The following is a 56,826-nucleotide window of genomic DNA, read 5'->3' as shown; positions in this document are numbered from 1 at the left end:
CAGGCGAAGGCGGGCTGGAAGAGCGCCTGCAAGCGCTCGGCGGAGAGTGGAACGCCTATACCAGCAGTGCCGACACCACCTTTGTCATCGAGGCCCCGGCACGCAACCAGCGCAAGATCCTCGACCTGCTGTTGGCAGTCATCCGCGATACCACCATCGACGCCAAGGCCTTGGCCACCGCCAAGCGCATCATAGAGCGCGAGGACGGCGGCCACTATGGCCATCTGCAGCGCTGGCTCGACCGCCAGGATATCGGCCACCCCGCCAGCGACCAACTGGCCACCGAGCTGGGGCTGAAATGCCCGGAGCGCTCCAACCTCGACGACATGACCTTGGCGCAAGTTCAGGCGCTGCGTGAACGCTGGTACGCCGCCAACAACATGACCCTGATCATGGTCGGTGGCCTCGACCGCCTGCTTCCGGCCTATCTGGAGCGGTCGTTTGGCGAACTGCCCGCCACTGAACCCGAAGAGCGCCGCAACCTTGAAAGCATCACCCGACAGGCCGAGCAGCGTCGCAACCTGACCCGCGGCTGGCTGGGTGATGGCGTCAAATTGCACTGGCTGTTCATCGAGCCGGTGCTGGACAATGACCACCAAGCCACCCTCGACCTGCTGTCGCGCTACCTGGACTGGGCGCTGTACGACCAGCTGCGCCTGCGCAACGAGCTGTCCTACGGCCCCTCCGTGCAGCGTGAGAGCTTTGGCGACACCGGCTTGCTCAGCCTCAATGCGGACCTTGAGCGCGATGACATCGACAAGGCTGTCAAGGTGATGCAGGCCCTGTTCGACCACCTGCGCAAGGAAGGCCTGGACCCGGACACCTTCGCCCGCATCAAGGAAGCCAGCATCGCCAAGGAAAGCTGGAGCACCCAAGGCAACAGCGCCTTGGCCGACTACTACTGGGGGGCGCTGAACGACTATACCGACGGGCGCTTTGCCAACCCGATGCGCAAGCTGCGCCAGGTCAGCCTGGAACAGGCCGACGAGGCACTGAAGGATCTGCTCAAGGAAGATGGCTATGTGCGCATCGAAAAGCCGTTGCTAGGCTATGACGAGCTTTACGGGCTGATGGCCTTGCTTGTGGGGCTGGGCCTGGCGGCGGGGCTGTTGCGCTGGCGGCGGCATGGACCTGAACGGCCCAGTGGTGCTACACGGCAGCGGTAAATCGGCGGTATCCTTTTGCCAGTACCGACCCTTTCGCGGGCTTGCCCGCGAAGAGGCTGGCACAGCCACCTCACTTTTCTGTCGTAGCCCCCAATGCCCCAAATCCCCCATATCGTCCAGCGCATCATCGAACTACTCAAGCGCTACCCCGGCATCATTGCGCTCGGCGGTTTCCTCTCCGGTATCGGCAGCTTCATCCTGGTCGACCGCCAGGCTGGCCTGGCCAGCTGGGTCGCCGTGCTCATGCTGGTCAGCTGGGTCTGGCTGATGCTGGAGAACACCCTCACCGGGCTGTTCGCGCGCACTTTCAACCGCGAGATCCCTCAGCCGCTGCTGCGCTACGCAACGCAGATGATCCACCAGGAAACGCTGTTCTTCGTGCTGCCGTTCTTTTTCATCACCACCACCTGGAACAGCGGTCAGCTGGTCTTCACCGGCTTGCTCGGCGCCGCCGGCCTGGTTTCGATCACCGACCCGCTGTACTACAAGTGGCTGGCACCACGGCGCTGGCTGTTCCTGGCGCTGCATACCCTGACGTTGTTCGCCGCTCTGCTGACCGCGCTACCGATCATCCTGCACCTGACCACCGCACAAAGCTTCAAGCTGGCCCTGATCGCGGCCATGGCCCTGTCATTCCCCAGCCTGGCCAGCAGCTTCCCGATCAACAACTGGCGCCGCGCCGTGGCACTGGTGCTGGTTACCCTGTCGGTCGGTGCCGGTGGCTGGCTGCTGCGCTCCTGGGTACCGCCGGCAACCCTGTGGATGACCGAGGTGGCGGTGAGTACCGAAGTAATGAACCGCCAACCGGGCGACTCGCTGGACGAAATTGCCGCCAGCCGCATCCGCAGCAGTGGCCTGTATGCCTACACCGCCATCAACGCGCCACGCGGCCTGAACGAGCGGATCTACCACGTGTGGCAGAAGGACGGCCAAGAGGTCGACCGCATTGCCCTGGACATCCACGGCGGGCGCAAGGAAGGCTATCGTGCCTGGACCCACAAGCAGAACTTCCCGCCCAACCCGGTAGGCAAGTGGCAGGTGAGGGTGCTGACCGAGGATGGGCAAGTGATCGGCGTGCTGCGCTTCAAGGTGGTCAATGATGCACCCGCGAGTAGTTGACCCCCTGCCTTGCGCAGCACAAGGCGGCTCCAGGTCACTGTTGCCAAGCGTACACACAGCACATAATCACCAAACAGCCCATGCCCCCTGCGCTATGATCAGCCCCTAAGCCTTAGCGCCGAGTCAATTGCATGGAGCCTATGACCAACCCCAGCGCCACCCTGGACACCAGCAGCCAACCGGCCTGCCTGCGTATTACCGGTGACTGGACCCTGGCACACTACGCCAACCTCAAGCGCGAGAGCGAGCGCCTGCGCTCGCAGTGCCCTGCCGACACCGTCGCCGACCTCAGCCAGCTGGGCCGCCTGGACACTGCCGGCGCTTCGCTGCTGGCCGAACTGCTAGGCTCCGAGCGCCTGTCGCACTGCACCCACGCGCTGCCTGAAGCCAGCCAGGCGCTGCTGAAAAACGTCTACTGTTCGGTCCAGGATTACTGCATCCCGGTCAAGGAGCCCGAGCGCAATGTGCTGTTGCTGCTGCTGGAGCGTATCGGCCGCGCCGTCGGCACGCTGTGGCAGGACAGCATGCAGCTGCTTGGTTTCGTCGGTGTGATTCTGGAAACCTTGCTGCGCCGCGCCTTCCAGCCACATCGCTGGCGCTTCACTCCTGTGGTGGCACATATTGAGCAGACCGGGCTGGACGCCGCGCCCATCGTTGCGTTGCTGACCTTTCTGGTAGGCGCCGTAGTCGCTTTTCTCGGGGCCACGGTGCTGGCCGACTTCGGCGCGACCATTTTCACCGTCGACCTGGTCGCGTTCTCGTTCCTGCGCGAGTTCGCCGTGCTGCTGACAGCCATTCTCATGGCCGGCCGCACTGCCAGCGCGTTCACCGCGCAGATCGGCTCGATGAAGGCCAACGAAGAAATTGACGCCATCCGCACGCTGGGCCTCAACCCCATGGAGCTGCTGGTGGTGCCGCGGGTACTGGCTCTGCTGATTTCGCTGCCGTTGCTCACCTTTGTCGCCATGATCTGCGGCATCGTTGGCGGGGCGGTGGTATGCGCCCTGACACTGGATATTTCACCGGCCATGTTCCTGTCGCTGCTGCAAACCGACATTGGCGTGCAGCACTTCCTGGTAGGCCTGGCCAAGGCACCGTTCTTCGCCTTCCTGATCGCCGCCATCGGCTGCCTGGAAGGCTTCAAGGTCAGCGGCAGCGCCGAGTCGGTGGGGGCACACACCACCTCGGCAGTGGTGCAGTCGATTTTTGTGGTCATCGTGCTGGATGCGGTGGCAGCGCTGTTCTTCATGGAGATGGGCTGGTGAGTGGCCAGAATTGCGTAATCGAAGCCCGCGGCATCTGCAACCGCTTCGGCCGCCAGGTGGTGCATGAAAACCTTGACCTTGACCTGTACCGCGGCGAAATCCTCGCCGTGGTAGGCGGTTCAGGCAGCGGCAAATCGGTGCTTCTGCGCAGCATCATTGGGCTGCGCCGGCCCAATGAAGGGCAGATCAAGGTGCTCGGCCAGGACCTGACCGGCCTGCGCGAAGAACAGCGTTCACTGGTCGAGCGGCGCTTTGGCGTGCTGTTCCAGAAGGGGGCGCTGTTCTCTTCGCTGACGGTGACCGAAAACGTGGCCTTGCCGCTGATCGAGCACGCCGGGCTGTCCCGTAGCGATGCCGAGCACCTGGCCGGGGTGAAACTGGCCCTTGCCGGGTTGCCGATCTCGGCTGCCGACAAGTACCCGGCCTCGTTGTCGGGGGGCATGATCAAGCGCGCAGCGCTGGCCCGCGCCTTGGCCCTGGACCCGGACATCCTGTTCCTCGACGAACCCACGGCTGGCCTGGACCCGATCGGTGCCGCGGCATTTGACCAGTTGATCCTTACCCTGCGCGATGCGCTGGGCCTGTCGGTGTTCCTGATCACCCACGACCTCGACACCCTGTACACCATCACCGACCGCATTGCGGTGCTGTCGCAAAAGAAGGTCCTGGTGGCCGGCCCGCTGGCCGAGGTCGAGAAGACCAACGACACCTGGATCCAAGAATACTTTCACGGCCCACGCGGGCGCGCAGCCGAACAGGCTGCCACCCGTGCCGGGCAGGAGCGCTGAGCAATGGAAACCCGAGCCCATCACGTCCTCATCGGCCTGGTCACCGTTCTGGTGGTGACAGGGGCCATGCTGTTCGGCCTGTGGCTGGCCAAGTCCAGTGTCGACGACGCCTTCAAGGATTACGAAGTGGTGTTCAACGAAGCCGTGTCCGGCCTTTCTCCCGGCAGCACGGTCCAGTACAACGGCATCAAGGTGGGCGACGTGTCCACCCTGCGTCTGGACCCGAAAGACCCGCGCCGGGTACTGGCACGCGTGCGCCTGAGCGCCGATACCCCCGTGAAGGAAGACACGCAGGCCAAGCTGACCCTGGCCGGCGTCACCGGCAACTCGTTCATCCAGCTCAGCGGCGGCACCCCGCAAAGCCCCGAGCTTAAAGGCAAGGATGGCAAGCTGCCGGTGATCATCGCTTCGCCATCGCCAATCTCGCGTCTGCTCAACGACAGCAGCGACCTGGTGACCAACATCAACATGCTGCTCCATAACGCCAACCAGATGTTCTCCGAGGACAACATAGGCCACCTCAGCAACACGCTGGCCAACCTCGACAAGACCACCGGCGCCTTTGCCGGCCAGCACGGCAGCATCGCCGAGGCCATCGCACAGCTGGTGCAGGTGGGCAAGCAGGCCAGCGCCACCCTGGCCGAAACCCAGGCATTGATGCGCAATGCCAACGGCCTGCTGGATAGCGAAGGCAAGCAGGCGATCGGCAGCGCCGAACAGGCCATGCAGTCACTGGCCCAAAGCACGGCAACCATCAATAACCTGCTCCAGAACAACAGCGAGGCTATAGGTGACGGCGCCCAGAGCCTGAACCAGCTTGCCCCGGCCATTCGTGAACTGCGCGAAACACTTAACGCGCTCAAAGGCATTTCCCGGCAACTGGAGGCCGACCCAAGCGGCTACCTGCTTGGCCGCGACAACAACAAGGAGTTCCAGCCATGAATCCGTCGCTGCGCCTGCTGACCCTGGCGGCCTCGCTGAGCCTGGCCAGTGCCTGCTCGATCCTGCCGAAGAGCGAACCTGTGGACCTTTATCGCCTGCCGGTGAACCAGCCCAGTCGCACAGCGCCGCCGCTGGAGTGGTCATTGCGCCTGAACAAGCCGCTGGCCAGTGAAGTGTTGGCTGGGCCAAGGATTGCCGTGGTTCCCCAGGGCAATGTGGTGAGCAGCTACAAGGGCGCGCGCTGGAGCGATGCGGCCCCGGTGCTGCTGCGTAACCGCTTGCTCGACGGGTTCCAGCGTGAGGGCCAGGTACAGCGCCTGAGTGCTGACGACAGTAACCTGCAGGCAGACTACGAGCTGGCCGGCGAGCTGCAGGCATTTCAGAGTGAATACCGCACGGATGGGGCAGTGGAGGTGGTGATCCGCTATGACGCTCGCTTGGTCCAGGGCCGCAACCAACGCATCCTGGCCAGCAAGCGCTTCGAAATCCGCCAACCGCTGGACGACAAACAGGTATCAGCAGTGGTCGCCGGCTTCGGCCAGGCCAGCGACCAGCTGGTGGGGCAAGTCGTGAACTGGACCATCACCCAGGCCAACCAGGCACAACTGAAGCTTCAGGCAAAGAACCAGTAGCAGACGAAGATCGCCGCGACTACCCCTGAAAACTCGGCCAGAAGTGCGCAACCGACCGCATGGCGCACGCGCTGGATGCCCACGGCACCAAAGTACACGGCCAGTACGTAGAAGGTGGTTTCGGTGCTGCCCTGAATCGTCGCTGCCACCAAGGCAGGGAAACTGTCCACGCCTTGGGTCTGCATGGTCTCGATCAGCATTGCCCGCGCTGCGCTGCCAGAGAACGGCTTGACCAGCGCGGTGGGCAGGCCCTCGACGAAGCGCGTGTCCAGGCCCATCCAGCTCACCGCATGGCGGATACCGTCCAGGGCCAGCTCCAGGGCACCAGAGGCGCGCAGCACACCCACCGCCACCAGCATCGCCACCAGGTAGGGCAGCAGGCTCTTGGCCACATCGAAGCCTTCCGTGGCGCCTTCGACAAAGGCTTCATACACCTTCACCCGTTTCAGGGCGCCCACCACCAGGAACAGCATGATCACGCCAAACAGCGTGAGGTTGCCCAGGAGCGACGACAGGCTGGCCAGCGCGGCGGCCGACAGGGTGCCAAGAAAAGCCATGAAGCCTCCCAGCAGCAAAGCGCCGGGGATGAAGTAGGCAAGCACCACCGGGTCCCACAGACGCAAACGCTGCATCACTGCCACCGACAACAGACCAACCAGGGTCGAGACGCTGGTCGCTAGCAGGATTGGCAGAAACACCATGGTCGGGTCTGGCGCGCCTTGCTGGGCCCGGTACATGAAGACAGTTACCGGCAGCAGGGTCAGCGACGAGGCGTTGAGCACCAGAAACAGGATCTGCGCGTTGCTCGCGGTGGTGCTGCCGGGGTTCAGCTCCTGCAGCGCGCGCATGGCCTTCAGGCCAATCGGCGTAGCAGCGTTGTCCAGCCCCAGGCCGTTGGCAGCGAAGTTCATGGTGATCAGGCCCAGGGCCGGGTGGCCGGGCGGCACCTCCGGCATCAGGCGGGCGAACAACGGGCCCAGCACCCTGGCCAACCATTCGACGATACCGGCCTTCTCGGCGATCTTCAGAAAGCCCAGCCAAAGGGTCAGTGTGCCGAACAGCAGCACCATCACCTCGACCGACAGCTTGGCCATGGCGAATATGCTTTCGACCATTGCCGCGAAGATGCCTGCGTTGCCACCCACCAGCCATTGGGCCATGGCGGACACCGCCGCCACCAGGAAAAAGCCGAGCCAAAGGCCGTTGAGCATCCGTATGTTCCCCCTGAAAAGTGCCCGAATAATAGCGTATCGCAGCCTGTGACTGGCGATCGCGAGCCTTTGTAGGCGCGGCTCAAGATCTCGCAGATAACAAAAAGCCCCGACAAGTCGGGGCTCTTGGTCAAACAGCCATCAGGCTCAGCGCTTGGCGGTTTCGCCAACCACTGCAGCTCCCTGTTTCTCAGCCATCAGCGAGGCGTAGTACTGCTCGCCCTTGACCGCGTCGTACATGCCTTCCCAGCGAGCAATGACCAATGCAGCCAAGGCGTTGCCCACAACGTTCAGTGCAGTACGGGCCATGTCCATGATGCGGTCCACGCCTGCGATGAAGGCCAGGCCTTCCAGCGGAATGCCCACGCTGCCCAAGGTGGCCAGCAGTACCACGAACGATACGCCCGGCACACCCGCGATACCTTTGGAAGTGACCATCAGGGTCAGCACCAGCAGCAGCTGCTGGCTCCACGACAGGTCGATACCGTACAACTGGGCAATGAAGATCGCCGCGATGCTCTGGTACAGGGTCGAACCGTCGAGGTTGAACGAATAGCCGGTCGGTACCACGAACGAGCAGATCGACTTCGGCGCGCCGTACTTCTCCATCTTCTCGATCACCCGCGGCAGCACGGTTTCCGAACTGGAGGTGGAGTAGGCCAGGATCAGCTCATCTTTCATGATGCGCATGATCTTGATCACCGAGAAGCCGAACAGGCGGGCAACCAGGCCCAGTACCATGAAGGCGAAGAAGGCGATGGCGAAGTACACCAGCACAACCAGCTTGGCCAGCGGCAGCAGCGAGCTGAAACCGAAGTTGGCCACGGTCACCGCAATCAGGGCGAACACGCCGATCGGGGCGTAGTTCATGATCATGTGGGTGACCTTGAACATGGTCTCCGAAACAGCCTGGAAGGTACGCACCAGCGGGTCACGCAGCTCTGCCTGCAGGCTCGACAGACCCAGGCCGAACATCACCGAGAAGAAGATGATCGGCAGCATTTCGCCACGCATCAGCGCTGCGAAGATGTTCGACGGAATCAGGTTGAGCAGGGTTTCGATGAACGCGTGCTCATGTTGCACTTCGGCCGCTGTCGCCTGGTACTTGGAGATATCCACAGTGCCCAGGGTGCTCATGTCGATGCCGGCACCCGGATGGAACAGGTTGGCCAGCACCAGGCCTACGACGATGGCGATCGTGGTCACCACTTCGAAGTAGATGATGGTCTTCAGGCCGATACTGCCCAGTTTCTTCGCGTCGCCAACACCGGCGATGCCCACGATCAGCGACGAAATCACGATCGGGACGACGATCATCTTGATCAGGCGGATGAAGATGTCACCAGCGGGCTGAAGGACGTTGCTGATCCACCATGCCTTTTCTGCACTGAAATGATTCAGTAGCGCGCCGATTGCAACACCCAGGACCAGACCGATGACGATCTGCCAGGCGAGGCTCAGTTTTGCCTTCTTCATGTCTTTACCCTTTGTTTTAGTGGTCATGGCACCTGGCGGAAACACGCGTAACAGAGCCATGGGCAAGGTCACGGGCAATAAAGGCTTCCGTCAGGCGACGTCATGTAAGGACACCGCAGGCGAGCGACAGGGCGCTCTGGCCAGCGAAAAAGGCGGCAACTATTGCGACGGCAAGGGGCGAAAGCTAATGCCTGAAACGCATGGCCCATGCCGTTTATGCATACTGTTTTCGACCTAGCCGGCAGCTTCGCAAGTGCTTGATTTATAACATTCGGAATCCCGAACAAGACCAAACCGCCATATTTCGGCAGATTTGGCGGGACAGATAGGACACGAAAGATGGCCTGTTCGACAATCCGAATGGCGGAAATGCCACTTGTAGCAGCACCAGGAAGGTCGAAAAAAAATTGATGTACGGTCGAGACAAAATGTGTCCCAGGGGAAAAAACGCGCAAGGGAGGCGACGTTTCCTACATGGCTCCTCGGAAGTCAGGTCTGGCAAGGTATCCCTGTGACACCGCCGACCTGAGACTTCCGATTCCGCCTTTCCTGACCCGGCCCATTACTGGAGGCACTCCCTGTACCCCTAGGCCACTCCGGTCCTGTAACAATCAGAGCAGCCCGACCCCTTGGTCATGTGCTACCCCTCCTCGGGGCGGCGCATCATAGAAGGCTGAACTATAGAAAGCTTCAGCTTCTATTACGTGACAGTGAGTGACCTTTCATCCGTACCGGCAACAATGCTCAGTACCAGTTCGGGTCACGCTTGAGCTGCTCCTGCAGCATTGCCTTCATGCCGTCGTCAGGTTCGCCCAGCCAGCGGTACTGCGCATGACGGGTGGGCGACTTGTCGCTCGGCAAACCTTCGGGCACCTCGACGAGCATCCCATAGGCATCATCCTTGTCCCAGCTGAACGCCACGATCAGCCGCTTGTAGGTGCAATTGTCCTGTTTTTCGCACAGCGGCCCGACCAGGTACTTGTCGCCGTCCTCAGTAACGGCAGACATCTGCTGCTGGGCACTGCCGGTCAGATTGACCACCCAATCGGGCAGGCGTTCCTCGCCTTCGAGGGTGTCCTGCCAGGTTTCCCGGTACTCCGGGTCCGAGCCGAGCAGTTGGTCGACCCGAACCTGGCCGTCATTGGCCGCCATGGCCGCCGCGCTGCCGCCCAGCAACAGGGCGGCGACCACGGCTGAACGAAGCTTCCTGCTCATCTTCAACCTCGTCCGCGTCCAAAGAAGAAGGAGGCTACAAACAACACCAGGAAGACAATGAACAGGATCTTGGCGATACCTGTAGCAGCGCCCGCGATACCACCGAAGCCCAGTACAGCGGCGACAATGGCGATGATGAGGAAAGTGATAGCCCAACTCAGCATGGTAGTTCTCCTTTCTTTTTGCGGAATCGATCCGGCCGCCTGGTCAGAAAACCCAGCGTTCCTGGGGAACAACTTTTTCCACAGTGGCCGGTGAGGCAATGGCCTGGCCAGCGGGCTGCCAGTCAGCGGCCTTGACCAAGGTGTTGGCACGAGTGGCCTGAATCTGCGTCAACAGGGCAGTCTGAGCCGCCACCTGCTCAGCCAGACGCGCCGTCTGCAAGCTGTAATAGAAGAGGCCAGCGGCCAAGGTCAGCAGCATCGCCATGCCGAGTGTCAGCATCTGGCGCAAAGGCAGTGCAGCGCTCTGCGAGCGGTTGACGGATTGGCGGTTCATGCTGGCTCCTCCTGCTGTATTTTTTGTTCAAACCTGAACAGGTAATTGCAGCCTGCATGCCAGCCTTTTGATTTAAATAAAATCCTTATAAATCAATTATTTAGTGATTATTAAAAGACACCGTGAGGACGTATCCTGCACGATGACGCCTGTGTGGTCGTGCGAATTGCACGATCAGCCTTCCACCTTGGTCGCGACTTTCAGCAGGTCAGCATCCACGCCCCGTACGCCGATGATCTGCCGCGCGATCTCCACGGCGATGGTTTTCTGCTCCGCGCTGACCACCTCGCCCGAGAGCCGCACCATGCCTGCTTCGCTGGCCACCTTCAGGTTCAGGCCATCGAGGTTGCGGCTGAAGCGATAACTGCTCTGGATTTTGTCGACGATCCAGCTGTCGCTTGGCTGCGGCCCGATTGGCGCGCCCGCCGGTGTTTCCCGCGCCTTGGCCATGGCGGCGGTATCGAGGCTGACCAGGTTGTTGACCAGGTACACGCCGTCGGTGGTACGCGCTACCACGCCCGCCAGCTCCTTGGCTTCGGCACTGTCGACCTTGCCACGCAACGTCACCACACCCTCGCTGCTCTGTACTTCTATAGGTGCCTTTTCGGTGGTACGGCTCCACAACAGCCGAGCACGGATCACCGCCGCCAGGGTCACGTCCTCCAGGCGCTGGGCGTAGGCACGCAGCTCCTGCGGACGCTCCACCAGTTGGGCATTGAGTTGCAGCAGGTTCTCTACCTGTTCGATGCCCCGGGTAGCACGGGCCACGTCCTCGGCCAGCTGCCGCTCGACCTCGTTCTCCACCTCACCGGAAAGCCGCGCCTGCTTGCCGTCCACTTCAACCTTGATGCGAAATGAATCAAGCATGCGGTTCAGTGACAAGGCGGTTTGCAGGGCGCCTTCCAGGCGCGCGTCCTGCACAGGGTCGGCGAATGCGGGGGTAAGGATTGGCAGCAGGGTGGCGGCCAAAACGGCTGTACGCAGGGAAAAGGGCATGAAAGCGCCTCCTTCGTGGGCAAAATCTGAAAATCATCGCAACCAATGTGCCAGCGCGTGTCTCTAAGCAAATCATTGAAGAATCACGGCTTGTAGACATCGTTTGGCCACTGGCTAGCATGCAAAGGACAGAATCCTTCAGAATTGACCATGCAACTTGCCCGATTTTTCCCACACTAAATAAAGATCTTTCCCTAAGGAGCACAGGAAATGGAATCAGCCCAGGACAACCAAGGCCGAATTCTGCTGGTGGATGACGAGTCCGCGATCCTGCGCACGTTCCGTTACTGCCTGGAAGACGAGGGCTACAGCGTGGCCACGGCCAACAGCGCCGCCCAGGCAGAAACCCTGCTGCAGCGCCAGGTGTTCGACCTATGCTTCCTCGATTTGCGCCTGGGGGAAGACAACGGCCTCGACGTGCTGGCACAGATGCGTATCCAGGCCCCGTGGATGCGGGTGGTGATCGTCACCGCGCACTCGGCGATCGACACCGCAGTAGATGCCATCCAGGCCGGCGCTGCCGACTACTTGGTCAAGCCATGCAGCCCCGACCAGTTGCGCCTGGCCACTGCCAAGCAACTGGAGGTGCGCCAGCTTTCTGCACGCCTGGAAGCGCTGGAAGGTGAAATACGCAAACCCAAGGACGGCCTCGACTCCCATAGCCCGGCCATGATGGCGGTGCTTGAAACCGCCCGCCAAGTCGCCATCACTGACGCCAACATCCTCATCCTTGGCGAATCGGGTACCGGCAAGGGCGAGCTGGCACGGGCCATCCATGGTTGGAGCAAGCGTGCACGCAAAGCCTGCGTGACCATCAACTGCCCGTCGCTTAACGCCGAGCTGATGGAAAGCGAGCTATTCGGCCATACCCGCGGCGCCTTCACCGGCGCCAGCGAAAGCACCCTCGGGCGGGTCAGCCAGGCTGACGGGGGCACGCTATTCCTCGACGAGATCGGCGATTTCCCGCTGACCTTGCAGCCCAAACTGTTGCGTTTCATCCAGGACAAGGAATACGAACGCGTCGGCGACCCGGTTACCCGGCGTGCCGATGTACGTATCCTGGCTGCCACCAACCTCAACCTTGAAGAGATGGTGCGCGAAAGCCGCTTTCGCGAAGACCTGCTGTATCGCTTGAACGTGATTACCCTGCACCTGCCCCCGCTGCGCGAGCGCAGTGAAGACATCCTCATCCTGGCCGACCGCTTCCTCGCCCGTTTCGTCAAGGAATACTCCCGGCCCGCCCGCGGTTTCAGTGACGAGGCGCGAACCGCCCTGCTCAACTACCGCTGGCCTGGCAACATTCGCGAACTGCGCAACGTAGTGGAACGGGCCAGCATCATCTGCCCGCAGGAACGCGTGGAGATCAGCCACCTGGGCATGGGTGAACAACCCGCCGGCAGTGCCCCGCGCGTAGGTGCCGCACTTAGCCTGGATGAGCTGGAGCGTGCCCATATCGGTGCCGTACTGGCCGCCAGCGATACCCTCGACCAAGCCGCCAAGACCTTGGGCATCGATGCTTCTACCCTGTACCGCAAGCGCAAGCAGTACAACCTATGAAATGGCCGCCCATGAAGCTGCGTACGCGGCTTTTCCTCAGCATCTCGACGCTCGTCACCGTGGCGTTGCTAGGGCTGCTGCTGGGTCTGGTCAGCATGCTGCAGATGGCTACAGTGCAACAGCGACTGGTGCGCGACACCACCCATGCCCTGGAAGTGGGGCTGAAGTTGCGCCAGAACCTGGGCGAACAGATGATTCTCATTCTCGATGAAGACACCGCCCCAGAAAGCCTGCGGCTGCTGCAGGACAACTTCCAGGACCTGCTCAACCAAGGGCTGGAACAAGGCGGTGAGCGCACCGGTTTCAGCAAGGCGAGCAGCAATTACCAGGCCTTCCTCCAGACCTATCGCGACAGCGCCACACCCGCTCGCAGCATGGGTGTCGATCAGCCGCTTGGGGCCGCGTTCAATCAGGTGCGCACCGACCTCATCGATTCCCACAAGCAGGCATTGGACCTGATTACCCGTAGCGAGGAACGCACCCGTGACCGCGCCTTGCTGGTCAGTGGTGTACTCGGCCTGATGGGGTTGGTGGTGTTGATACTGGGCTTTATCACCGCGCACAACATCGCCCGGCGTTTCGGCCAGCCGATCGAAGCCTTGGCCAAGGCGGCCGACCAGTTGGGCAAGGGCAATTTCGATGTGACCTTGCCGGTCGCCCAGGCCGCCGAGCTCAACCAGCTGACCCGCCGTTTTGGGCTGATGGCCGATGCCTTGCGCAAGCACCAGGCCACCAACGTCGACGAGCTGCTGGCCGGCCAGCAGCGTTTACAGGCGGTACTCGACAGCATCGACGACGGCCTGCTGATCATCGACCGCCAGGGCCGCCTCGAGCACCTCAACCCGGTGGCGCAGCGCCAGCTGGGCTGGAACGACAGCCGCGTGGGCAGCAGCCTGGTCGAAGCCCTGCAGCGACCCGAGCTTGAGCAACAACTGCGCCAGGTTCTGCGCGGGGGCAGCCTCGACCGCCCACCGGACGACCTGAACATGGAGGTCGATGAAGAATCACGTCTGCTCACCTACAGCCTGACCCCGGTCAGCCACCCGCAGGGACCAATCCTCGGCGCGGTGATGGTGCTGCACGATGTGACCGAGCAAAGGGCCTTCGAGCGGGTGCGCAGCGAATTCGTGCTGCGCGCCTCCCACGAACTGCGTACCCCGGTGACCGGCATGCACATGGCCTTCGGCCTGCTGCGCGAGCGGGTCAAGTTCCCGCCCGAAGCCCGCGAGAACGACCTGCTGGAAACCATCGGCGAAGAAATGCAGCGTCTTACCCAACTGATCAACGACCTGCTCAACTTCTCCCGTTATCAGAGCGGTTTGCAAAAGCTCGAGCTGGCCCCCTGTGCCATCGACGACCTGCTGGACCACGCGCAATCGCGCTTTGCCGAACAGGCCGCGCACAAGCAGATCGAGTTGATCAAGGAACTGGACCCGCCGCTACCGCGCATCCAGGCCGACGTCGCCCAGTTGGACCGGGTGCTGGACAACCTGCTGCACAACGCCATCCGCCATACCGCCAACGGCGGGCGCATCCGCCTGCATGCCAGACGGCATGCAGAACGGGTGATCATCAGCGTCGAGGACAACGGAGAGGGCATTTCCTATGGGCAACAAGCGCGCATCTTCGAGCCTTTCGTGCAGGTAGGTCGCAAGAAAGGCGGCGCTGGGCTGGGGCTCGCGCTGTGCAAGGAAATTGTGCAGCTGCACGGCGGGCGCATGGGCGTGTTTTCGCGGCCGGGGCAGGGGACCCAGTTCTACATGGCGTTACCGGTCTGATTGCTTCAACGCGCCTACACCCGCCGCGGCAGGTGCCCACGAGTCACCAACTCGGCAAACTGCCGGGCGTTCAGCGGCCGGGCAAACAACCAGCCCTGGCCATAATTGACCCCCTCGCTGTTCAGCAGCACCGCCTGGTCCTCGAACTCGATTCCTTCGGCAATTACCCGCAGGTGCAAGTCATGGGCCATGCGGATGATATGCGGGGCCACGCCGCTACTGGCGGCATCGTGGCCCAGAGCGTCGATGAATGCCTTGTCGATCTTCAGGCAGTCCACCGGCAGGGTTTGCAGGTAGGCCAGGCTGCAATAACCGGTACCAAAGTCGTCGATCAGCACCTGGTGCCCCACGGCGCGTAGCGCCTGCAGATTGTCACGGGCGACCACCACGTCGATCAGGCCGCGCTCGGTCACCTCGAAGGCAATCTGGCTGGGCGCCACTCGATGCAAGGCCAGCAAGCGCGCCGCCACCCGGCCAATACGTGGCACCATCACATCGCAGGCCGCCAGGTTTATCGATATGTATAGCTTGGGGTGCGAGCGCAGTAGCTGTCCTAGCTGTTCAAGCACACGCTGCAGGACAAAGTCGGTGATCTGGCGAATCTGCCCGGTATTCTCCGCCAGCGGAATGAAAAGGTCCGGGCTGGTCAGGGTGCCGTCCGGGCGGCGCCAGCGCACCAAGGCCTCGGCGCCCACACAGCGCCGGCTGTCGAGCTCGATGATTGGCTGGTAGAGCACCTGCAGCTCTCCACGACGCAAGGCATTCTGTAACTCTGAACTCATCGACCGTCGTTGCAGAATCAACTGCAGAACCAACCAACCGATGCAGCAGGCCGCCAGCACGCTACCGGGGAACAGCAACCAGAGCATGCCGTTCATCTTCAACGGCAGACTGGCCCTCGGGGCAATCAGCACCAACTGATAATCCGGCGACTTGGTCGGCATTCGGTAGATCAGCCGATCACTGAGTTCCAGCAGCGACTTGTGGCTGGTCGACCAGGCCGAGGGTGGTGGCCATACCTGTGGCGGGCCAAGCACCGGAATGGCCCGGGCGCCGTTGTCCAGCACCACCACCAGGCTGCCACCTGGGGGCAGGTCCACCACATCGGTCAAATGCCCACGGGAGGTGGAAACCAGAAACTTGCCCCGGCCCAGCATCAGTGCTGCCAGGTTCTCGTTCGGCTCGGTGGTGGTGTTAAGCCAGTAGCTGTACGTTGGCCCCTGGATATCTGGCGCCCGCAAGGGAACGAACGCTCGCTCATCACCGCGGTTGGAGCAGGCAACATTGCCATCTACATAAGCCGCTTCATAGATGAACCGCGAGTTCAGGCCAACCTGCTGCAAGGCTGCCAGCATTGCCGGGCTGCAGCCGCGCAAGGGTTGGGCCTGCAGCAGGTCGACCCCTTCGCGCAATTGGCCGAACACCTGTTCGAGCCGTTCCAGAAAACGCTCGCCCTGGGCATTCATCTGTTCGCTTTCGCTTTGTTTCATTTGTTGCAAGGCAATGCCGATGCTGGCAGAGAGCAACACCGCGGCGCTGGCCAGCGCTGCCAAAGTGGCCAGCATCCAGGGACGGTAAAAAATTTGGCGCAGCAAGGCAATGAAGGCTGACATCGAAGGCATCCAGTTGATAACCAAGGTATAGCAACGGAATCAATAATCACCCTCACCGTTTGGCGCTTCGCTGCAATCCACCCACGCGCTTTGTAGAAACAACCTTGTGGCTGCGATGAGACCGTTAAGTCGATACAACTGCGTCGACCCAACTCGCCTATTCGCAGCGCAAGGCTTGCAACAAGGACCCCGCCCGCCGTGACTCAACGCATGCGGTTAAGTACCTGCAGCATCGCTGCTGTCTGCGCATCCGGCATACCGTCGAAGCGCTGCGGGCGGAAGCGCATCTGGAAGGCGGCGATCACATGACGTGTGGCGACATCCAGCACGCCGGTCTGCTCGATCTGATAGCCAAACCGTGCCAGCTCCTGCTGGTACCAGCCAACGCTTGGCGGGTTGACGCTGAAGTAGGCTTGCTGCCGTGCCACGGCGTTGGCATCCGGCCAGATACCCAGCCCGGCGTCGGCCAGGCGCTTCCACGGGAACAATGGCCCCGGGTCCAGCTTGCGCAGCGGGGCGATGTCACTGTGGCCGATGATATGGCGTGGTTCGATGTTGTTGCGTTTGACAATGTCCTTGAGCAGCGCGATCAGCGACTGGATCTGCGCCTCGCTGTAAGGGTGCCAGACCCGGCCGTTCGGGGTGTCGGTGAAGCCTGGGTTGACGATCTCGATACCAATGGACGAGGAGTTCAGCCAGGTACGCCCCTGCCACTGGCTCTCACCGGCATGCCAGGCGCGACGGTTTTCATCTACCAGCTGATACACCGTAGCCGGGCCATCGCCGATCAGGTAATGGCTGCTGACTTCACCATGGGTAAGCAGCGCCAGGGAGCGCTCCAGCGAAGCATTGGTGTAATGCAGGACAACGAACTGGATGCGGTTGTCCTGATTGGCCGAAGGGTGACTGCGGTCGATGCGCAGGCCCGTCGAGCAACCGGCGACAGACAACAGCAAAAAGGAAATCAGGGTTTTTTTAAGCGTGGAAAGCACGTCAGTGGCCTCAGCGTATGAGCGCTACAGTATAACGTGCTCACATGCGCTGTGCCTGCCGGACAGCGGCTGGCTAACCATGCTCGACGCGATTACGCCCCAGCTCCTTTGCCCGGTACAGCGCTGCATCGGCCCGTTTGAGCACCTGGTCGCTGCGTTCGCCAGAACGGAATGCACCCAGGCCGATGGAGGTGGTGATCACCACCCGTTCTCCCTTGAAGTGGAATGGGCAGGCTTCGACTGTGGCACGCAACACCTCGGCCACTTGCGCAGCGACTGCGGGCGTAGTCTGCGGCAGCAGCAAGACGAATTCCTCGCCGCCAAAACGGGCGATGAAATCCCGGCCCCGCAGACGCTTGCGCAACTGGTCGGCCACGATCTTGAGGACCTTGTCCCCAGCCAGATGACCATAGTTGTCGTTGATGCGTTTGAAATGGTCCAGGTCAAGAATCGCCATCGCCAGATGGCCGCCGTTTTCCTGCCAGTCAAGCATTTCGCGTTCGACTCGCTCGCTCCAGGCCGCACGGTTGGGCAGGCCGGTGAGCGGGTCCAGCAGGGCTTTCTGGCGCTGTTCTTCCAGGTGCTCGCGATAGCCAAGCGCCTCATGCTCCATGCTCGCCACCCGCTCCGACAAGCCTTGCAGGCGACCGGCCAGTTCCTGCTCGCGGCGATCACGCTCGTGCTTGTGCTCGTCCATCGTCACCAGCAAGCCTTCCAGGCGGTTTTCCAGAATGTGCTTGAGGCTGTCTACATCGGCGGCACCTTGCACGCTGCTCTGCAGGCCGTCGACGTGCTCACGCAGTTGGCTATCCAGCTCGCGGGCAGCGGTGCTGTTGTCCGCGTGGCCGGCGCTGGCCTCGTGCAGGTGGCTCTGGAAACCTTCCAGGCGTTCATTGAGCTGCTGCAGGTAGGTTTCGAATTCGTGCTGACCGCTGTCGGTGATCGCCAGCATGAGTACTGCCAAGTCATCCAGCACCGGGATCAGTTCGTACCAGTTCAAGCCGCGAGCAACCCGCTCGCGCATTTCCTGCGCCTGAGCCTTGTGTCGCTCGGGCAGGCTGAGGTCATCGAGCAGACCGATCAGGGTCTGCTCGATGTGCGCGGCAACCTGGCTGTAAGGCGGCTCCACTGCGTAGGGCAGGGCATAGGGGCCGTCTTCACCAAAGGTTTCTTCAAGGGCTTGTAAGGGTTCTGCCTCAGCCAACGGCTCGCTGGCGGAAACTTCAGCTTCCGGCAATGGCGCCTTGTCCCTTGGCAACGGGGCTGGCGGCATTTCGGCCGTTTCGATCAGCGCCGGGCCAAATGCCTCCAGCTCAAGCTCGGGCGCTTCGGCCACCTCGGCAGTCGGAGCAGCAGGAGCCGGCAACGGTTGTAGCGCATCGACGTCATCGTGCCGCGAGGGCTCGGCACTGCCGGCTGCCTGGGGTACAACCTCGGCAGCAGGTAACGCTACCGGCGCAAGCTCTGCTCCTGCCTGTGCATCTTCCTCGCGGCTTCCAAACAACCGCTGCAGAAAACCGGGTCGGGCTTCTTCACTCGGCTTGCCAAGGGCCGACAGCGCGCGCCCCTGCAAGCCGCTCAACTCGCCCAACAGCGGCGGCAGCTCGCGTGACTGGGCAACCCCGCCCTCGAGCTTCTTCGCCAGTTTTTTCAATGGCCGCGAGATATCGCTGGGCAGGGGCAGGCCTTGCAGTTGGCCAACCAGTGCGGTCAGCGCATCGCTGACCTGGTTCATGCGGGTTTCGCGACGCTGTTCGGAATCCAGTACCGCTTTCTCAAGGCGCGGAATCAAGCCAGCGAGGCCGGCGTCCATATTGTCGCTGCGAATGACATCGCGCATTTCCTTCATGCACTCGTCTACCACCTTGTCACTGCCTTCAGCAGCCAGGGTGCTGCGCACCAGGCCTCGGCGCAGCAGGTCAAGACGGGCATCCCAACGGCGCTCGAGCTTTTCTTGCTGCTCGATGCTTTTAAGGTATTTTTCTTTCCAGCGCTCAGCGTCTTCAGTCATGCCCGGGTCCGCAAACGGTGATGGCAATTAGCTCAAAACCGGCAGCGTATCCACAGTCAATGCATCAGGCAATCGAATCTCGACAGCAACGGGAAGGTGGTCCGAAATTGGCTGCGCCAGCACCTCGACACGCTCCAGCGTGAGGCTTGAACTGAGCAGAATATGATCGAGGCAACGCTGCGGTCGCCAGCTGGGGAAGGTGGCCTCGACTTGTGGGGCGACCAGGCCCAAATCGCGCAGCGGCGAATGCTCCAGCAGGTCAGTGGCATGGGTGTTCATGTCACCCATCAGCACCTGGTGACGGTAACCGCCTATCAGCTCGCGGATATAACCCAGCTGCAGGGCGCGGGTTTTGGCCCCCAATGCCAGGTGCATCATCACCACTATCAGCGCATCTTCGCCTTCGCCAAACCGCACCAGAATCGCACCACGCCCGGCCGGGCCAGGCAACGGATGGTCTTCGAGCAGTTGCGGCTTCAGGCGGCTGAGCACACCGTTGCTGTGCTGGGCAAAACGCCCAAGGTTGCGGTTGAGCTGCTGGTACCAGTAGGGGAAGGCCCCCAAGTGGGCCAGGTGTTCGACCTGGTTGACGTAGCCCGAGCGCAGGCTGCCACCATCGGCTTCCTGCAGGGCCACCAGGTCGAAGTCGCCCAGCAGCCTGCCGATCTTCTGCAGGTTACCGGCACGCCCGTTATGCGGCAGCAGGTGCTGCCAGCTACGCGTCAGGTAATGGCGGTAGCGCTCGGTGCTGATGCCCACCTGGATGTTGAAACTGAGCAGCCGCAGACGGCCATCCTCGGGCAGGCCCGGGGCCTGCAGGTGATGCTCGTTGACCTGCGGCTCGTGCAGGCCAATGCCACGCGTAGCTCTGAAGCGGGGCATGGGTGACGCCGCCTACTTGGCAGCGCGCTCCTTGTCGATCAGCTGGTCGGCGACATTCAGCACGCCTTCCGGTCCGCCAGCAGTCCCCAGGTCGAAGCGGTACTTGCCGTTGACGACCAGGCTCGGTACGCCGGTGATCTCATACTTCTTCGCCAATTCCTTGGCCTGTTTGACCTGGCCCTTGATGGCGAACGAGTCGAAGGTGGCGAGGAACTTGTCCTTGTCCACACCTTGAGTGGCGAGGAAGTCGGCCATGTCGTTCTTGTCGGTCAGGCGCTTGTGCTGGTTCTGGATGGCATCGAACACCGCGGCATGAACCTTGTGCTCGACGCCCATGGCTTCGAGGGTCAGGAACATCTGGCCGTGTGCATCCCACGGGCCACCGAACATGGCCGGTACGCGCTTGAAGTTGACGTCCTTGGGCAGCTTTTCAGCCCAAGGGTTGATGGTCGGCTCGAAGTGGTAGCAATGTGGGCAGCCGTACCAGAACAGCTCGACGACTTCGATCTTGCCAGGCACGGAAACCGGAACAGGGTTGCTCAGCTCGATGTATTCCTTGCCGGCGACAGGCTCGGCGGCCTGAACGGCAGTCATACCGAATACGCTGGCGGCGACCAGCGCAGCGCTGAGAATCAGTTTACGCATGCTTTACTCCTGAGCAGTCATGGGTCGCCACGACGCGACCTGCACTGAGACAGGCCGGGAAGGGCTCGAGTTCTGTAGTGTAACGGCTGCGGACGGAAAAAAGGGCAGCCCGGCCGCCCTTTCATCATTGACCTACAACATTAACCGAAAGTTAATGCAGGCCCTGGATGTAGCTGGCCAACGCTTCGATGTCACGGTTGCTCAGCTTGCCAGCGATGGTGCGCATGGTCATGGCATCGCCATCGTTGGTGCGGTTGCCTTCGCGGAAGTCAGTGAGCTGCTTGGCCACGTACTGCGAGTGCTGCCCGCCCAGGTGCGGGAAGCCGGCCAGGGCGATACCCGCGCCGTTGGGCGAGTGGCAGCCAGTGCAGGCCGGCATGCCCTTTTCCAGGTCGCCGCCATTGAACAACGCGCGGCCGCGCTCGACCAGCTTGGGATCGGCGGCACCCACGCTGCCTTTCTGGCTGGAGAAGTAGGCGGCGATATCGGCCAGATCCTGGTCGCTGAATGCGGCCAGCATGCCGGTCATTTCCAGCACGGTACGCTTGCCCGACTTGATATCGTGAAGTTGTTTTTCGAGATAGCGCTGGCCTTGGCCGGCCAGTTTCGGGAAGTTCGGTGCCAGGCTGTTGCCGTCGGGGTTGTGGCAGGCGCCACACACGGCGGTCTTGGCCTGGCCAGCGGCGGCATCGCCTTTGATAGGTTGCGCAGCAGTGGCCGCACCAGCGACACCCAAGGTCAACAGCAGACTCACGACTAGTTTGTTCATCAGCTAATCCAACACGGCTAAGGGTGAAATGTTATGTATCGGGACTGCCGCTCATCCAAAGGATGACCAAACGGTAGTCCTCGGCACTGCAGTCCATGCACAATCCACGCGGCGGCATAGCCTTGAAACCCTGGGTCACGTGCTTCACCAGTACATCCATGCCTTGCGCCAGCCTTGGCTCCCATGCTGCCCGGTCACCCCGTCTGGGTGCCTGTGGCAACTGCCCGGTGTGACAGGCCGCACACGTGCGGTTGTACAACACCTCGGGATCCTGTGTAGCCTGTGCGCTGAAAAACGGCAGGAACATACCGACAGCAAGCAGCCATTTCGCCATGCGGAACGACCTTCAGGGTTGGGGGCCGCGCTGCGTTCTGTTGCGCGAGCTATTGTTCGACACCCCATGCCCGTTCTCCTTCGCTGGGAGAATGAGCACACAAAAACTGGGGCATTATATACTTCCGCCATCCAAACGGAAACGACACCGCTTGCCAGGCTTGGCTCTACAAAGTCAGGCAACACCCACATCGGATATCCCATGCAAGTCAAGAACCCCATCCTCGGCCTCTGCCAGAAAGCCAAATTCGCCCTCAGCGCAGCCAAGGTCGAACAATGCCCGGACGACCAGGGTTACGAGGTGGCTTTTGCCGGCCGTTCCAACGCCGGCAAATCCAGCGCCCTCAATACCCTGACCCATGCCAGCCTGGCGCGTACCTCGAAGACTCCCGGGCGCACCCAGCTGTTGAATTTCTTCAGTCTGGACGATGAACGGCGTTTGGTCGACCTGCCGGGCTATGGTTATGCAAAAGTCCCGATTCCGCTCAAGCAGCACTGGCAGAAACACCTGGAAGCCTACCTGGGCAGCCGTGAGTGCCTGCGTGGCGTGATCCTGATGATGGACGTGCGTCACCCGATGACCGACTTCGACAAGATGATGCTCGACTGGGCCAAGGCCAGCAGCATGCCGATGCACATCCTGCTGACCAAGGCCGACAAGCTGACCCACGGCGCGGGCAAGAACACATTGCTGAAAGTGCAGTCGGAAATCCGCAAGGGCTGGGGGGATGGCGTGACCATCCAGCTGTTCTCGGCACCCAAGCGCCTGGGCGTGGAAGACGCCTACCGAGTGCTGGCGGACTGGATGGAACTGGAAGACAAGCCGGTCGTTTAGTGGTTTGCGCCTGACCCGGGTTTACCCGCGAAAGGGCCGGGCCTGCTCTCCACCCGCCGTTCACCGTTGCCGCCACTACCGTATTCGCGGGTAAACCCACTCCTATACCTGATCGGGGTTGGACACGCTTTGGTGATTGGGCGCAGGCCCTTGTAGGAGCGGGTTTACCCGCGAATGCGATGTCGAATTCACCGCTGCATTCGCGGGTAAACCCGCTCCTACGGGGGGCTCAGTACAAGCCATCCGGCAAATTCCGGGCAAAAAAAACCCCGGACTTCGTATGGGGAGGGGGAAGTTCGGGGTCCAAGTCCGGACCGCTAGGGCGGGGTCCAGATATCTGCCAACACTTAACACAACATAGGAGCATCGAAGGGCTTCACCAGCCATTCAGTTACTCTGAGTTCCGCTTCACCGGTTTAGTTCCGAAGCCCATAAAACTATTTGCGATAGTTTCATGAAACTTAAGCACCCCCGGCACTGAGCGGTGCTCGGATCCGCGTCACTACGTCGCAGATCCTACACAGTTTTACCTGCTCAATCAGTGAGCTTCGTCCCAATTCGCACCAACGCCTGCTTCGACAAGCAGCGGCACATCCAGCTGCGCGGCCTGGCTCATGTGCTGGCGAATTTCATCTTTCACCTGCTGCACCAGATCCTCGCGTACTTCAAGCACCAGTTCGTCGTGCACCTGCAGGATCACCCGGGCATCCAGCCCGCTCTCGCTCAACCAGTTATCTACCTTGACCATGGCCCGCTTGATGATGTCGGCAGCAGTACCCTGCATCGGGGCGTTGATCGCCGTGCGCTCGGCGCCCTTGCGCAGGGCAGGGTTCTTGGCATTGATGTCTGGCAAGTACAGCCGGCGGCCAAACAGGGTTTCGACAAAGCCTTGCTCGGCCGCCTGGGCGCGGGTGCGCTCCATGTAGGCCAGCACGCCTGGGTAGCGGGCAAAGTAGCGGTCGATGTAGTCCTGTGACTGCTTGCGGTCGACGCCGATCTGCTTGGCCAGGCCAAAGGCGCTCATGCCGTAGATCAAGCCGAAGTTGATGGCCTTGGCGCTGCGGCGCTGGTCGGTGGTCACGTCTTCCAGGGCCACACCGAACACTTCGGCTGCTGTGGCGCGGTGCACGTCCAGGTCATTGCGGAAGGCATGCAGCAAGCCTTCGTCCTTGGCCAGGTGGGCCATGATGCGCAGCTCGATCTGTGAATAGTCCGCCGCCAGAAGCTTGTAGCCCGGACTGGCGATGAACGCCTGGCGGATACGCCGCCCTTCAGCGGTGCGGATCGGGATGTTCTGCAAGTTCGGGTCGCTCGACGACAACCGGCCGGTGGCCGCCACGGCCTGCTGGTAGGACGTGTGGATACGCCCGGTGCGCGGGTTGATCTGCCCCGGTAACTTGTCGGTGTAGGTGCTCTTGAGCTTGCTCAGGCTGCGGTACTGCATCAGCACCTCTGGCAGCGGGTAGCCTTGCAAGGCCAGTTCGTCGAGCACTGCTTCGGCGGTGGATGGCTGGCCCTTGGCGGTCTTGCTCAACACCGGCATGCCCAGCTTGTCGTAAAGGATCGTGCCCAGCTGCTTGGGCGAGCCGAGGTTGAACGTCTCACCGGCGAGCTCGTAGGCACGCAGCTCCAGCTCAGCCATCTTCACGCCCAGCTCACCGCTCTGTACTTTCAACAGCTCGGCATCGACCAACGCACCCTGGCGCTCGATCCTGGCCAGCACCGGCACCAGCGGCATCTCGATATCCATCAGCACCGGTTGCACGCTCGGCGTCTGTGCCAGGCGGGCCTGCAATGCATGGTGCAGGCGCAGGGTGATGTCGGCGTCTTCGGCGGCGTAGGGGCCGGCCTTGTCCAGGTTGATCTGGTTGAAGGTAAGCTGCTTGGCACCCTTGCCGGCGATGTCCTCGAAGGCGATCGTGGTGTGGTCGAGGTACTTCTGCGCCAGGCTGTCCATGTCATGACGGGTGGCGGTGGAGTTAAGCACGTACGATTCGAGCATGGTGTCGTAGGCCACGCCGCGCATCTCGATGGCTGGGGAGCCATTGGCGAGGATGTTGATGTCGTACTTGGCGTTCTGCCCGACCTTGGCCTTGGCCGGGTCCTCCAGCAGTGGCTTCAGCGCCAGCAGCACGGCCTCGCGGTCCAGCTGGGTCGGCGCGCCTTCGTAATCGTGGGCCAGCGGCACATAGGCCGCTTCATGCGGCTCGACTGCGAAGGACAGGCCGACCAACTGCGCCTGCTGGGCGTCCAGGCCGGTGGTCTCGGTGTCGAAGGCAAACAGCGGTGCCTTGCGCAGCTTCTCCAGCCAGGCGTCGAAACGGGCCTGGTCGAGAATGGTTTCGTATTTGGGCTCGACCTTGGCCGCAGGCTCCACGGCCGGGGCGACATCATCACCAGCCTTGGCCGCATCGCGCTGCACTTCGGCGACCCAGCTCTTGAACTCCATCTCGGTGTACAACGCCAGCAACGCCTCGCGGTCAGGTTCACCGCACACCAGCGCTTCGACCTCCACATCCAGCGGTACGTCAACTTTGATGGTGGCCAGCTCGTAGGACAGGAATGCCGCGTCGCGGTGCTCCTCCAGCTTGGCCGGCAAGGTCTTGGCGCCGCGAATGGCCAGCGCTGGCACCTTGTCCAGGTTGGCGTAAAGGTCGCTGAGACCGCCGCCGATGCCGGTCAGCAGCCCCACCGCCGTTTTTTCGCCCACACCCGGCACGCCGGGGATGTTGTCGACCTTGTCACCCATCAGGGCCAGGAAGTCGATGATGTGTTCCGGGCCGACGCCGAATTTCTCGTGCACGCCAGCCACGTCCAGCACGCTTCCGGTCATGGTGTTGACCAAGGTAATGTGCCCGTCCACCAGCTGCGCCATGTCCTTGTCACCGGTCGAGATGATCACCGGGCGACCCAGGGCGGCGCTGCTGCGCGCCAGGGTGCCGATCACGTCGTCAGCCTCGACGCCCTCCACGCACAGCAGCGGGTAGCCCAGCGCCTTGACGCTGGCGTGCAGCGGCTCGATCTGTACCCGCAGGTCGTCCGGCATGCTGGGGCGGTTGGCCTTGTACTCGGCGAACATGGCATCGCGGAAAGTGCCGCCCTTGGCGTCGAACACCACGGCGAAGAGGCTGTCGGGGTATTGCTTGCGCAGGCTCTTGAGCATGTTCAGCACACCCTTCACCGCGCCGGTCGGCATGCCCTTGGAGGTGGTCAGCGGTGGCAGCGCGTGGAAGGCGCGATAAAGGTAGGAGGAACCGTCCACCAGGACGAGGGGCGCTTGGCTCATGAGCAGAATCAACCTTTTCGACGGGTCCGGCGCTAGAATAGCCAGAATCATTGACGACAAAGGGACTAGGTTATCATGCGCACACTCAATCGCCTGTTACTGCTCGGCCTGTTGGCAACCATGCCTGTCGTCACCCTGGCGGCGGACGACGCCCCCTCGGCCGATCCCGAGGTGACCATTCGCACGGAAGGCGATAAAACCATCCAGGAATACCGGCAGAACGGCTTCCTGTATGCGATCAAGATCACGCCGAAAAACGGCAAGCCTTATTTTCTGGTACGCGCTGATGGCACTGATGCCAATTTCATTCGATCCGACCAGCCGGACATGCTGATTCCGTCCTGGAAGATCTTCGAGTGGTAAGCTGACGCGCACCGTTCACATCAACCCGGCACTTCCCGGCGGAAGTGCCCGTATGGGCAATTTTTCATCATGTCAGTCTTCACCCCCGTGACCCGGCCTGAGCTGGAAACCTTTCTGGCGCCGTACGAGCTGGGCCGTCTGCTCGACTTCCAGGGCATTGCCGCCGGTACCGAGAACAGCAATTTCTTCGTCAGCCTCGAACAGGGGGAGTTCGTCCTGACGCTGATCGAGCGCGGGCCCAGCGAGGACATGCCGTTCTTCATCGAGCTGCTCGATACCCTGCACGGTGCCGACATGCCGGTGCCCTATGCCATTCGTGATCGCGACGGCAACGGCCTGCGCGAGCTGTGCGGCAAGCCGGCATTGCTGCAGCCCAGGCTGTCGGGCAAACACATCAAGGCACCCAACAACCAGCACTGCGCCCAGGTCGGCGAACTACTGGCACACATTCACCTGGCCACCCGCGAGCACATCATCGAGCGCCGCACCGACCGCGGCCTGGACTGGATGCTGGCCTCGGGTGCCGAGCTACTGCCACGCCTGACTGCGGAGCAAGCCGCATTGCTGCAGCCAGCGCTGGACGAAATCAGCGCACACAAGGCGCAGATCCTGGCCTTGCCGCGGGCCAACCTGCATGCCGACCTGTTCCGCGACAACGTGATGTTCGAAGGCACCCACCTGACCGGTGTGATCGACTTCTACAATGCCTGCTCCGGGCCGATGCTGTATGACATCGCCATCACCGTGAACGACTGGTGCCTGGATGAGCAGGGCGCGGTGGATGTACCACGCGCCCAGGCGCTGCTGGCAGCTTATGCGGCGCTACGGCCGTTCACTGCAGCCGAAGCCGAGCTGTGGCCGGAAATGTTGCGGGTAGGCTGCGTGCGTTTCTGGCTGTCGCGCCTGATTGCGGCCGAGTCGTTCGCCGGGATGGATGTGATGATCCACGATCCGAGCGAGTTCGAAGTGCGTCTGGCGCAGCGCCAGCAGGTGGCTTTGCACCTGCCGTTCGCGCTGTAGACCGCGTCTGCTTCTTCGCGGGCACGCCCGCTCCCACAGGTACAATGACAAACTCAAGGTTTGAGTTTATCCCTGTGGGAGCGGGCGTGCCCGCGAAGGGGCCGGTACAGGCTTACAACTGCTCCAGGCAGCCTGCCAGGTCACCGCCCAGCTTCTCCAGCAAGCGCTCATACCCTTTGCCATCCACCGGATCGGTGCCACCCAAGGCATCCAGCTCGGCAAGGCGTACCGGCAACCCGGCAGTCAGGGTCTCGGCCAATCGCGGCCGCAGTGGCGGCTCGCTGAACACGCAGGTCTTGCCCACTTCCTGAAGACGCTTGCGCATGGCCGCCACATGTTGCGCCCCAGGCTGCACCTCGGATGCCACGCTGAACACGCCCGCGTGCTTAAAGCCATATTCAGCTTCAAAATAGTCGAAGGCTTCGTGGAAGACGAAGTACGGCTTGCCGGCAATACCGGTCACGCGCGCCTTGATACGCCCATCCAACGCATCCAGGCGTTCATCGAAGGCCTTCAGGTTGCTCTGATAGCGAGCCGCATTGGCCGGGTCGACCTGGGCCAGGTCAGCTGCCATTTTTGCCGCGATTACTCGCGCATTGACCGACGATAGCCACAAATGCGCATCCAGGCTGCCTGGGCGGTGATCGTGGTCATGATCGTCGTGGTCTGCTTCCTCATGGGAATGGCTGTCCTCGCCAAAGTGGCGCAGCTTCATGCCCGGCAACGACTGCACAGCCACTGTGGCCTTGCTGCGGCTTCCCAGCACACGCGCAAGGAAGTTCTCCATGTCCGGGCCGATCCAGTACAGCAGGTCGGCATCGCCTACCCGCCGCACGTCGGAGGGACGCAGCGCATAGTGGTGGGGTGAAGCGCCGGGCGGCAGCAGCACGTCAGGGCTGCCAACACCCTCCTGCACGGCAGCGGCAATCTGCTGCAGGGGCTTGATGCTGGTGAGCACACGCACGTCGGCCTGCGCGGATAATGCGATGAAAGCGACAAACAGAGCCAGGAATCGGGACACGGTGGATACTCGAATCTTCAGAAACAGGTAACATAATAACGTCTCTGTCCAGAACCGTCGCTGCCCATGTCCATCACACCGCTGGCCAACCGTCCTCACGACCACTCCCATTGCGTACACAGCGCACTGGCTGAAGCCGACACCTTGTGCACCCGCCAGGGCCTGCGCCTGACAGCCCTGCGCCGCCGTGTGCTGGAGCTGGTGTGGCAGAGCCACAAGCCACTGGGCGCCTACGACATCCTCGCTGTGCTCAGTGAGCAGGACGGCCGCCGCGCCGCGCCGCCCACGGTGTACCGCGCGCTGGACTTCCTGCTGGAAAACGGCCTGGTACATCGCATCGCATCGCTGAACGCCTTCATCGGCTGCAGCCACCCCGAGCACGTGCACCAAGGCCAGTTCCTGATCTGCCGGGCTTGCCATGTGGCCATCGAGCTCGAGCAGAGCAGCATCAGCGAGGCCATCATCAACAGCGCCAAAGGCGTGGGTTTCACGGTCGAGACCCAGACCGTGGAAGTGGTCGGCCTGTGCGGTAACTGCCGGAGCGCGGCATGAGCGACGCCCTGATTCGCCTGGACCAGGTCGGCGTCACCTTTGGCGGCGAGGCGGTGCTCGACAGCATCGACCTGTCGGTCGCCCCAGGCCAGATCGTCACCCTGATTGGCCCCAACGGGGCGGGCAAGACGACCCTGGTGCGCGCCGTACTTGGCCTGCTCAAGCCACATCGCGGCAAGGTATGGCGCAAGCCCAAGCTGCGCATTGGCTACATGCCGCAGAAGATTCAAGTTGATGCCACACTGCCGCTGTCGGTGCTGCGCTTCCTGCGCCTGGTGCCCGGCGTAGACCGCGCGGCAGCCTTGTCGGCGCTGCAGGAAGTGGGCGCCGAGCAGGTCATCGACAGCCCGATCCAGACTATTTCCGGCGGCGAAATGCAACGCGTGCTGCTGGCCCGCGCCTTGCTGCGCGAACCCCAGTTGCTGGTGCTCGACGAACCGGTACAAGGTGTGGACGTGGTCGGCCAGACCGAGCTTTACAACCTCATCACCCGCCTGCGCGACCGCCACGGCTGCGGCGTGCTGATGGTATCCCACGACCTGCACCTGGTCATGAGCGCCACCGACCAGGTGGTGTGCCTGAACCGCCACGTGTGCTGCTCGGGCCACCCTGAGCAAGTCAGCGGTGACCCGGCGTTCGTCGAGCTGTTCGGCAAGACCGCACCGAGCCTGGCCATCTACCACCACCATCACGACCACAGCCATGACCTGCATGGCTCGGTGGTCGCCCCTGGCACCCATGTTCACGGAGAGCACTGCAAGCATGGCTGATTTTCTTCTCTACGCCTTGCTTGCCGGCTTGTCCCTGGCACTGGTTGCAGGCCCACTGGGCTCTTTCGTGGTATGGCGGCGCATGGCCTATTTTGGCGACACCCTGTCTCACGCCGCGCTGCTCGGTGTGGCCTTGGGCTTTGCCCTGGATGTCAGCCCAGCACTGGCGGTAACCGTGGGCTGCCTGTTGCTGGCGATCCTGCTGGTGACATTGCAGCAACGCCAGCCGCTGGCCTCAGACACCCTCCTGGGTATCCTGGCCCCCAGCACCTTGTCGCTGGGCCTGGTGGTGCTGAGCTTCATGCACGATGTGCGCATCGACCTGATGGCTTACCTGTTCGGCGATCTGCTGGCCATCAGCACCACCGACCTGGCCTGGATCCTCGGTGGCAGTGCACTGGTCCTGCTGCTGCTCGCTGCGCTGTGGCGGCCGCTGCTGGCGGTTACCGTGCACGAAGAACTGGCCATGGTTGAAGGCCTGCCCGTGGCCGGCTTGCGCATGGCGCTGATGCTGCTGATCGCGGTGGTGATTGCGGTTGCCATGAAAATCGTTGGCGTGTTGCTGATTACCTCACTGCTGATCATTCCTGCCGCTGCGGCACAGCGCCACGCCCGCTCACCAGAGCAGATGGCCCTGGGTGCCAGCCTGCTGGGTGTCACCGCGGTGTGCGGCGGCCTGGCCATGTCCTGGTTCAAAGACACCCCCGCCGGGCCCTCGATCGTGGTCTGCGCCGCAGTGCTATTCTTGCTGAGCCTGGCCCTGCCAAAACGCTGAAAAGCAAGGCGTGTGCAGGCACGCCTTGCAACCTTCGGCCCGTAAAGGGTCTGTAAGGCCTATTTTCGAGCGTGCGCACCTGGGTGTAGACTTGCTCGCTTTTTGCGCAAATAGAGAGTCGCAGGAATGAAGCCGTTCGCCTCCCGTTATCTGCTTGTTGCCGCGTTTTCCCTGATCCTGGCTGCCTGTTCCAATGCGCCGGTCGAACAGGCCACCGCACCTGCTCAAGCAGATGCCTGGCAGCAGTTGCAACAGAACATCGCCAGCAACGAGCTGGCTACCGCCGAAGACCAGCTTGCAGCACTGCAGGCCCAGTCGCCGGATGATGCACGCCTGGAGCAATACCAGCGCCAACTGGCCGAAGCTTACCTGCAACGTAGCCAGATCGTCCTGCAGAAGGGCGATGTGAACGCGGCAGCTACCGCGCTGGCCCGTGCCCGGGCCCTGATGCCGCAGGCGCCAGCGGTGACCGGCGGGGATGCCGTGACCCAGGCCCGCAAGGCCGAGCTGGAAAAGGCTGAAGCGGCGCTGAAAGCCGCCGAGGCCAAGCCCGAGGCACGCATCATCGACCCGACAGCGCCAAGTACCGTGGTGGCCTTGAAGACCACTGACAGCCGTGCGCTGCGCCGCCAACTGGACGACATTGCCGCCGATGTGGTGAGTTACCAGTGTGAGGTGGTATTCCAGGTACCGCGCACCGAGGATGCGCCTTGGCTGAAGACTTTGCTGGAAAAGCGCGTGCGCAAGATTGACAGTGGGTTTGAGCTGAAGCAGAAGCATCAGATCCAGCGCTCGCTGCCGGCGCAGGTGGTGCTGGTCCCGCATCAGCAGTAAAAGCTTCGCGGGTAAACCCGCTCCTACACGGCCGATGCAGGAGCGGGTTTACCCGCGAAGCGGCGTTATCAGGCAGGAACAGCTTCAGCCGCCGCCTCCCGCTCCCACACCCGGTGGCCTTCTACCGCTTTGACAAAGGCATCCACTGCCTTCTGCTCATCCCCGAGCAACAGCCCCTTGTCCTCCTTGAGCCCCAACGCTTTCGCCAATTCCTTGGTCAGCACCAGCGCCTTCAGGTGCTTGTAACCCTCCAGCACGAAGTGCTTGGCCAATCCGCTAGCCGCCAGCGCATCCGTAGAGGCCTTGCCCGCTGGCACGACAATCCCGTCGAACATGATCGAAGGCATCCCCTCCATCGACGCCGCTACCGGCAGTTGCTTGCCATCCGCCGCCTTCACCGGCGCCGAGGTCGGCCCCAAAAGCATCGGCCGGGCACTGTGCGCTTCCAGGGCCTTGACCAGTTTGTCCACGCTGGCAGCGTCCACGCCATCTGCCACCAGCACAGCAATCTTGCGCCCCTTGATACCCACCGAACCTGGGTGGTTCATCTGGCTCAACGCAGGCGATTGCGCCAGCTGGCTACCCTTCACCTTCACCGTACCCGCTTTCGGCGCAGGAAGGCCCAGGTTGGCCGCAACTGCCGCTGCCAGCTTCAGGTCGATGTTGGCGAGAATTTCATTCACTTCCCGGGCGCGGATATGTTCACGCTCCACTTTGCCCAACTCGAAGCTGTAAGCCTTGATGATGTGCTGTTGCTCGGTCGGGCTCATGCTCTGGAAGAACAGCCGAGCCTGCGAGAAGTGATCGCCGAACGACTCACTGCGCTGGCGAATCTTGTGCGCATCGATACGCTCCTGATAGCTCTCGAAGCCGCCGTCTTGCGCCGCAGGCGGGGTTTCCTTCGGCCAGCCGCCATCAATCGAGTTGGGCTCGTAGGAAGCCCGGCCCTTGTGCACGACGTGCTGGTGCAGCGCATCACGCTGGTTGTTATGGTTCGGCGCTACCGGCCGGTTGATCGGGATCTGGTGGAAGTTCGGCCCACCCAGGCGGCTGATCTGGGTATCGGTATACGAGAACAGCCGGCCCTGCAGCAGCGGGTCGTTGGTAAAGTCGATACCTGGCACGATATGGCCTGGGCAGAACGCCACCTGTTCGACCTCGGCAAAGAAATTGTCCGGGTTGCGGTTGAGCACCATCTTGCCCAGCGGCGTGACGGGTACCAGTTCCTCCGGGATGATCTTGGTCGGGTCCAACAGGTCGAAGTCGAATTTGTGTTCGTCAGCCTCAGGCACAATCTGCACGCCCAGCTCCCATTCCGGGTAGTCACCGGTTTCGATGGCTTCCCATAGGTCACGGCGCTGGAAGTCGGTGTCCTTGCCCGCCAGTTTCTGGGCTTCGTCCCACAGCAGGGAATGCACGCCCTGGCGTGGTTTCCAATGAAACTTGACGAAGCTGGCCACGCCCTCGGCATTGATCAGGCGGAAGGTATGCACGCCAAAGCCTTCCATCATTCGAAGGCTGCGCGGGATGGCGCGGTCAGACATGGCCCACATGACCATATGAGCCGACTCCGGCACCAGCGAGACGAAATCCCAGAAAGTGTCATGAGCCGAACCGCCGGTCGGTATCTCGTTGTGGGGCTCTGGCTTCACCGCGTGGACAAAGTCGGGGAACTTGATGGCATCCTGGATGAAGAACACCGGCATGTTGTTGCCGACCAAGTCGAAATTGCCTTCATCTGTATAGAACTTGACAGCAAAGCCCCGCACATCTCGCACCGTATCGCCCGAACCGCGTGGGCCCTGAACCGTCGAGAAGCGGACAAAAACCGGGGTGATCTTTTCCGGATCTTGCAGGAAGCCGGCCTTGGTCAGCTCGGCGTGGTTGCCATAGCTCTGGAAGAACCCGTGTGCCCCGGTACCGCGGGCGTGCACGATGCGCTCGGGGATACGCTCATGGTCGAAGTGGGTGATTTTCTCGCGCATGATGAAGTCTTCAAGCAGCGAAGGTCCGCGATCACCCGCCTTGAGGGAGTTCTGGTTGTCAGCAATGCGCACGCCTTGGTTGGTCCGCAGCGCCTGCCCGGTCGCATCGCTGCGGTCGGCCTCCAGGCTCTGCAGCTTGGCATTGGTGTTGGCCCTGTCAGGGGTCTGGGTACCGGCGGCCTCGCTGTGCTTGGGCGCATCCGTTTTCTTGCTGGGCATGATCGGCTCTCCTCATCAGTCTTAAGGCGTGCCCGTTCAGGGCTTGTCCAAGTAGTGACTGGAGGGCGTTGCCGAGCGTTCAATCAGGATTACCGGTTGTCGCGATATGCCCGATGGATTGGTGCATGACGAAATAAATGCTAAGAACAGCTATGGGAAAAGGCTAAAATGCGCGACCCCAGCTAACCGCTGACCCAAATTTCAATGCGCCCCACAAGGTTCGCTACGTGATCGAGTTCCAACAGGTACATAAAACCTACCGCGTTGCCGGTAGGGAAATCCCCGCACTGAATCCGACCAGCCTGACCATCGAAGATGGCCAGGTGTTCGGCCTGATCGGCCATTCCGGCGCTGGCAAAAGCACCATGCTGCGCCTGATCAACCGCCTGGAAGAACCTTCCGGCGGCACGATCATCGTCGACGGCGAAGACGTCACCGCGTTCAATGCCAGCCAGTTGCGCGGCTTCCGCCAGCAGGTCGGGATGATTTTCCAGCACTTCAACCTGCTGGCCTCCAAGACCGTCGCCGACAACGTCGCCCTGCCACTGGCCCTGGCCGGTGAGCTGTCGCGCAGCGAAATCGACAAGCGCGTCACCGAGCTACTGGCTCGCGTTGGCCTGTCGGACCACGCCAAAAAGTACCCGGCGCAGCTGTCCGGCGGCCAGAAGCAGCGCGTCGGCATCGCCCGCGCCCTGTCCACCAACCCGAAGATCCTGCTATGCGACGAGGCCACCAGTGCCCTCGACCCGCAAACCACGGCCTCGGTCCTGCAACTGCTGGCCGAGATCAACCGTGAACTGAAGCTGACCATCGTGCTGATCACTCACGAGATGGACGTGATCCGCCGTGTCTGCGACCGCGTGGCAGTGATGGACGCCGGTCAGATCGTCGAGCAAGGCTCGGTGGCTGAGGTGTTTCTGCACCCGCAGCACCCCACCACCAAGCGCTTCGTCCAGGAAGACGAGCAGGTCGACGAAGGCGAGCAGCGCGACGACTTTGCCCACGTGCCAGGCCGCATCGTACGCCTGACCTTCCAGGGCGACGCCACCTACGCGCCGCTGCTGGGCACCGTGGCCCGCGAAACCGGTGTGGACTACAGCATCCTCGCCGGGCGTATCGACCGCATCAAGGATGTCCCCTATGGCCAGCTCACTCTCGCCCTGATCGGCGGAGACATGGAAGCGGCGTTCGCCCGCTTCAAGGCAGCTGACGTACATATGGAGGTACTGCGTTGATGGACGCCCTGAATTTCTTTGCCAACGTCGACTGGGCCGAAATCTGGCTGGCCACCGTCGATACCATGATCATGCTGTTCGGCTCGCTGTTCTTCACCGTGCTGCTGGGCCTGCCACTGGGCGTGCTGCTGTTCCTCTGCGGGCCAAAGCAGATGTTCGAACAGAAGGGCGTCTATGCGCTGCTGTCGCTGGTGGTCAACATCCTGCGCTCGCTGCCATTCATCATTTTGCTGATCGTGATGATCCCGTTCACCGTGCTGATCACCGGTACCTCGCTGGGCGTTGCAGGCGCCATCCCGCCGCTGGTGGTGGGTGCCACGCCGTTCTTTGCGCGCCTGGTTGAAACCGCCTTGCGTGAAGTGGACCGCGGCATCATCGAAGCCACCCAGTCGATGGGCGCCACCACCCGCCAGATCATCACCAGTGCGCTGCTGCCGGAGGCCCGTCCGGGCATCTTCGCGGCCATAACGGTAACCGCCATCACCCTGGTTTCTTACACTGCCATGGCCGGTGTGGTGGGTGCCGGGGGCCTTGGTGACCTGGCTATCCGCTTCGGTTACCAGCGTTTCCAGACCGATGTGATGGTAGTGACCGTGGTACTGCTGCTGGTACTGGTTCAAGTCCTGCAGAGCGTGGGCGACAAACTGGTCGTGCATTTTTCCCGTAAATAACCCCAATGGGGTCGGCCTGGCCGACCCGTTCGGGGGCCGTCGCGGCCCTCACAAGGAGTGATCAATGAAGAAGCTGCTTGCTGTCGCTGCCGCTGTCGCGGCCTTCTCGGCCCAGGCCGATACCCTTACCGTCGCCGCCACCCCGGTGCCGCACGCCGAGATCCTCAACTTCGTCAAACCACAGCTGGCGAAAGAAGGCGTAGAGCTGAAGGTCAAGGAATTCACCGACTACATCCAGCCGAACGTGCAGGTGGCGGAAAAGCGCCTGGACGCCAACTTCTTCCAGCACCAGCCTTACCTGGATGAATTCAACAAGGCCAAGGGCACCAGCCTGGTGAGCGTGGCCGGCGTGCACATCGAGCCACTGGGCGTGTATTCGACCAAGATCAAGAAACTGGACGAGCTGTCCTCCGGCGCCACCGTGGTCATCCCCAACGACGCCACCAACGGCGGCCGCGCCTTGCTGCTGCTGGACAAGGCTGGCGTGATCAAGCTCAAGGACAACAAGAACATCCTGTCGACCGTGAAGGATGTGGCCGAAAACCCGAAAAACGTGAAGTTCCGTGAGCTGGAAGCCGCCACCATCCCGCGCGTGCTGACCCAGGTAGATGCTGCCCTGATCAACACCAACTACGCGCTGGAAGCCAAGCTGAACCCGGAAAAAGACGCGCTGGCCATCGAGGGCAGCGACTCGCCTTACGTGAACATCCTGGTTGCCCGCCCGGACAACAAGGACTCGGACGACATGAAGAAACTGGCGGCTGCACTGCACTCGCCTGCGGTGAAGCAGTTCATCATCGAGAAGTACAAAGGCGCTGTGGTTCCGGCGTTCTGATCCAACATCCCCGGGGCCGCTTTGCGGCCCTTTCGCGACGCAAGGCCGCTCCCACAAGGTAGGCGTACGCCGATCCATGTGGGAGCAACTGTCTTGCTCAATTTCTAAAAGCTGGCGCGATCCCTGTGGGAGCGGGCTTGCCCGCGAACACGGGCGAAGCCCGTGCCATCCACCACGGTGTTGGCTTCGCGGGCAAGCCCGCTTCCACGCGGCTCACGCTTATGTCGCGAAAGGCCTGCGCAGCAGGCCCAGCACTCTCAATCCCGCTTGACCAGCCCCGGCAGCTGCGCCCCCAGCTTCTGGTTGTTGAACGGCGCCCGAATGAACCCACGCTGTCTCCCATCCGGGCCGACTATCGCCAGGTTACCGCTGTGATCCACGGTATACCCCGGCTTGCTGGTATCCGCCGGAATGAACGGAATGCTCAAGGCATTGGCCAGCTTCTGGGTATCCTCGATCGACCCCGCCACGCCGACAAAGTCCTTGTCGAAATAGCCCAGATACTGCTTCAGCTGGTTCGGCGTGTCGCGGTTAGGGTCCACACTCACCAACACCACCTGCAGCCGGTCGACGGCATCCTTGGGCAACTCGCTCTTCACCTGGCGCAGCTGGGCCAGGGTGGTCGGGCAGATGTCCGGGCAGTAGGTGTAGCCAAAGAACAGCAGCGACCATTTGCCCTTGAGGTCATCCATCTGCACCGGCTGGCCGTCCTGGTTGGTCATGGTGACATCAGCCACGGCGCGGCTCTGCGGCAGCAGGATGATGCCCGCATCGATCAGCTCGGCAGGGTTGGGCTGGTCACGACCATTAAGCACCTTGTTGACGGTCAGGCCCATGATCAACGCGACCAGGGCAACGAGGATGAAGACGGTTTTCTGGGTTCGGGTCATAGGTTCAGCAACAGGTAGTGGTCAAGAAGCAACGCGATGAACAGCGCGAACAGGTAGCCGATAGAGTACTTGAAGGTGCCGATCGCCGCGTGCGGCCGGCTGCTACGGTACAACACCCAAGCCCATTGCAGGAAGCGCAGGCCCAAGGCCAGGGCACAGACCAGGTACAGCGGGCCACTCATGTGGATGACATACGGGAGCAGGCTCACTGCCAACAGGATCAGGGTGTACAGCAGGATATGCAGTTTGGTGTAGCGCTCGCCGTGGGTCACCGGCAACATCGGGATATCGGCCTTGGCGTATTCCTCCTTGCGGTGGATGGCCAGCGCCCAGAAATGCGGCGGGGTCCAGGCGAAAATGATCAGCACAAGCAGCAAGGGTTCGGCGCTGACATGGCCGCTTACCGCCACCCAGCCGAGCAACGGCGGAGCGGCACCGGCCAGGCCACCGATGACGATGTTCTGTGGCGTGGCGCGCTTGAGAAAGCCGGTGTAGAGCACCGCATAACCGAGTAATGAGGCCAGGGTCAGCCAGGCGGTGAGGGCGTTGGTGAACACAAGCAGCAGGACCATGCCCAGCAACGCCAGGGCCAAGGCGAACAACAGCGCCGGCAGGGGCTCGACTCGGCCTTGGGCCAAAGGCCGTTTGTGGGTGCGTGCCATCAGCGCATCGATGCGCCGATCCACCACATGATTGACCACCGCTGCGCCACCCGCGCACAGGCCGATGCCCAGGTTGCCGAACAACAGCACGCTCCAGCTGACGCCCGCCCGGGTGGCCAGGAACATGCCCGCCAGCGAGGTGATCAGCATCAGCACCACCACCTTGGGCTTGGTCAGCTCGAGGTAATCGCGCCAGCGGGCCCGTCGTACGCTTAGAAGCGTCGCCACGAGTCGTTCCTCATATGATGGGAAATGCCCACCCCGACCACCGGCCGCAGACGCCAGCCATGGCCGACACCCACTCGAACCTTGTCGACCACTCGAATGCGGTAGTTCACCAGCACCATGCTCAGCAGCAGCATCGCCCCGCCGGCATTGTGCGCAACAGCCACAGCCAGCGGCAGGTGGAACACCACGTTGCTGATGCCCAGGCCCACTTGCAAGGCCAGCGCCAGCAGCACCAGCCGCGCCAGGCCGGGGAGACCACAGCGGTGCAGCTTCCAGCTGAGCATCAGCAGCACGCAGGTCACCAGCAGCGCACCCAGCCTGTGGCTGATGTGGATGGCCGTACGCGCATCACTGTCCAGCTGTCCGCCCAGGTAATTGGGGCCGACGTGCTGGGTCAGGTGGAAGCCGTTGCTGAAGTCCGCCGCTGGCCACCACTGGCCATGGCAGGTCGGCAGGTCGATGCAGGCCACGGCGGCGTAGTTGGCGCTGACCCAACCGCCCAGGGCGATCTGGCCGATTACCACCAGCAGCGCCAGCGCAGCGATCCGGCGCAGGCTCAGCGGCAGTTTCGGCAAGGGCGCAAAGGCCCGGGACAGACGCAGAGACAACAGAAACAGCAAGCTCAACGTGGTAAAGCCACCCAGCAAGTGCGCCGTGACCACCTGCGGCCATAGCTTCAGGGTGACCGTCCACATACCGAAGGCTGCCTGGGCCAGCACCACACCCAGTAGCAGCATTGGCAGGCGATAAGGCTGCCCATCGCGGGCATGCCGGCGCATTGCCTGGAACGCGAGCAGGGCGATCACCACGGCCAGGCTACCGGCAAAGTAGCGGTGGACCATCTCGGCCCAGCCCTTGGCAGCTTCCACCGGGTGCTCAGGAAAGTGCAGCTCGGCATGGGCCAACTGCGCGTCAGTCTTGGGCACGCTGATAAAGCCATAGCACCCGGGCCAGTCGGGGCAACCGAGGCCGGCGTGGGTCAGGCGGGTATAGGCACCGAGCAGGACGACCAGCAGTGCCAGCAGGGTGGCGAACACAGCAAGGCGAAATCCAGGTCTGGCCATGGCAGGCTCCTAGCCGATATTGGACAGCTTGAGCAGGTGGCGCAGGTCATCCAGCACATGCTTGCCGTTGACCTTGCCGTCGTAGCGCAGCACCAGGTTGCCGTGCGGGTCGACGATCCACAGCTGCGGGCCGGGCTCGACAACCTTCTGCTGATAACGTTGCGCATCCAGCGGGTAGCGCTGCAACTGCGGGTACTCGCGGCCGAGCAGTGCCTGGTAGTCGGCACTCAGCGGCTGGGCAGCGGCCAGCGCATGGCTGGCGCGGCTGGCATCATGCCCCAGCCCGACCTGAATCTGCCGAGCCAGGTACACCAGGCGCTGACAGTCTTCGGTGCAGGCCTGGGGTGCGCTGACCAGCAACTGCCAGCGATCGTCCTGCCCCGCCACGCCGAGATCGGCACGGCTTTCCCCATTGCCAATCATGGCGCCATGGTAGCTGCGGCCTTCCGGCACCCAGAATTTGAGCTTGTACATGCTGGTGGCCAGAACCATTGGCCCAAGCACCACCAGCAGGATCAGCAAAAGCTGCAAACGCCCACGGGCTCTGGGTTTGCTACGTTCAGGCGCGTCCAGTGGAGTGGCGGTGGCCATGGCGTTTCTCCTTGTTTTGATGCCAGCCGAAGTAGAGGTAGAGCAGAACCAGAGCGGTAGCCAGGGCAAACCACTGCACGGCATAGCCGACGTGTTTTTCGGGGCTCATGGCGACAACCGGCCAGTCCAGGCGATAGCTCGCAGGGCCCGGCTCCAGGCGCAATTCCTGAGCGAAGCCTTCGCGATCAAGCTGTTGCCATAGCTGCGCGGCATCGATAGCGGTCAACAGATGCGGCCATTGCCCGCCGATGGGGTCCGGGTGCAGCTGGAAGGTGCTACCGGGCACGACATACACAGAGGCATCCAGCGCCAAGGCCTGGGCAGGGGTTTCGAAACGCACCGGCACCCGGCGGTCCAGCCATGGCAGCCAGCCACGATTGATCAGCAACCACAGGCCGCTGGCTTGGTCGTGGAAGGGCTGCAGCAGCTCGACACCGGCTTTGCCGTCGCGCATGCGGTTGTCCAGCAGCACGCTGTGCTTGGCGTCGAAGCGGCCATACAGGTGCACGCGGCGGAAGGCGTTGTCTTCTTTCGAGAAGAGCTGGGCGGTGGCGATCGGTGCTTCAACCCGCCGTTCTGCATAGGTGGCCAGCAGCACGCGCTTTTCCTCGGCACGGCCGAGTTGCCAGCAACCAAGCGCAATCAGCCCCGGCAGCAATGCAAGCACCACCAGCGTCGGTACCCAGCCTGGGCGAAACGGCCTCACGGGCGCCTCGCTATACTTATCCACATCACCGCATCCCCCGGGAGTAACGCCATGCTCAAGGCCGCGATTGTCCTGATGCTGTTGGCCACGATTGCCAGCCTGTTCAGTGGCCTGGTGTTTCTGGTCAAGGATGATGAAAACTCGACCCGTCTGCTCAAGGCGCTGACCATACGGGTGACCCTGGCAGCCCTGACCATAGGCCTGGTCGCCTGGGGCTTGATCAGCGGTCAACTGGTCTCCCACGCCCCTTTCTGAAGCGCTCACCCGCCCCTACAGGGTTTCCGTATTCACAACACATAGACAAAGATGAACAACCCCACCCACACCACATCGACGAAGTGCCAGTACCAACTGGCTGCCTCGAAGCCGAAGTGTTTTTCCGGGTTGAAATGCCCGCGCAGAATGCGCACGAACATCACGATCAGAATGATCGTGCCCAATGTCACGTGGGCGCCGTGAAACCCGGTAAGCATGAAAAACGTCGCACCGTAGATGCCTGAACCCAGTGTCAGCCCCAGCTTGGTATAGGCCTCGTGGTACTCGAAGGCCTGCAGTGCGATAAAGCTGATGCCCAGGACAATGGTCAGCGCCATCCAGAATTTCAGCGGGCCGCGGTGGTCACGGCGCAGGGCGTGGTGGGCAATGGTGATTGTCACACTGGAACTGACCAGCAGGATGGTGTTGATCAGCGGCAGGTGCCACGGGTCGATCACTTCCTTGGGGGGTGGGAACAGCTTGGGGTCGGGGGTATGCAGCAGCGGCCAGGTGAATTCGAAGGTTGGCCACAGCATGTGTGCAACACCTTTGGCTCCTTCGCCACCCAGCCACGGCCCCGCCAGTACGCGCACATAGAACAGCGCACCGAAGAAGGCCAGGAAGAACATCACTTCGGAGAAGATGAACCAGCTCATGCCCCAGCGGAACGAGCGGTCCAGTTGCGGGCTGTACAACCCGGCGCGGCTCTCCTTGACCACTGCCCCAAACCAGCCGAACAGCATGTAGGCCAGAAACAACGCACCCACGAAGAAAATCAGCGGCCCGTGGGAATCCGGGTGGCCCGCCTTCATGTCGTTGAACCAGGTGCCCAGGCCGAATACCGTGATGAACATGCCGATGGTGGCGATGATCGGCCATTTGCTCTGCGCCGGAACGTAGTAGTGCTCATGACTTGCCATTGCTGTTCTCCTTCCCTTAACGGGCGCCTTGGACGTCCTGCGCCGCAACGTGCGCGACCGGCGGGTGGCGAGCGGTGATGTCGAACAAGGTGTAGGCCAGTGTCAGGTGCTTCACGCTGGCCGGCAGGTCGCGGTCGACGATGAAGCGCACCGGCATCTCGATGCGTTCGCCGGGCTGCAGCACCTGCTGGGTAAAGCAGAAGCACTCGGTCTTGTGGAAGTAGGCCGCGGCCTCGGCCGGGGTAATGCTGGGTATTGCCTGCGCACTCATCGGCCGGTCGGTCGGGTTGTGGGCAATGAAGATCATCTGGTTCACCGCCCCCGGGTTGACCTCCAGCTGGTCGGCAGTGGAGTAGAAGTCCCAGACCATGTCGCTGGCATTGGTCGACATGAACTGCACCCGCACAGCACGCGTCGGGTCACTGACCTGGCTACCTTCGTACTGGCCGCCGGTCTTGCCGTTGATACCGAAGGCTTTGCACATGACGTCGTAGATCGGCACCAGCGCGAAGCCGAAGGCGAACATCACCACCGTCAGCATCAACAGGCGCGTTACCAGGCGTTTCACCGACAGGCCGTTCATGGCGGGTTCCTATTTCACTTCCGGGGGTGTCTGGAAGGTGTGGTAGGGCGCAGGCGAGGGTATCGACCACTCAAGGCCCTCGGCGCCATCCCAGGGTTTGGCCGGTGCCGGCGCGCCACCGCGGATGCACTTGATGACAATGAACAGGAAGAAGATCTGCGTGGCGCCGAACATGAACGCGCCGATCGACGACACCATGTTGAAATCGGCGAACTGCAGGTTGTAGTCGGGGATGCGCCGTGGCATGCCGGCCAAGCCTACGAAGTGCATGGGGAAGAAGGCCATGTTCATGCCGACGAACGACAGCCAGAAGTGCAGTTTGCCGAGGGTTTCGTCGTACATGTGGCCGGTCCATTTCGGCAGCCAGTAGTAGGCCGAGGCAAAGATGCCGAAAATTGCACCAGGCACCAGTACGTAATGGAAATGCGCCACCACGAAGTAAGTGTCGTGGTACTGGAAGTCTGCCGGGGCGATCGCCAGCATCAACCCGGAGAAACCACCGATGGTGAACAGGATGACAAAGGCGATGGCGAACAGCATCGGCGTTTCGAAGGTGAGCGAACCTTCCCACATGGTGCTGACCCAGTTGAATACCTTCACCCCGGTGGGCACGGCAATCAACATGGTGGCGTACATGAAGAACAACTCGCCGACCACCGGGATGCCGACCACGAACATATGGTGGGCCCAGACGATGAATGACAGGAAGGCAATGGCGCCGGTGGCATACACCATCGAGGTATAACCGAACAGCGGCTTGCGTGAGAATGCCGGGATGATCGAGCTGACCGCACCGAAGGCGGGCAGGATCATGATGTAAACCTCAGGGTGGCCGAAGAACCAGAACACATGCTGGAACAGCACCGGGTCACCGCCACCTGCGGCACTGAAAAAGCTGGTACCGAAGTGGATATCCATCAGCATCATGGTTACCACGCCAGCCAGTACTGGCATCACCGCAATCAGCAGGAACGCGGTAATCAGCCAGGTCCAGACGAACAGCGGCATTTTCATCAGCGTCATGCCGGGGGCACGCAGGTTGAGGATGGTGGCAATCACGTTGATCGCCCCCATGATCGAGCTGATACCCATCAGGTGGATGGCGAAGATGAAGAAAGTGACGCTGGCTGGCGCATAGGTGGTGGAAAGCGGTGCGTAGAACGTCCAGCCAAAGTTCGGCCCTCCGCCCGGGCTAAACAGCGTCGAGACCAGCAGCAGGAAGGCCGCCGGCAGCAGCCAGAAGCTGAAGTTGTTCATCCGTGGCAGTGCCATGTCGGGCGCGCCGATCATCAGCGGAATCATCCAGTTGGCCAGGCCGACGAAGGCCGGCATCACCGCGCCAAACACCATGATCAGGCCATGCATGGTGGTCATCTGGTTGAAGAACGCCGGTTCCACGATCTGCAAACCCGGCTGGAACAGCTCGGCGCGGATCACCATGGCAAACGAGCCACCCAGCAGGAACATGATGAAACTGAACCACAGGTACATCGTGCCGATGTCTTTATGGTTGGTGGTCAGCACCCAGCGCATCAGGCCCTTGGCCGGGCCGTGCGCATGGTCATGGCCGTGGGCGTGGTCGTCGATCACTGCACTCATGTCCTGTCTCCTGCAATCCATTGATTGCCGCGAGTAACCCGGTTCACTTGGCTTCTGCCTGCTTCAGCGCCAGCACGTCCTTCGGCGTCACCATGTCGCCTTTGTTGTTGCCCCAGGCATTGCGCTCGTAGGTGACCACAGCAGCGATGTCGACTTCCGACAGCTGCTTGCCGAAAGCGGCCATGGCCGTGCCGGGCTTGCCATGGAAGACAATGCTCAGGTGGCCTTCCTTCGGCCCGGTGGCAATCTTCGAGCCCTTGAGCGCCGGGAACATTGGCGGCAGGCCCTGGCCTTCGGCCTGGTGACAGGCCACGCAGGTGGTGTGGTAGACCTTGTCGCCTCGCTCCACCAGCTCCTCCAGGGTCCATTCCTTGCTGGTCAGCTCCTTGAGCTTGGCGGCTTCAGCCTTGCGCTCGCCCAGCCAGGTGTCGTAGTCGGCCTTGGACTTGACCTCGACCACCACCGGCATGAAGCCGTGGTCCTTGCCGCACAGCTCGGTGCACTGGCCGCGGTAGATGCCTGGCTTTTCGATACGGGTCCAGGCTTCGTTGACAAAGCCTGGGATGGCGTCGCGCTTGACCGCGAAGGCCGGCACCCACCAGGAGTGGATCACATCGGCAGCAGTGACCAGGAAGCGCACTTTCGCGCCCACCGGCAGCACCAGCGGCTGGTCGACTTCCAGCAGGTAATGCTCATCCTTCGGCGCCTTGTTGTGGATCTGGTCGGTGGGGGTGGCCAGGTTGCTGAAGAACTCCACGTCCTGGCCCAGGTATTTGTAGTGCCATTTCCACTGGTAGCCGGTGACCTGGACGTCGATGTCCGACTCGCTGGCGTCATAGATGTCGATCAAGGTCTTGGTAGCCGGAATGGCCATCACCACCAGAATCAGGAAGGGCACCACCGTCCAGAGAATTTCCACCCACGTGTGCTCATGGAAATGCGCGGCCTGCTGGCCAGTGGAGCGGCGGTGGATGACCATCGACCAGAACATCGCGCCAAACACCACGATGCCAATGATCACGCAGATCCAGAAGATGGTCATGTGCAGGTCGAAGACGGCGTTGGAGACTTCCGTCGCCCCTGGGTGCATGTTCACGGTCCAGGCGGCGTTTGCCTGGCCAAAAACCGACCACAACAGGAGGCCCATCCAGACATGTGGATGTCGCATCATTGCGGGTTCCCCTTCTAATTCTTGTTGTCCCGGAGGCGTGGCCTGCGGCAAGAGGGAACGGCGGTCAAGACTGCATGGCTTCGACGACCGAGCCCCTGCTAAAAGCAGTCGGGCCTCATCAACGAATCACGTTCAACGGGAGTATAGACAGCGACCAATGGCACGCAATGAAGCCTGTGAAATGAACTTCATGAAATGGCCGAATGGCCGGAAAACCGCGTGCTTGACAGGGCATGGCGTAATAATGGCACGTCGATATGCCTGATAGCGCACACGTTTGCGAGGCTTATAACAAATACGTCTTAGGTATTCTGTATACCGAGCTAATTTAGTGTCTTCCGTTTGAAACGTAATGTCCCTGGAGTTGTCATGAACATCGCTGCTGTACGCGAGCAGGTAAGCCAAGCCCATCAACATGAAGGCCAGACCGGCCAATTGAAAGAGCGTCTCGAGCTGCAACTGCCCCACCTGCACCCCTCGATCCAACTGCCTGAGCAGGACGCCCAGGGTACTTTGGCGCGCTTCGTCAGCGCCTACATCGATCAGGTTCCGGAATTGCTGGAGGCCGCCCACGAGGTCGCCCGCGAAGCCGGGATCGAATCGCAGATCAAACCTGTACTGAAAATTGCCGAAGCCTACTTCCTGCAGCCGCCCAGCGTGATGCAAGGGCATGTAGGCCTGGACTGCCTTCTGGATGAAGCGTACCTGGCGCACCGCCTGGTGGAAGAGGTGAATGACTTGTACATCCGCCACTTCCAGCAGCCGTTGATCCCGGTCGACACCACGGTCGCCAACCTGATTGCCCACCAGTTGATTGGCGAAAGCTTTGCCAACCAGCTGGATGAGGTGGTGCACCATTCGGTCGACGAAATGCTCAATGACGAGAGCTTTGCGGTTGAATCGGTGGAGGCTTATCGAGAGAAGCTGAGCAGCCCGGCAACTGGCGCGGCGTGGAAGCGCTGGCCGTGCCTGTCGCGCCAACTGGGTGTCGAGCTGGGTCAGCCGGCCTGATATACCTGTCACGGCCTAGGTGCATCGGTGGTTCGGCGCAGGCCGTGGTAGGAGCGGGTTCACCCGCGAAAGGGCCGGCCCTGCTGGCCAATCTCAACCCGCCGTTCACCGTTGCCGCCGCTACCGTATTCGCGGGTAAACCCGCTCCTACACATGCATCGATGGTTCGCCACAGGCCGTCGTAGGAGCGGGTTCACCCGCGAAAAGGCCGGCCCTGCTGGCCAATCTCCACCCGCCGCTCACCGTTGCCGCCGCTACCGTATTCGCGGGTAAACCCGCTCCTACGCCCCAACCCCCGCCGTCGTCCGCAACCGCCCCTCGATCCGACGCTTCAGGCGCCGCTGCTCTATCAGCAATCGTGACCCATTGGCAGAATTACTGCGGCTCCAGTCCTCCAGCAACTCAAGGCACGAGTGGTCGATATAGCTCAGGTTCCCCAGCGGCACATGCAGCGTGGTGCCCGCCGGTACGGTATCCAGCACCTGGGTCAGCGCCGGCACCTTCAGGAAGGTCGCCGCACCACTGAGGCGCAGTTCCATGTGCCCATCCTTGGCCAGGCTCACCAGGTTGATCTTCAGCCGCGCCGCCTTGAACGCCAGCTTCAGCAAGGTCAAGGCAAAGCCCAGCAGCACACCGGTCAGCAGGTCGGTAAAGATAATCGCCAGCGCAGTCGCCGCGTAGGTAAACATCGGCATGCGCCCATAACGGCCCAGCCCGCGGAACGCCTTGAAGTCGACCAGTTTGACCCCGGTAAACACCAACACCCCCGCCAAGCTCGCTACCGGGATCTGCTGCAGCACGCTGCTCAGCGCCACCACGAAGGCCAGCAACCACAAGCCATGGAAGATTGCCGACGCCCGGGTTTGCGCCCCCGCCTGGACGTTGGCCGAGCTGCGCACGATTACCCCGGTCATCGGCAGGGCACCCAGCACCCCGCACAGCATGTTGCCGATGCCCTGGGCCGACAGTTCGCGGTCGAAGTCCGAACGCTGGCCGCTGTGCATGCGGTCCACTGCTGCGGCCGACAGCAAGGTTTCGGCGCTGGCAATGAACGCCAAGGCAAAGGCGGCGACCAGCAGGGTAGGGTCTGCCAGCTGCAACAGGTCCTCCGGACGAAGCCAGTCGATGGCCTCGGACAGGTCGGCCGGTACCTGCACGCGGTTCACCGGCAAGGCCAGCCACATGCTGATAGCGGTCATGCTGGCCACGCCGAGTAATGCACCCGGCACGAAACGCAGCCGCTGCGGCCGCAAGCGCTCCCAGCCCCACATGATGGCGATGGTCCCCAGGCCCAGCGCACCGGCCATCCAGCCGGCGCCGGTGCTCTCCTGTGGCAGGGCAGCCGACAAAGTTGCCGGGAACTCCAGCAGGTTCTGCAGGCCCGACGGTTGCGGTGCGGTGTCGAACATCACATGCACCTGCGAAAGCACGATCAACACGCCAATCCCGGCGAGCATGCCGTAAACCACCGCCGGCGCGGTCACGCGGAACCAGCAGCCCAGGCGCAAGCGACCGGCAAGCAACTGCAACAGGCCGGCCAGCAACAGGATTGGCCCGAGCATGGCCATGCCGTGCTGGCGTACCAGCTCGAACACCAGTACCGCCAGACCGGCAGCAGGGCCGCTGACCTGTAGCGGCGATCCAGCAAGGAAACCGACGACAATGCCGCCGATAATCCCAGTAATCAGGCCTTTTGCCGGCGGCATGCCAGAAGCGATCGCAATGCCCATGCATAACGGCAAGGCCACCAGGAAGACCACCACCGACGCCAGCAACTCACGCGGCAGGGCCGCTTTCAACTGTGTAATGTTCACCGTGTTTCTCCTTTCTCTAGTCGCACGGCCATTCCCCTGGCCGTGGGCACGTTTGCCCCTGACAAGCGCGCAGGCGCGGGCCGCCAGCGAGCACGCCGGCAGGGCAGTCAGGGAATTCAAGGCAGCCGAAGGCCGCGCCACACCCCTGCAGGGTGCAGCCGGCTATCAAGGTTCTAGCGGCGGACGGGTCGCTTAGTAGCGGCCTCTCGGAGTGGCGCAGGGAACGGGTTCACCCGCGGCCAAGGGCAGGAAGCTGTCGCTGGCGGCGTCGTAGGCTTCGATCTTGCTGGTCTCGATGTCGTACACCCAACCATGAATGAACAGCTCACCGGCTGCCAGGCGCGAGGCCACCGAAGGATGGGTGCGCAAATGATGCAGCTGGGCGATGACGTTCTCTTTGGTCAGCACTTGCATCGTCTCGTGTTCGCTGCCGCAGGAGCAGTTGTTCTCGACCACGGTGCGGGCAACCTCAGCGTGGCGCAACCAGGCGCCAACGGTAGGCATCTTGGTCAGCGACTGCGGGTTGAGTACCGCACGCATGGCGCCACAGTCGGAGTGGCCACAGATGATGATGTGGTGCACTTTAAGCGCCATTACGGCGTACTCGATGGCGCTGGAAACGCCCCCGTTCATCTGGCCATAAGGCGGTACCACGTTACCCACGTTACGGGTCACGAACAGGTCGCCTGGCGAGCTCTGGGTGATCAGCTCGGGAACGATGCGCGAATCGGCACAGGTGATGAACATCGCGCGTGGTGTTTGCGCGGTGGCGAGCTTCTTGAACAGCTCTTGCTGATCAGGGAAAACATCATGGTGAAAGCGCAGGAAGCCGTCGACGATGTGCTTAAGGGCAGCATCGGCGCTTTCCGCGGGGACCTGCGGTACGACCTTGGATGGGTCCTTGACGGGCATGATTCATCCTCTTGACGGTGTGTAGGTAAATCCATTTTACCGGTGAAAGATTCAGGCTATGCAGGGTTTTAGATGACACGCACGGGCCATAGATCACAGTCGGTGTGGACTTATTACCTACGCTAGCGGGGAAAACTTAACTGAAACTTAATTCGAAGGCTCTAGAACGGGCGTTCTAGATGAAAAAGGCGGGAACTGGATAATAGCAAAAAAACATCAGCTGCCAATATGTATTAGCGCAATTATTGGTTGTTATTAGTTGTGTTGTGAGCAATGCGCAGCCCCCTGTGGGGGGGTGGGTTCATGTCAGAACAGCGCCATCTGCCCACCCGGCGGGCAGAACGCCGAGCAATCCAGCGCCTGCGCATCGCGCCCTTCGAAGTCCAGCCGTTTCATTGCCTTGGCAAAGCGCTGCGCCAGCAACTCGGCAAACACCCCTTCACCACGCATACGCACACCGAACCGACTGTCATACAGCTCGCCACCACGGCTCTGGCGGATCAGGCTCAACACATGCGCTGCCCGCTGCGGGTAATGATCCTGCAACCACTGCTCAAACAACGGCGCCACCTCCAGCGGCAGGCGCAGCATCATGTACGCCGCACTTTGCGCACCGGCCTCCTTCGCCGCCTCCAGCAGGCGTTCCAGCTCACTGTCGTTGATCATCGGAATCATCGGCGAACACAAAACACCCACCGGTACGCCCGCTTCACGCAATACCCGGATGGCCCTCAACCTCGCACCGGGTGAGGCCGCTCGGGGTTCGAGCACCCGTTTGAGGCCGTCGTCCAGCGTGGTCAGGCTGATCATCACCCGTGCCAGGCGCTGGCGGGCCATCTCGGCCAGCAGGTCGAGGTCGCGCAGCACCAGTGAACCCTTGGTGACAATGGTCACCGGGTGACGAAAACGCAGTAACACTTCGAGCAAGCGCCGGGTCAGCAACTGTTCCCGCTCGATCGGCTGGTACGGGTCGGTGTTGGAGCCCAGATTGATCGGCGCGCACACGTAGCCCGGTTTGCTCAATTGCTGTGCCAGCACCTCGGCGGCGTTGGTCTTGGCAATCAGTTTGGTCTCGAAATCCAGGCCGGGAGAAAGGTCCCAGTAGGCGTGTGAGGGGCGGGCATAGCAGTAGATGCAGCCATGCTCGCAGCCACGGTAAGGGTTGATGGAACGATCGAAAGGGAGGTCGGGTGAAGTGTTGCGGCTGATCACCGACTTGGCTGTCTCGATCCGCACCTCGGTACCCTGGGTTTGCGGCACTTCCTGGTACCAGCCATCATCTTCCGCCACCGAACGACCAGGGGCAAAGCGGTTGTGTGGGTTGTGCGCCGTGCCACGGCCCTTTTGCGGTGCTGGAGGAATCATGGCTCACCTGAATACTGTATTCATATACAGTATCGTGCATGCCGGGATCTTTCCAGCACCTCTGGTCTGACTACTTCAGGCCATGCCAGCCGAGATACGCTGCCTGGCTCGATTGCCGCCCAAGAAACGCCTCGATGCCTTCACGCAATGGGCGCGATGCCCCTGGGGCGAACAGTGCTTCCTGCAGTGCCCGACCCGTGGCTCCGTTCAACAGGCCCTCGGCTTTGAAGCGGGTGAACACATCGAAGGCATGCACATCCGACCACAGGTAGGCGTAGTAACCCGCATCGTAGCCGTTCACAAGGTGGTCGAAGGCATGCGCCGGATGTTCGAAATCAGCGAGTGGCCAGTAACCGCAACGCTCGCGGGCATCACCCAGTCGCTGTTCAATGGTCCTGCCATCGTTTGGAGTGCCATGCAGGTCCATGTCGAACAGCGCCAGGCATAGATCACCCGCGATCTCCTCCACGCTCTGCTGCCGTAGCTGCCGCAGGCACTCATCAGCTTGCTTGCGGGATAGTTGGTGGCCGTCGTGGGTGCGCGCCGAGATCGCCACCAGGTAGTCCGCGTCCCAGACCCAACGTTCGAACAACTTGCCGAACAACTCCACACCATCGGTGCCCAGCTCGGTCACATTGGACATGACGTGGTTCGTCGTGCGTACCAGCAGGTGGTGCAGGGCATGGCCGAATTCATGGAACAGCTTGCGCAGTGACAAATGATCGAGCAACGGCTGTGAACCTGACAGCGCTTGCGGCACATCACTGAACACCACCACCGAGGCGGCCTGGTAGATACCCTCTGCATCGACCCGGCGATTCCTTGCATAGGTGGTGAACACCGCGTCTGGCTGCTTGCCTGCGTGTTGCACGGCATCCAGATACAGAAAGCCAATGAAAGCGCTGTCCTGCCACACCTCGAACGGCTGCACGCTGTCATCCCAGACAGGCAGCGCTTTGGGCTGCAGCACTGCACCAAACAACGTCTGCGCCAATTGCTGCAACGCACTGACAACAGTATTCAGCGGGAAGTAATCGCGCAGCGCTTCGGCAGGAAACTCGCTGCGCGAAGCACACCGCAGGTACTCGAAATCCCAGGGTTGGGGTTTGCCCAGGCCCTGCTCGGCAGCCCAACACTCCACCTGCGAACGCCACCGCAACATGGCAGGTCGCACATGATCGGCCAGATCGTGGAGAAAGCCGCACACCTGGGCTACCGAACCCGCACTCTTCACCTGCAGGCTCTGCTCCAGATGGCCGGAATAACCGAGCAGGAGGGCCTTCTCCTCAAGTAATTGCGCCAGTTGCTGCAGATACGTGCGGTTGTCCTGTTGCCGATCATGGCTGACGCCACGGGCGTGAAAAGCCCGGTACACGCGCTCACGGAGCTGGCGGTTGTCAGCATGTTTGAGCACCTCACGCGTAGTCACCTTGTCACACGCAATCAACCACCCCTGCTTACCTGCTTGCTGTGCACTTGCAGCCAATTCGTCACGTACCCGCTGTGGGATGCCGCTCAGCTCCGCTTCATCGGTGATATTCAACCCAGGCCGGTCGATGTTGCTGCGGAACGCCTCGCGTGCAGTGCCAATCTGCGCTTGAAGGTCTGCCAGATGCGCTTTGCCTGCGGTGTCGAGTAACGCCCCGCTAGCGGCGAACTTGCCCAGGTGCCAACGCAAAGTGGCACGCTTCCCGACATCCAGTTGCTTGCCGATGTCACTGCCGGCCAAGCGTGCATACAGGTCATGCAAAGCCGTGTTGGCGAATTTTTGCTCGAAGCGCGCCGTCACTTTCCCGTAGAAATCAATGATGGCGTTGGCCCACGCCGTATCCCGGCCGACCAGTGGTGAGGCGGCATACAACACTGCCAGCAGCCGGCTATCCAGCCCATCCACCGCCAGCACCATGTCATCCCAGGTGGGCATGGTTCGTTGATCACGGATGATGCGTTGGACACCGTTCTCGTGTGTCTGCAGCACGTGAGCGAATGCCGCCTGCATGTTTTCGAGGGTGATGGAAGAGTAATCGACGGGGATATGGCTATCTTGCAGAAGAGGGTTGGCCATGGGGCATCACCTTGCTGATAGAAATGAGCAAGAGAGCTTGCATGGCCAGCGTGCGCCAGGTGGCCTGACTATCTAACACCTGTCCATGCCAGCCCGGGCATTGCACCCGGGCGGCATGACCGTATTACTCAGCCGGCTTTTTCAGCTTCGGATTTGGGAAGAACTGCACGGTCTGCACCTTGGCCGGCGCGGCTTTCGGCGCCAGGTGGTTGACCCGCGTGCCCAGTTCCTTCGGCACCGACAAGCCCTGCTCGTTGAGGGTGTCGGTAAAGCCGCAGGCCACACACTCGCGGTGCGGTACGCCGTCTTCGTTCCACATCATCAGCTTGTCGGGCTCGCTGCACGCCGGGCACACGGCACCGGCAATGAAGCGCTTCTTGGTCTTGTTCACAGCTACCTCACTCATGCTGCAGCGTCCTCGGTGAGACCACTGTGGCGCAGCAATGCATCGATGGAAGGCTCACGGCCACGGAAGTCGACGAACAGCTCCATCGGCTCGCGCGAACCCCCACGGGCCAGGATCGCCTCGCGGAAGGCGCGGCCGGTCTCGGCGTTCAGCACGCCTTCTTCCTCGAAGCGCGAGAAGGCGTCAGCCGACAGCACTTCGGCCCACTTGTAGCTGTAGTAGCCCGCCGCGTAACCGCCCGCGAAAATGTGCGCAAAGCTGTTGGGGAAACGGTTGTAAGCCGGCGGGCGCATGACTGACACCTCGTCACGCACACCTTCGAGCACCTGCAATACGCTGCGGCCGTCGCCATGGCTGGCGTGCAGCTCGAAATCGAACAGCGAGAACTCCAGCTGGCGCACCATCATCATGCCCGACTGGAAGTTTTTCGCGGCCAGCATCTTGTCCAGCAGGTCCTGGGGCAGGGCGGCGCCAGTTTCGTAGTGACCCGAAATCAGTGCCAGGCCTTCCGGCTCCCAGCACCAGTTTTCCATGAACTGGCTTGGCAGCTCGACCGCATCCCAGGCCACGCCGTTGATGCCGGACACGCCGGCATGCTCGATGCGGGTCAGCATGTGGTGCAGGCCGTGACCGAATTCGTGGAACAGGGTGGTGACTTCATCGTGGGTCAGCAGCGCGGGCTTGCCGGGCGCGGCCGGGGTGAAGTTGCACACCAGGTTGGCCACCGGGCTTTGCAGCTGGCCGCCAGCGGTGCGGCGACGGTCACGGGCGCCGTCCATCCAGGCGCCGCCACGCTTGTTGGCGCGGGCGTACAGGTCGAAGAAGAAACGGCCAACGTGCTGACCGTTTTCCTTGATCTCGAACAGGCGTACGTCCGGGTGCCAGCTGTCGAAGCCTTTGAGCTCGGCGATTTCGATGCCGTACAGGCGCTGCACGATGCTGAACAGGCCGCCCAGCACCTTGTCGATCGGGAAGTAGGCGCGCAGGGCTTCCTGCGACACGCTGTAGCGCTGCTCGCGCAGCTTCTCGCCAAAGTAGCCGGCGTCCCAGCTGGCCAGCTCGGGGCAGCCTTGTTCGGCAGCGTAGGCCTTGAGCTGTTGCAGGTCCTGGGCGGCGAACGGCTTGGAACGCTTGGCCAAGTCACGCAGGAAGCTCAGCACCTGGTCGCTGGACTCGGCCATCTTGGTGGCCAGGCTCAGCTCGGCGTAGTTCTTGTAGCCCAGCAGTTCGGCCAGCTCCTGGCGCAGGTCGAGGATTTCGCGCATCACCGGGCCATTGTCGAACTGGCCGGCATTCGGGCCCTGGTCGGAGGCGCGGGTGCAGTAGGCGGCGTAGAGCTCTTCGCGCAGGGCGCGGTCGCTGGCGTAGGTCATCACCGCGTAGTAGCTGGGGAACTCGAGGGTGATCAGCCAGCCGTCCAGGCCCTTGGCCTGGGCTGCAGCGGCCATCTGCGCCTTGGCCGATTCGGTCAGGCCGGCCAGCGCAGCTTCGTCGGTAACATGCTTGGTCCAGGCCTGGGTGGCGTCAAGCAGCTGATTGGAGAAACGGCTGCCCAGCTCGCTGAGCTTGCTCTGCACTTCGGCGTAACGCTGCTGCTTGTCCGCCGGCAGGTCGATACCCGACAGGCGGAAGTCACGCAAGGCGTGCTCGAGGATAGTCTTTTGCGCCACGTCGAAGCCGGCAGCCTCAGGGCTGTCGATCAGCGCCTGGTAGGCTTCGAACAGCGCGCGGTTCTGGCCCAGTTCGGTAGAGTAGGCGCTCAACGCCGGCAGGCACGACTCGTAGGCCTCACGCAACTCGGCACTGTTGCACACCGCATTAAGGTGGCTGACCGGGCTCCAGGCGGCGCCCAGGCGGTCGTTCAGTTCGTCCATGGCCAGCACCAGGCCGGCCCATGTAGGGTTCTTGCCCTGCTTTTCAAGGATCTCGGCAATGGCTTTACGGTTGTCGGCCAGGATCGCTTCGATCGCCGGCAACACGTGTTCGGCACGAATTTGCGAGAAGGGCGGCAGATCGTGGGATTGCAGAAGCGGGTTGTTCGCAGTCACGGTTTGGATACCTTGGCAGAAGAAACACTGCCCCATCTTAATTACAATCGACGCCGACCGCAGCAGGCAGCCTGCCTATCGGCACAGATGAGAGACGCTATCATGGCCATTCGCAGCTTCCAGCAACACACTCCGAAAGTTGGGCCCAGGGCCTTCGTCGACCGTTCGGCGGTGGTGCTGGGCGACGTGGAGATCGGTGAAGACAGTTCGGTCTGGCCGTTGACCGTGGTGCGCGGCGACATGCACCGCATCCGCATTGGCGCGCGCACCAGCGTGCAGGACGGCAGCGTGCTGCACATTACCCACGCCGGGCCTTTCAACCCGGACGGTTTCCCGCTGATCATCGGCGACGAAGTGACCATCGGGCACAAGGTGATGCTGCATGGCTGCACCCTGGGCAACCGTATCCTGGTGGGTATGGGCAGCACCATCATGGATGGTGCCATCGTCGAGGACGAAGTAATCATTGGCGCTGGCAGCCTGGTGCCGCCGGGCAAACGCCTGGTCAGTGGCTACCTGTACATGGGCAGCCCGGTGAAACAGGCCCGGCTGCTGAACGACAAGGAGCGCGCATTTTTCTCCTACAGCGCCGGCAACTACGTGAAGCTCAAGGACCAGCACCTGGCCGAAGGCTACGATCAACCTGAATGACCGCATTCACGGGCACGCCCGCTTCCACAGGTTCAGTGGAGCCATCAAGGCCTGCGCTGTACCTGTGGGAGCGGGCATGCCCGCGAAGAAGGCCACGCAGCACTCAAGTGGAACCCTGTACATGCACCAGCAAAACATCCTCTTCGACCTCGACGGCACCCTGACCGACCCACGCCTGGGCATCACCCGCTCGATCCAGTACGCCCTGGCCAAGCTGGGCATCGACGAACCAGACCTGGCCCGCCTCGAACACTTCATCGGCCCACCCCTGCTGCAGGCTTTCATGCAGTTCTACCGCTTCGACGAAGCCAAGGCCTGGGATGCGGTGAACTTCTACCGGGAGCGTTTCCGCGTGACCGGTCTATACGAGAACCTCGTGTTCGAAGGTGTGCCGGAGTTGCTTGAGGCCCTGACCGGGCAGGGCCGCACGCTGTACATTGCCACCTCCAAACCGTGGGAGTTCGCCCGCGAAATCGCCCGGCACTTTGCTTTCGATCATCACTTCAAGGTGATCTACGGCAGTGAACTGGACGGCACGCGCACCAACAAGGTCGAACTGATTCGCCATTTGCTGGATGAAGAAGGGCTGGACCCGGCGCAAACCCTGATGATCGGGGACCGCAAGCATGACCTGATCGGCGCGCGCAGAAACGGGCTGCAAGCCGTCGCGGTGGGATACGGGTTTGGGAGCCGGGAAGAGCTGATGGCAGAAGAACCCGCTTTCCACTTCGCCACGGTAGCCGATTTGCATCAGGCTTTTATCAAGGCTTGAGCACCAGCAGGGCTGCTTTGCAGCCGGCCCTCCCACCTCGATCGGCGTACGCAGGGCCTTTGTGGGGGCCTTGTGTCGCGATGGGCCGCAAAGCGGCCCCAAAATCTCAAAGGCTAACCATCAGACGCTGCAACGCCGCTTTCCTTTCTTCAATCGGCAACCGCCCCAAATGCTCGACCCGCGCGTAAAACCGAACCCAATCCCCACCCACCTCACGAAACAGCGCCGCAAACGCCGGCACCCACTGGTCATAGAGCCCGAACGGCAACAACTTGGCATTATTCATCGGCCCATACATCCACGCGTCATAGCGCTTGTCACCACCCCACTGGCCATCACGCACCTGCCGGTATTCACGCCTCAAACGCTCAAACTCGGCCTGCTTGGCCCGGCGCTTGTGCGCATCATCCAAAGGCCCGGCATAAATGGCCTGCAACCGCTCACGACAGGCCAGCACCAGGCGGATGAACTGGTCACGCTGCTGCTGCCTCTGCCCTGCGTCAACCGCCGCCAGCCCACGCGCCGCCCGCCATTGCCGCGTGCCTTCCTGCTCGACGAACGAGGCAAACGATTCATTGAACTCGGTATCGTCCTGCACATAGAAGCGCTGGTGGGCCAGTTCATGAAAGATCAACGTAGCCAGGCGCTCATCGCCCCAGCCCACCATCGACGACAAAATCGGGTCATCGAACCAACCCAGGGTCGAATATGCTTCCACGCCGCCCACGTACACATCCAGGCCATCCTGACGCATCAACGCCGCCGCACCTCGCGCCGCGCCTTGCTGGTAGTAGCCGCGGTACGCCACGCACCCGGCAATCGGA

At 62.0% G+C, this 56,826-nt stretch carries 54 protein-coding genes (2 of these 54 cut by a window edge); 22 read left to right on the top strand and 32 right to left on the bottom strand.

Translation table 11 applies throughout. From position 1 onward, the window contains the following. The 6 genes from AC3RCM_RS00810 to AC3RCM_RS00785 form a co-directional block, all read left to right on the top strand. Nucleotides 1-1,166: the 3' portion of a M16 family metallopeptidase gene (locus tag AC3RCM_RS00810; RefSeq protein ID WP_492629300.1), read on the top strand. Its footprint begins 241 nt before the window's first position; 1,166 of the gene's 1,407 nt are visible here — the last part of the coding sequence; its start codon lies off the left edge, out of view; its stop codon occupies nt 1,164-1,166. A gap of 93 nt (nt 1,167-1,259) precedes the next feature. Then, nucleotides 1,260-2,285: a DUF5924 family protein gene (locus AC3RCM_RS00805; protein ID WP_064490879.1), complete on the top strand. Its 1,026-nt coding sequence runs from the start codon at nt 1,260-1,262 to the stop codon at nt 2,283-2,285. Nucleotides 2,286-2,416: 131 nt separating this feature from the next. Beyond that, nucleotides 2,417-3,550 carry an ABC transporter permease gene (locus AC3RCM_RS00800; RefSeq protein WP_064490880.1) on the top strand — a complete coding sequence of 378 codons (1,134 nt, stop codon included), beginning with the start codon at nt 2,417-2,419 and terminating at the stop codon, nt 3,548-3,550. Beyond that, the gene (locus tag AC3RCM_RS00795; RefSeq protein ID WP_010951535.1) at nt 3,547-4,338 is read left to right on the top strand and encodes an ABC transporter ATP-binding protein; all 792 of its coding nucleotides are present in this window, start codon (nt 3,547-3,549) and stop codon (nt 4,336-4,338) included. The genes AC3RCM_RS00800 and AC3RCM_RS00795 overlap by 4 nt, the downstream gene beginning before the upstream one ends. Before the next feature lie 3 nt (nt 4,339-4,341). Beyond that, nucleotides 4,342-5,280, top strand: coding sequence for an MlaD family protein (locus AC3RCM_RS00790; protein WP_010951534.1), 939 nt, complete (start codon nt 4,342-4,344; stop codon nt 5,278-5,280). Next, entirely contained in the window at nt 5,277-5,912 is a 636-nt protein-coding gene (locus AC3RCM_RS00785; protein WP_064490881.1) for an ABC-type transport auxiliary lipoprotein family protein, read from the top strand. Before AC3RCM_RS00790 ends, AC3RCM_RS00785 begins: the two co-directional genes overlap by 4 nt. Here the strand turns inward: AC3RCM_RS00785 and AC3RCM_RS00780 are convergent. From AC3RCM_RS00780 to AC3RCM_RS00755, 6 genes are all read right to left on the bottom strand, one after another. Continuing rightward, entirely contained in the window at nt 5,894-7,123 is a 1,230-nt protein-coding gene (locus tag AC3RCM_RS00780; RefSeq protein WP_020191151.1) for a nucleoside recognition domain-containing protein, read from the bottom strand. The genes AC3RCM_RS00785 and AC3RCM_RS00780 overlap by 19 nt on opposite strands. 147 nt (nt 7,124-7,270) lie before the next feature. Then, entirely contained in the window at nt 7,271-8,599 is a 1,329-nt protein-coding gene (gltP, locus tag AC3RCM_RS00775) for a glutamate/aspartate:proton symporter GltP (RefSeq protein ID WP_064490882.1), read from the bottom strand. Nucleotides 8,600-9,343: 744 nt separating this feature from the next. After that, entirely contained in the window at nt 9,344-9,814 is a 471-nt protein-coding gene (locus AC3RCM_RS00770; RefSeq protein ID WP_014861521.1) for an inhibitor of vertebrate lysozyme family protein, read from the bottom strand. Between the two features lie 2 nt (nt 9,815-9,816). Continuing rightward, entirely contained in the window at nt 9,817-9,978 is a 162-nt protein-coding gene (locus AC3RCM_RS00765; RefSeq protein ID WP_003252966.1) for a DUF1328 domain-containing protein, read from the bottom strand. 43 nt (nt 9,979-10,021) lie between these two features. Then, nucleotides 10,022-10,312 carry a hypothetical protein gene (locus tag AC3RCM_RS00760; protein WP_003252968.1) on the bottom strand — a complete coding sequence of 97 codons (291 nt, stop codon included), beginning with the start codon at nt 10,310-10,312 and terminating at the stop codon, nt 10,022-10,024. A gap of 174 nt (nt 10,313-10,486) precedes the next feature. Continuing rightward, on the bottom strand, nt 10,487-11,308 hold the full coding sequence (locus AC3RCM_RS00755) for a BON domain-containing protein (RefSeq protein WP_064490883.1): 822 nt from the start codon (nt 11,306-11,308) through the stop codon (nt 10,487-10,489). A gap of 210 nt (nt 11,309-11,518) precedes the next feature. On the opposite strand from AC3RCM_RS00755, the gene algB reads away from it, so the two are divergent. Beyond that, nucleotides 11,519-12,865: a sigma-54-dependent response regulator transcription factor AlgB gene (algB, locus tag AC3RCM_RS00750; RefSeq protein ID WP_010951528.1), complete on the top strand. Its 1,347-nt coding sequence runs from the start codon at nt 11,519-11,521 to the stop codon at nt 12,863-12,865. After that, nucleotides 12,862-14,643, top strand: a complete 1,782-nt coding sequence (locus AC3RCM_RS00745) for a KinB sensor domain-containing domain (protein ID WP_198748172.1) — start codon at nt 12,862-12,864, stop codon at nt 14,641-14,643. Before algB ends, AC3RCM_RS00745 begins: the two co-directional genes overlap by 4 nt. Nucleotides 14,644-14,657: 14 nt before the next feature. Here the strand turns inward: AC3RCM_RS00745 and AC3RCM_RS00740 are convergent, their stop codons facing one another. From AC3RCM_RS00740 to AC3RCM_RS00710, 7 genes are all read right to left on the bottom strand, one after another. After that, a complete protein-coding gene (locus tag AC3RCM_RS00740) occupies nt 14,658-16,256 on the bottom strand; it encodes an EAL domain-containing protein (protein WP_019437393.1) in 1,599 nt (532 codons plus the stop codon). A 203-nt stretch (nt 16,257-16,459) separates the two neighbouring features. Continuing rightward, the gene (locus tag AC3RCM_RS00735) at nt 16,460-17,248 is read right to left on the bottom strand and encodes an N-acetylmuramoyl-L-alanine amidase (RefSeq protein WP_020191154.1); all 789 of its coding nucleotides are present in this window, start codon (nt 17,246-17,248) and stop codon (nt 16,460-16,462) included. A gap of 73 nt (nt 17,249-17,321) precedes the next feature. After that, on the bottom strand, nt 17,322-19,259 hold the full coding sequence (locus AC3RCM_RS00730; RefSeq protein ID WP_064490885.1) for a GGDEF domain-containing protein: 1,938 nt from the start codon (nt 19,257-19,259) through the stop codon (nt 17,322-17,324). A 27-nt stretch (nt 19,260-19,286) separates the two neighbouring features. Continuing rightward, the gene (locus AC3RCM_RS00725) at nt 19,287-20,141 is read right to left on the bottom strand and encodes an endonuclease/exonuclease/phosphatase family protein (protein ID WP_003252985.1); all 855 of its coding nucleotides are present in this window, start codon (nt 20,139-20,141) and stop codon (nt 19,287-19,289) included. A gap of 12 nt (nt 20,142-20,153) precedes the next feature. Then, nucleotides 20,154-20,786, bottom strand: a complete 633-nt coding sequence (gene dsbA, locus AC3RCM_RS00720) for a thiol:disulfide interchange protein DsbA (RefSeq protein WP_020191156.1) — start codon at nt 20,784-20,786, stop codon at nt 20,154-20,156. A 151-nt stretch (nt 20,787-20,937) separates the two neighbouring features. Then, a complete protein-coding gene (locus AC3RCM_RS00715) occupies nt 20,938-21,555 on the bottom strand; it encodes a c-type cytochrome (protein WP_020191157.1) in 618 nt (205 codons plus the stop codon). Between the two features lie 31 nt (nt 21,556-21,586). Next, on the bottom strand, nt 21,587-21,889 hold the full coding sequence (locus tag AC3RCM_RS00710; protein ID WP_003252992.1) for a c-type cytochrome: 303 nt from the start codon (nt 21,887-21,889) through the stop codon (nt 21,587-21,589). A 201-nt stretch (nt 21,890-22,090) separates the two neighbouring features. Here AC3RCM_RS00710 and yihA point away from each other — a divergent pair, with 201 nt between their 5' ends. Then, nucleotides 22,091-22,723: a ribosome biogenesis GTP-binding protein YihA/YsxC gene (gene yihA / locus AC3RCM_RS00705; protein WP_010951522.1), complete on the top strand. Its 633-nt coding sequence runs from the start codon at nt 22,091-22,093 to the stop codon at nt 22,721-22,723. Nucleotides 22,724-23,261: 538 nt separating this feature from the next. On the opposite strand, the gene polA is transcribed toward yihA, so the two are convergent. Then, nucleotides 23,262-26,009, bottom strand: coding sequence for a DNA polymerase I (polA, locus tag AC3RCM_RS00700; protein WP_064490886.1), 2,748 nt, complete (start codon nt 26,007-26,009; stop codon nt 23,262-23,264). A gap of 75 nt (nt 26,010-26,084) precedes the next feature. Here polA and AC3RCM_RS00695 point away from each other — a divergent pair, with 75 nt between their 5' ends. Beyond that, entirely contained in the window at nt 26,085-26,372 is a 288-nt protein-coding gene (locus AC3RCM_RS00695; protein WP_010951520.1) for a DUF2782 domain-containing protein, read from the top strand. A gap of 69 nt (nt 26,373-26,441) precedes the next feature. Further along, nucleotides 26,442-27,392: a homoserine kinase gene (locus AC3RCM_RS00690; RefSeq protein WP_003252998.1), complete on the top strand. Its 951-nt coding sequence runs from the start codon at nt 26,442-26,444 to the stop codon at nt 27,390-27,392. A gap of 112 nt (nt 27,393-27,504) precedes the next feature. Here the strand turns inward: AC3RCM_RS00690 and AC3RCM_RS00685 are convergent, their stop codons facing one another. Continuing rightward, nucleotides 27,505-28,413, bottom strand: coding sequence for a zinc ABC transporter substrate-binding protein (locus AC3RCM_RS00685; RefSeq protein WP_064490887.1), 909 nt, complete (start codon nt 28,411-28,413; stop codon nt 27,505-27,507). A gap of 66 nt (nt 28,414-28,479) precedes the next feature. Between AC3RCM_RS00685 and zur the strand changes: the two genes are divergently transcribed. The 4 genes from zur (at nt 28,480) to AC3RCM_RS00665 (ending at nt 31,344) form a co-directional block, all read left to right on the top strand. Beyond that, nucleotides 28,480-28,965: a zinc uptake transcriptional repressor Zur gene (zur, locus tag AC3RCM_RS00680; protein ID WP_020191160.1), complete on the top strand. Its 486-nt coding sequence runs from the start codon at nt 28,480-28,482 to the stop codon at nt 28,963-28,965. Next, nucleotides 28,962-29,735 (top strand): zinc ABC transporter ATP-binding protein ZnuC, encoded by a 774-nt coding sequence (znuC, locus tag AC3RCM_RS00675; protein WP_010951517.1) that lies wholly within the window; start codon nt 28,962-28,964, stop codon nt 29,733-29,735. Before zur ends, znuC begins: the two co-directional genes overlap by 4 nt. Continuing rightward, the gene (gene znuB / locus AC3RCM_RS00670; RefSeq protein ID WP_003253007.1) at nt 29,728-30,510 is read left to right on the top strand and encodes a zinc ABC transporter permease subunit ZnuB; all 783 of its coding nucleotides are present in this window, start codon (nt 29,728-29,730) and stop codon (nt 30,508-30,510) included. Before znuC ends, znuB begins: the two co-directional genes overlap by 8 nt. A 126-nt stretch (nt 30,511-30,636) precedes the next feature. Further along, nucleotides 30,637-31,344, top strand: a complete 708-nt coding sequence (locus tag AC3RCM_RS00665) for a PA5502 family lipoprotein (RefSeq protein ID WP_010951515.1) — start codon at nt 30,637-30,639, stop codon at nt 31,342-31,344. 68 nt (nt 31,345-31,412) lie between these two features. Here AC3RCM_RS00665 and katE read toward each other — a convergent pair whose 3' ends face one another. Further along, a complete protein-coding gene (gene katE, locus AC3RCM_RS00660; RefSeq protein ID WP_064490888.1) occupies nt 31,413-33,548 on the bottom strand; it encodes a catalase HPII in 2,136 nt (711 codons plus the stop codon). A 227-nt stretch (nt 33,549-33,775) separates the two neighbouring features. On the opposite strand from katE, the gene AC3RCM_RS00655 reads away from it, so the two are divergent. From AC3RCM_RS00655 to AC3RCM_RS00645, 3 genes are all read left to right on the top strand, one after another. Next, complete coding sequence (locus tag AC3RCM_RS00655; protein WP_003253013.1) at nt 33,776-34,783, top strand: methionine ABC transporter ATP-binding protein; 1,008 nt, start codon at nt 33,776-33,778, stop codon at nt 34,781-34,783. Then, entirely contained in the window at nt 34,783-35,454 is a 672-nt protein-coding gene (locus AC3RCM_RS00650) for a methionine ABC transporter permease (RefSeq protein WP_010951513.1), read from the top strand. The genes AC3RCM_RS00655 and AC3RCM_RS00650 overlap by 1 nt, the downstream gene beginning before the upstream one ends. Before the next feature lie 64 nt (nt 35,455-35,518). Next, on the top strand, nt 35,519-36,289 hold the full coding sequence (locus AC3RCM_RS00645) for a MetQ/NlpA family ABC transporter substrate-binding protein (RefSeq protein ID WP_064490889.1): 771 nt from the start codon (nt 35,519-35,521) through the stop codon (nt 36,287-36,289). A 257-nt stretch (nt 36,290-36,546) separates the two neighbouring features. Here the strand turns inward: AC3RCM_RS00645 and AC3RCM_RS00640 are convergent, their stop codons facing one another. From AC3RCM_RS00640 to AC3RCM_RS00620, 5 genes are read right to left on the bottom strand one after another with little or no spacing between them, the layout of a single operon-like run. After that, nucleotides 36,547-37,179: an SCO family protein gene (locus AC3RCM_RS00640; protein WP_020191164.1), complete on the bottom strand. Its 633-nt coding sequence runs from the start codon at nt 37,177-37,179 to the stop codon at nt 36,547-36,549. Further along, nucleotides 37,176-38,069: a heme o synthase gene (gene cyoE, locus AC3RCM_RS00635; RefSeq protein WP_190869797.1), complete on the bottom strand. Its 894-nt coding sequence runs from the start codon at nt 38,067-38,069 to the stop codon at nt 37,176-37,178. The genes AC3RCM_RS00640 and cyoE overlap by 4 nt, the downstream gene beginning before the upstream one ends. Further along, a complete protein-coding gene (locus AC3RCM_RS00630) occupies nt 38,054-39,133 on the bottom strand; it encodes a COX15/CtaA family protein (protein ID WP_014861530.1) in 1,080 nt (359 codons plus the stop codon). Before AC3RCM_RS00630 ends, cyoE begins: the two co-directional genes overlap by 16 nt. A 9-nt stretch (nt 39,134-39,142) precedes the next feature. Beyond that, entirely contained in the window at nt 39,143-39,724 is a 582-nt protein-coding gene (locus AC3RCM_RS00625; protein ID WP_492629299.1) for a PA_0111/PP_0108 family redox-active disulfide protein, read from the bottom strand. Continuing rightward, nucleotides 39,693-40,430 carry an SURF1 family protein gene (locus AC3RCM_RS00620; protein WP_409320172.1) on the bottom strand — a complete coding sequence of 246 codons (738 nt, stop codon included), beginning with the start codon at nt 40,428-40,430 and terminating at the stop codon, nt 39,693-39,695. The genes AC3RCM_RS00625 and AC3RCM_RS00620 overlap by 32 nt, the downstream gene beginning before the upstream one ends. A 51-nt stretch (nt 40,431-40,481) precedes the next feature. On the opposite strand from AC3RCM_RS00620, the gene AC3RCM_RS00615 reads away from it, so the two are divergent. Then, nucleotides 40,482-40,685 carry a twin transmembrane helix small protein gene (locus AC3RCM_RS00615; protein WP_020191169.1) on the top strand — a complete coding sequence of 68 codons (204 nt, stop codon included), beginning with the start codon at nt 40,482-40,484 and terminating at the stop codon, nt 40,683-40,685. Between the two features lie 32 nt (nt 40,686-40,717). Here AC3RCM_RS00615 and AC3RCM_RS00610 read toward each other — a convergent pair whose 3' ends face one another. From AC3RCM_RS00610 to coxB, 4 genes are read right to left on the bottom strand one after another with little or no spacing between them, the layout of a single operon-like run. Beyond that, nucleotides 40,718-41,605: a cytochrome c oxidase subunit 3 gene (locus tag AC3RCM_RS00610; RefSeq protein WP_020191170.1), complete on the bottom strand. Its 888-nt coding sequence runs from the start codon at nt 41,603-41,605 to the stop codon at nt 40,718-40,720. A gap of 16 nt (nt 41,606-41,621) precedes the next feature. Next, the gene (locus AC3RCM_RS00605) at nt 41,622-42,188 is read right to left on the bottom strand and encodes a cytochrome c oxidase assembly protein (protein WP_003253035.1); all 567 of its coding nucleotides are present in this window, start codon (nt 42,186-42,188) and stop codon (nt 41,622-41,624) included. 9 nt (nt 42,189-42,197) lie between these two features. Further along, entirely contained in the window at nt 42,198-43,787 is a 1,590-nt protein-coding gene (gene ctaD, locus AC3RCM_RS00600; protein ID WP_010951506.1) for a cytochrome c oxidase subunit I, read from the bottom strand. A 43-nt stretch (nt 43,788-43,830) separates the two neighbouring features. Further along, complete coding sequence (gene coxB, locus AC3RCM_RS00595; RefSeq protein WP_010951505.1) at nt 43,831-44,958, bottom strand: cytochrome c oxidase subunit II; 1,128 nt, start codon at nt 44,956-44,958, stop codon at nt 43,831-43,833. A 369-nt stretch (nt 44,959-45,327) separates the two neighbouring features. Between coxB and AC3RCM_RS00590 the strand changes: the two genes are divergently transcribed. Further along, complete coding sequence (locus AC3RCM_RS00590) at nt 45,328-45,969, top strand: hypothetical protein (RefSeq protein ID WP_064490959.1); 642 nt, start codon at nt 45,328-45,330, stop codon at nt 45,967-45,969. Between the two features lie 281 nt (nt 45,970-46,250). Here the strand turns inward: AC3RCM_RS00590 and AC3RCM_RS00585 are convergent, their stop codons facing one another. The 6 genes from AC3RCM_RS00585 to prlC form a co-directional block, all read right to left on the bottom strand. After that, nucleotides 46,251-47,783: a SulP family inorganic anion transporter gene (locus AC3RCM_RS00585; protein WP_020191557.1), complete on the bottom strand. Its 1,533-nt coding sequence runs from the start codon at nt 47,781-47,783 to the stop codon at nt 46,251-46,253. Between the two features lie 192 nt (nt 47,784-47,975). Next, nucleotides 47,976-48,695 carry a carbonic anhydrase gene (locus tag AC3RCM_RS00580; protein WP_003253046.1) on the bottom strand — a complete coding sequence of 240 codons (720 nt, stop codon included), beginning with the start codon at nt 48,693-48,695 and terminating at the stop codon, nt 47,976-47,978. Between the two features lie 306 nt (nt 48,696-49,001). Continuing rightward, the gene (locus tag AC3RCM_RS00575; protein WP_409319856.1) at nt 49,002-50,060 is read right to left on the bottom strand and encodes a PA0069 family radical SAM protein; all 1,059 of its coding nucleotides are present in this window, start codon (nt 50,058-50,060) and stop codon (nt 49,002-49,004) included. Between the two features lie 70 nt (nt 50,061-50,130). After that, nucleotides 50,131-52,125 (bottom strand): M3 family metallopeptidase, encoded by a 1,995-nt coding sequence (locus tag AC3RCM_RS00570; RefSeq protein WP_492629298.1) that lies wholly within the window; start codon nt 52,123-52,125, stop codon nt 50,131-50,133. Nucleotides 52,126-52,249: 124 nt separating this feature from the next. Next, complete coding sequence (locus tag AC3RCM_RS00565) at nt 52,250-52,531, bottom strand: YheV family putative zinc ribbon protein (protein WP_010951500.1); 282 nt, start codon at nt 52,529-52,531, stop codon at nt 52,250-52,252. Next, on the bottom strand, nt 52,528-54,615 hold the full coding sequence (prlC, locus tag AC3RCM_RS00560) for an oligopeptidase A (protein ID WP_020191559.1): 2,088 nt from the start codon (nt 54,613-54,615) through the stop codon (nt 52,528-52,530). Before prlC ends, AC3RCM_RS00565 begins: the two co-directional genes overlap by 4 nt. Before the next feature lie 66 nt (nt 54,616-54,681). Here prlC and AC3RCM_RS00555 point away from each other — a divergent pair, with 66 nt between their 5' ends. Both AC3RCM_RS00555 and AC3RCM_RS00550 read left to right on the top strand, forming a co-directional pair. Further along, nucleotides 54,682-55,230 carry a gamma carbonic anhydrase family protein gene (locus AC3RCM_RS00555; RefSeq protein WP_004575263.1) on the top strand — a complete coding sequence of 183 codons (549 nt, stop codon included), beginning with the start codon at nt 54,682-54,684 and terminating at the stop codon, nt 55,228-55,230. A 121-nt stretch (nt 55,231-55,351) separates the two neighbouring features. Then, nucleotides 55,352-56,002, top strand: a complete 651-nt coding sequence (locus AC3RCM_RS00550; RefSeq protein ID WP_064492524.1) for an HAD family hydrolase — start codon at nt 55,352-55,354, stop codon at nt 56,000-56,002. Between the two features lie 106 nt (nt 56,003-56,108). Here the strand turns inward: AC3RCM_RS00550 and AC3RCM_RS00545 are convergent, their stop codons facing one another. Further along, a protein-coding gene (locus tag AC3RCM_RS00545; RefSeq protein ID WP_064492525.1) for an aminopeptidase crosses the window boundary here: on the bottom strand, nt 56,109-56,826 show its 3' portion. The gene runs 359 nt beyond the window's last position; only the last 718 of its 1,077 coding nucleotides appear in the window; the start codon falls outside the window, past its right edge — the gene reads right to left on this strand; its stop codon occupies nt 56,109-56,111.

Source organism: Pseudomonas sp. GW823-FHT05G12 (genome assembly GCF_058795575.1).
The sequence above is the reverse complement of the archived record's forward strand: the minus strand, read 5'-3'. Positions and strand labels throughout refer to the sequence as shown.

Coding starts and splice junctions, on each gene's coding strand:
- AC3RCM_RS00805 (WP_064490879.1), top strand. CDS start 1,260: ATGCCCCAAATCCCCCATATCGTCCAGCGCATCATCGAACTACTCAAG.
- AC3RCM_RS00800 (WP_064490880.1), top strand. CDS start 2,417: ATGGAGCCTATGACCAACCCCAGCGCCACCCTGGACACCAGCAGCCAA.
- AC3RCM_RS00790 (WP_010951534.1), top strand. CDS start 4,342: ATGGAAACCCGAGCCCATCACGTCCTCATCGGCCTGGTCACCGTTCTG.
- AC3RCM_RS00785 (WP_064490881.1), top strand. CDS start 5,277: ATGAATCCGTCGCTGCGCCTGCTGACCCTGGCGGCCTCGCTGAGCCTG.
- AC3RCM_RS00780 (WP_020191151.1), bottom strand. CDS start 7,123: ATGCTCAACGGCCTTTGGCTCGGCTTTTTCCTGGTGGCGGCGGTGTCC.
- gltP (WP_064490882.1), bottom strand. CDS start 8,599: ATGAAGAAGGCAAAACTGAGCCTCGCCTGGCAGATCGTCATCGGTCTG.
- AC3RCM_RS00770 (WP_014861521.1), bottom strand. CDS start 9,814: ATGAGCAGGAAGCTTCGTTCAGCCGTGGTCGCCGCCCTGTTGCTGGGC.
- AC3RCM_RS00765 (WP_003252966.1), bottom strand. CDS start 9,978: ATGCTGAGTTGGGCTATCACTTTCCTCATCATCGCCATTGTCGCCGCT.
- AC3RCM_RS00760 (WP_003252968.1), bottom strand. CDS start 10,312: ATGAACCGCCAATCCGTCAACCGCTCGCAGAGCGCTGCACTGCCTTTG.
- AC3RCM_RS00755 (WP_064490883.1), bottom strand. CDS start 11,308: ATGCCCTTTTCCCTGCGTACAGCCGTTTTGGCCGCCACCCTGCTGCCA.
- algB (WP_010951528.1), top strand. CDS start 11,519: ATGGAATCAGCCCAGGACAACCAAGGCCGAATTCTGCTGGTGGATGAC.
- AC3RCM_RS00745 (WP_198748172.1), top strand. CDS start 12,862: ATGAAATGGCCGCCCATGAAGCTGCGTACGCGGCTTTTCCTCAGCATC.
- AC3RCM_RS00740 (WP_019437393.1), bottom strand. CDS start 16,256: ATGTCAGCCTTCATTGCCTTGCTGCGCCAAATTTTTTACCGTCCCTGG.
- AC3RCM_RS00730 (WP_064490885.1), bottom strand. CDS start 19,259: ATGACTGAAGACGCTGAGCGCTGGAAAGAAAAATACCTTAAAAGCATC.
- AC3RCM_RS00725 (WP_003252985.1), bottom strand. CDS start 20,141: ATGCCCCGCTTCAGAGCTACGCGTGGCATTGGCCTGCACGAGCCGCAG.
- dsbA (WP_020191156.1), bottom strand. CDS start 20,786: ATGCGTAAACTGATTCTCAGCGCTGCGCTGGTCGCCGCCAGCGTATTC.
- AC3RCM_RS00715 (WP_020191157.1), bottom strand. CDS start 21,555: ATGAACAAACTAGTCGTGAGTCTGCTGTTGACCTTGGGTGTCGCTGGT.
- AC3RCM_RS00710 (WP_003252992.1), bottom strand. CDS start 21,889: ATGGCGAAATGGCTGCTTGCTGTCGGTATGTTCCTGCCGTTTTTCAGC.
- yihA (WP_010951522.1), top strand. CDS start 22,091: ATGCAAGTCAAGAACCCCATCCTCGGCCTCTGCCAGAAAGCCAAATTC.
- polA (WP_064490886.1), bottom strand. CDS start 26,009: ATGAGCCAAGCGCCCCTCGTCCTGGTGGACGGTTCCTCCTACCTTTAT.
- AC3RCM_RS00695 (WP_010951520.1), top strand. CDS start 26,085: ATGCGCACACTCAATCGCCTGTTACTGCTCGGCCTGTTGGCAACCATG.
- AC3RCM_RS00690 (WP_003252998.1), top strand. CDS start 26,442: ATGTCAGTCTTCACCCCCGTGACCCGGCCTGAGCTGGAAACCTTTCTG.
- zur (WP_020191160.1), top strand. CDS start 28,480: ATGTCCATCACACCGCTGGCCAACCGTCCTCACGACCACTCCCATTGC.
- znuC (WP_010951517.1), top strand. CDS start 28,962: ATGAGCGACGCCCTGATTCGCCTGGACCAGGTCGGCGTCACCTTTGGC.
- znuB (WP_003253007.1), top strand. CDS start 29,728: ATGGCTGATTTTCTTCTCTACGCCTTGCTTGCCGGCTTGTCCCTGGCA.
- AC3RCM_RS00665 (WP_010951515.1), top strand. CDS start 30,637: ATGAAGCCGTTCGCCTCCCGTTATCTGCTTGTTGCCGCGTTTTCCCTG.
- katE (WP_064490888.1), bottom strand. CDS start 33,548: ATGCCCAGCAAGAAAACGGATGCGCCCAAGCACAGCGAGGCCGCCGGT.
- AC3RCM_RS00650 (WP_010951513.1), top strand. CDS start 34,783: ATGGACGCCCTGAATTTCTTTGCCAACGTCGACTGGGCCGAAATCTGG.
- AC3RCM_RS00645 (WP_064490889.1), top strand. CDS start 35,519: ATGAAGAAGCTGCTTGCTGTCGCTGCCGCTGTCGCGGCCTTCTCGGCC.
- AC3RCM_RS00640 (WP_020191164.1), bottom strand. CDS start 37,179: ATGACCCGAACCCAGAAAACCGTCTTCATCCTCGTTGCCCTGGTCGCG.
- AC3RCM_RS00630 (WP_014861530.1), bottom strand. CDS start 39,133: ATGGCCAGACCTGGATTTCGCCTTGCTGTGTTCGCCACCCTGCTGGCA.
- AC3RCM_RS00625 (WP_492629299.1), bottom strand. CDS start 39,724: ATGGCCACCGCCACTCCACTGGACGCGCCTGAACGTAGCAAACCCAGA.
- AC3RCM_RS00615 (WP_020191169.1), top strand. CDS start 40,482: ATGCTCAAGGCCGCGATTGTCCTGATGCTGTTGGCCACGATTGCCAGC.
- AC3RCM_RS00610 (WP_020191170.1), bottom strand. CDS start 41,605: ATGGCAAGTCATGAGCACTACTACGTTCCGGCGCAGAGCAAATGGCCG.
- AC3RCM_RS00605 (WP_003253035.1), bottom strand. CDS start 42,188: ATGAACGGCCTGTCGGTGAAACGCCTGGTAACGCGCCTGTTGATGCTG.
- ctaD (WP_010951506.1), bottom strand. CDS start 43,787: ATGAGTGCAGTGATCGACGACCACGCCCACGGCCATGACCATGCGCAC.
- coxB (WP_010951505.1), bottom strand. CDS start 44,958: ATGATGCGACATCCACATGTCTGGATGGGCCTCCTGTTGTGGTCGGTT.
- AC3RCM_RS00590 (WP_064490959.1), top strand. CDS start 45,328: ATGAACATCGCTGCTGTACGCGAGCAGGTAAGCCAAGCCCATCAACAT.
- AC3RCM_RS00580 (WP_003253046.1), bottom strand. CDS start 48,695: ATGCCCGTCAAGGACCCATCCAAGGTCGTACCGCAGGTCCCCGCGGAA.
- AC3RCM_RS00575 (WP_409319856.1), bottom strand. CDS start 50,060: ATGATTCCTCCAGCACCGCAAAAGGGCCGTGGCACGGCGCACAACCCA.
- AC3RCM_RS00570 (WP_492629298.1), bottom strand. CDS start 52,125: ATGGCCAACCCTCTTCTGCAAGATAGCCATATCCCCGTCGATTACTCT.
- AC3RCM_RS00565 (WP_010951500.1), bottom strand. CDS start 52,531: ATGAGTGAGGTAGCTGTGAACAAGACCAAGAAGCGCTTCATTGCCGGT.
- prlC (WP_020191559.1), bottom strand. CDS start 54,615: ATGGGGCAGTGTTTCTTCTGCCAAGGTATCCAAACCGTGACTGCGAAC.
- AC3RCM_RS00555 (WP_004575263.1), top strand. CDS start 54,682: ATGGCCATTCGCAGCTTCCAGCAACACACTCCGAAAGTTGGGCCCAGG.
- AC3RCM_RS00550 (WP_064492524.1), top strand. CDS start 55,352: ATGCACCAGCAAAACATCCTCTTCGACCTCGACGGCACCCTGACCGAC.